The organism is Nocardia sp. NRRL S-836, from assembly GCF_001279525.1.
Lineage (GTDB): Bacteria > Actinomycetota > Actinomycetes > Mycobacteriales > Pseudonocardiaceae > Lentzea.
Window position 1 is genome coordinate 1 of record NZ_LGDY01000092.1, and the last position, 57671, is coordinate 57671.

Consider the following 57671-nt stretch of genomic DNA (forward strand, 5'->3'; position numbering starts at 1 on the left):
CCCGGACGCTCATCCCGGAGGCGAGCGCCAGACCTGCCTGCGACAGACCTGCCGCCGTCCGCAGGCTCAGCAGGACCTCGCCGAACGTCGAACCGGATGCCGAGGTGTGAGGGGCAGTCATGCCCTCAATCTCTCCCATGCCTGTCTCGGAGGGCAAACTGATGTGGAATTCAGGGCAAAGACGGCCATTCGGGTGAATCGGGCACGTGAGGACGCGGGTGTGCCGGGTCCGCCACACCCCACACCGACACGCCGCCGTGCCCAGGACAGCACCGTCACGTTCAGCTTCCGAGCACTCCCAACGCTGACTCGATCGGGTGGCATCATCGACATCTGGTTCACGCTGCCACCGTCGAAAGGTCAGGCCTGTCGAGTGCAGACCCCATTCGAACCCGAGCACTTCACCCGAACGGCCGCTCTCGCTCCCGGACGGCTCCGGTGACCGGCAGGCACGAGGCCCCAGGGGAGCAGGTGCCGCCTGGGGTGGATCCGGAGATCCCGAGCGCGGCCAGGGCCTACGACTACCTGCTCGGCGGAGGCCACAACTTCGCCGCGGACCGCGAGCTGGCGAAGAAGATCCAGGTCGTGCAGCCGGGCGTGGTGCGCATCGCCCAGCAGAACCGGGCGTTCCTGCGCCGGGCGGTGCTGTTCATGGTCGAGGCGGGCGTCCGCCAGTTCCTCGACCTGGGCTCGGGCATCCCGACCGTGGGCAACGTCCACGAGATCGCCCAGGCCGCCGCGCCGGACGCGCGGGTGGTCTACGTCGACTACGACCCGGTCGCCGTCGCGCACAGCCGACTGTTGCTGGCGCACAACGACAACGCCGACATCGTGGACGCCGACATCACCCGCCCGCACGACGTGCTCGACGCCGGACCGGCCCGCCGGCTGCTCGACCTCGACCGGCCGGTCGGGCTGCTGGCCGTCACCATCGGCCACTACATCCCTCCCGAAGCCGATCCCGCGGGCCTGTTCGCCCGCTACCGCGACGCGCTGGCACCCGGCAGCTTTCTCGCTCTCACCCACCTCACCGACGACTTCACCGCCATTCGCGGCGAGCAGATCGTCAACACGATGAAGTCCTCCCGCAACAACGTCTTTCCCCGTACGCGGGAAGAGGTGCTGAAGCTGTTCACCGGCTACGGGCTCGTCGAGCCGGGCCTGGTCACCACCTCCAGCTGGCGGCCAGGCAAGGGGGTGACCAGCATGCAGGACACCGAGCGGGACGGCCTGTACGCCGGCGTCGGACGACGACTGTGAACCCGTGTCGGAGCCCCAGATCAGCGCTTCGACGGCTTCGAGCTTGGTCGCGCTCACGTGTGCCTGGAGTTCGCGCGCGGACACCTCTTGATAGGGCATGTCCAGTTGCCACACGAATCTCATGAGGCATCGGCATTCATCCTGTTGACGGCTTACACGTATTCGGTGCTCATGGCAGATGAAGCCCGATATCGGGAGAGCTATATCTCATGTCCCTGTCCCATGGCTATCGGCCAACGGGGTGCATGCAGTCATGGAACCTGTCCCACGCGTTGGAATGAAAGCTTCTGCGAAACGGAAGGGTGCGCCAAGCTCCGAAGAGAAAAGCCCGATCCCATATCCAGAAATGGACCACGACCGAGGTTGCTCCACTCCAGTCCAAAATCCGCGGGCTTTGGACAAAGGCGACCAGGCCCGAGGAGGCGAATGTGGCCGGCGCGGCATCCCAGCTCATCGGCGGCAGCACCACTGCGGCGGCACCTCAGCCCCGGACAGGTGTGGAGCGCCTGTCGCGGTTACCGGCCGAGGACCTCGACACCCTGCTGATGATCCGCCACTTCGAACTGGCGTTGCTCGAACTGTTCTCGCAGGGTCTGCTGCACGGCACCACGCACACCTGCCTCGGGCAGGAGTACGTCCCCGTCGCGCTCTACGCACTGCTGGACGAGGGCGACCACATCTTCAGCAACCACCGCGGGCACGGCCACTACCTGGCCCGCTTCCGCGACCCGCACGGCCTGCTGGCGGAGATCATGGGACGCGAGGGTGCGGTGTGCCACGGGGTGGGCGGCAGCCAGCACATCTACCGCGATCGCTACCTGTCCACCGGCGTGCAGGGCGAGAGCCTGCCGGTGGCCGCCGGGGTCGCCCTGCACCTGCGACGGGCCGAGCCCGGACGGATCGCGGTGGTGCACATCGGTGACGGCACGTGGGGCGAGGGCGCGGTGTACGAGGCGCTCAACATGGCCCAGCTGTGGCGGTTGCCCCTGCTGGTCGTGGTCGAGAACAACAGGATCGCCCAGTCCACCCCGACCGAGCGGCAGCTGGCCGGCACCATCCAGGCGCGTGCGGCGGCCTTCGGCATCCGGCACCACCACGTCACCTCGCACGACGTCGCCCAGGTGCGCCGGGAGTTGTCCGGCCTGATCGACGACATCCGCACCCGGCCCCAGCCCCTGGTGGTGGAGTTCGACACGAACCGCGTTGGCCCGCACAGCAAGGGGGACGACTCCCGCCCCGCCGAGGTGATGCGGCACGCGGCCGCGCACGACTGGTACCACCGGTACGAGCAGCAGCACCCGGAGCAGTTCGCCGTGGCGGACCGGAACCAGCGACTGGCGATCGCCGAGGTCGTGCGCGAGGTCCAGGCCCGCCCCGCGTCCCGCTGGGAGCACTCATGACCAGGGCGGAACGGGTGATCGGCAACCTCAACCGGGCCCTGCACACCCTCCTCGACGACGATCCCCGCGCCTACGTCATCGGCGAGGACATCGCCGACCCGTACGGCGGCGCCTTCAAGGCCACCCGCGGCCTGTCGGACCGCCACCCGGAAAGGGTGATCTCCTCGCCGATCAGCGAGGGCGGCATCGTGGGTGTCGCCGCCGGGCTCGCCCTGACCGGCAACCGCCCGGTCGTGGAGATGATGTTCTCCGACTTCGCCGCCCTCGCCTTCGACCAGCTCCTGAACTTCGCCAGCAAGTCCGTGTCGATGTACGGCCGCACCGTCGCGATGAGCATGGTGGTCCGCTGCCCCACCGGCGGCAACCGGGGCTACGGGCCGACCCACAGCCAGAGCCTGCAGAAGCACTTCATCGGCATCCCCGCGCTCAGCCTGCACGAGATGTCGCCGTTCCACGACAACGCGGACGTCCTCACCGCCATGCTCTCCCGCGAGCAGCCGTGCATGTTGTTCGAGGACAAGACGCTCTACACCCGCACCATGCACCAGGGCGGGGTCGTCGACGACCTCTTCCGGTACGAGCTGCTCGACGACCCGAGCCGGACCGCGCGCGTGTTCCCCGTGGACTGCGGCGACCCGGACTGGATCATCCTGGCCCCCGGAGGCCTGACCGAGCGGGTCGTCGCCGCCATGCGCACCCTGCTGCTGGAGGAAGAGGTCACCTGCGAGCTCCTGGTGCCCTCCCGGCTCTACCCGTTCACGGTCGAACCGCTGCTCGCGACGGTGTCCCGCGCCCGCCGCGTCTGCGTCGCGGAGGACAGCACGGCGGACGGCACCTGGGGCGAGATGCTCGCCCAGCAGCTGCACCAGCACCTGTGGCGGCGGCTGGCCCGCCCCGTGCTGCTGCTCAGTGCGCAACCGAGCGTCATCCCCACCGCGGCCCACCTGGAGCACCCCGTCCTGCCCCAGGCGACCGCACTCCGCCGCGCTCTCACGGAGGCTTCCCAGTGATCAGCGTCAAGCTGCCCACCCTCAACACCAACGACATCGGCTACGTCCTGGTCGAATGGCTCGCCGAGCACGGCGCACGCGTCGAGAAGGGGCAGCCGCTGGTGGTGATCGAGACCTCCAAGGCGCAGCAGGAGGTCGACAGCACCGCCGACGGCATCCTGCACACCCTCCTCGCGGACGGCGCGGACTGCCGCCCCGGCCAGACCGTCGCCCACCTCTTCGCCTCGGCGGACGAACGCAGTGCCTACCTCTCCGCACCGGCCGCCGACCCCGCGGCAGGGCCGGAGCCGGTAACCGGTGCCGGACTGACGCTCACCAAGGCGGCACGCGCCCTCGCGGACCAGCACGGCCTGACCGACGACGAACTGCGCGGACTGGGCCGCACGTTGATCCGCGCGGCCGACGTCGAAGCACTGGTGCAACGCCCCGCGCAAGCCGGTGCCCCCACCGGCCAGCGGCTGTCGGCGCAGCAACGGGCGGTGGGCGCCGTGGTCACCGAGTCGATGCGCACCATCCCGGCCGCCTGCGCCTACGCCAAGGTCGACGTCGGCCCGGCTCAGGACCTCGCTGAGCAGCTGCGCCGGCGCACCGGCAGCTTCGTCTCCCTGGTCGGCCTGCTCATCAGATCGGTGGCGGACCGACTCCCGGCGCACCCGAGCCTGTTCGCCCGGCTCCTCGACGACGGCACCGTCGAGCCCGCCCCCCGCGCACACGTCGCGGTGGCCGTGGACGCCGGAAAGGGCCTGTACACCCCGGTCGTGCACAACGCCGCCGCGCTGAGCGTCGCTCAGATCGCCGACCTGATAACGGGGTTCCGCGACAAAGCCGCCCGCGGCACCTTCCGCGCCGACGAGCTCACCGGCGCCAACATCATGATCGCCCCGCACACCACCGAGGGCGTGGTCTTCGCGACCCCCATCGTCTTCCCCGGCCAGACCTGCGCGCTCTCCCTGGGCGGCATCGACGAGCAGCTCGTCCTGGACGAGCGGGGCAGGCCGCAAGCCCGCCGGTTCGCGTACCTCGGTCTGGTCTACGACCACCGCGTGGTCAACGGCCGCGACGCGATGGCGTTCCTCGGCGACCTCAAACGAGCACTGGAGGCACCGGCCGCCCTCGCGGCCGGCGTCGAAGGCGACGAGGACGCGCGGAAGAAGGCGTGCGAACCCCTGCCCTGACAGGCGCAACACCCAGACGTTCTGATCGTCCCTAGGAGGCTGCTACCCGATGGAGAAGTTCGCCCTGCTGTGCGACGCCGTCGCCCACATCCACGCCGGCCGCTCCGCGCAGGCCCGTCCCGCGCTGGACACGTTGCGGAAGCTGATCGGGCCCGAGGTGCGGCCGCAGGACGCGGTCTACGAGCTCTACCGCGCCGCACTGGTCAACCGCGTCGAGGAGCACGGCAGCCCCTCGGAGACCAACCTGTACACCCAGACCTACGACCAGGCGCAGATCGACCTGTACTACCTGCTCACCACCCACCTGCCGTTCATGGACACGAGCCGGGTCGTCAACGAGCTGCTCGCCGGGCAGGTGGGCACCGCGACCGACTTCGCCCTGATGTCGGTCGGCATCGGGCACGGCCGCCAGGAAAGCGCGCTGCTGCACGGTCTCGCGGCCGGAAACCCGGAACTGCGCCACTGCACGGTCATCGGCGTCGACCCCGACCGGGGAAGCCTGGCCACGGCTGAGCGCACCCTGCGGCTGGCCGCGGCCGAGCACGGTGTCGACCTGGACTTCCTGCCCGTGGCGAAGGTGGCCGAGGACCTCGACGACGAGGACTGGACGACCCTGTCCCGCATCGACGTCCCGTTGGTGGTCAACGCCTCCTTGGCGCTGCACCACATGCAGGACCCGACTCCCGGCCACGACGCCCGGGACGAGTTCTTCCAGCGGCTGCGCGAGCTGGAGCCGTGCGGGCTGGTGCTGAACGAGTTCGACTCCGACCACCACGAGGTGTCCTTCCCGCAGCGGTTCTTCAACTCGTGGCGGTTCTTCGGCACCATCCTGCGCGCCATCGAGGCCGCGCCCGCCACCCGGCAGGAGAAGGACCACATGAAGACGTTCTTCGCCCGCGAGGTCATGAACGTCGTCGGCTCGCGCACCGACGAACAACGCTTCGAGCGGCACGAGCCGGCCGCCACCTGGATCAACCGGCTGCGCCGCTGCGGCTTCGAGCCCTACGGTGACGTCCCGGGGCTTTCGATGCCACCGCTCCCCGCGGACTTCACGGTCCGCGTCCTGCCCGAGCAGGTCCGGCTCGGTTATCGCAACGCCACGGTCTGCTCTGTCATCGGCGCGCGTCCTGCGGGCTGAGGCATCCCAGGTGTAGCGCCGGCGAAGTCGGTCCTTTCGTTCACTTGTCGAATTCTCAGTCCTCTGTCAGCTGTCTCTTCAGCTGGGTTTTGACGACCGCCTTACCGCCTGTGTCACCCGGGGTGGAAAATCGCCACGCCGAACGGTGCGCGTGCCATTCGGGTGACCGTCAGCAACTCCTCCGGTTGATTGTCGACGATCATCGCGCCGTGGTCAGGTGGTCGTGGCTTGGCATCCGCGTGGGAGGAGTCGTCAGTGTCGATTCACCGAAGAGTTCCGAGGGGCCGGTCGAGGGCCTGGGCGGTGGCCGCCGCGTCGGTCCTCGTGCTCGGGTCGGCCGGCGCGCTCGCGCCACCGGCTCAAGCCGTGGTCCCCGACCTCACCTGCAACGTCAACGTGCAGCTCAGCTTCAGCCCCGCACTGACCGCCGTGCAGACCACGGCGTCGGTGACGGCGGTGGCGAACCTGGTGAACTGCCTGTCCCCGAACGGTTCGCACCCGGAACTGGCCGGTGGTGCGGTCACCAGCGCCACGGCCACGGCCACCAGCCTCGGTGGTGTGCCGTGCAACCTGCTGCTCACCCTCACCGGCTCGGCGACCATCCAGTGGTCCCCGGGAGACGAGCAGACCACCTTCGACTTCACCGTGCGCACCAACGTGCTCGACGGCACCGTGCAGCTGACGACCTGGCAGACCAGCGGTCCGCTGACCGGCACCACGTCGCAAACGGTCGGGGCGGCCAACCCCAACCTCGACTGCCTCCTCAACGGCCTGTCCGGACTGACCGTGCCGATCGGGCAGACCACCTTCCTCTGATCACCCGGCACTTCGGCCGGACGAGCCGAGAGCAGCTGGGAGCCCTGCGCCGATCTGTCCATTTAGGACGGTGTTCATCCATGGGGTCTGACGAGGCGAACATGCCGATGGGGCCGTTTCCGGACGCCGTGCGGCGGGTCTGCCGGCCCGCCGCACGAGTCGCGGCCGGAGTGGGCGGCATCCGCACGGCGGGCGACGATGGCGAACGACGAACCCGGCCAGCCCGATCAGCGGGGCTCGCGCGTGCCGCGCTGATCGAGCCAGTGTGCCTTCATTTGATGGCAACGGGGTTTGCTGGCGCGCCGGTGGCGCCGACGACTTTGAGGGGAGCGGCGATGTAGCAGAAGCTGTATTGCCGGTCGAGGTCGCAGTCGTGAGCGAGATCCTCCAGCCACGCCAGTTCGGTGAACACGACGCCGAGGTTGCGCATGAGCGCCGCGTGGAGTGGAAGTTTCGCCGGCACGGCCGGATCGTCGAGCACCTCGTTGGCGATCGTGTCGGTGATCAGGTTGGGGACCTGCATGGTGTCGAACCACTCGACGATGCCGGGGCGGTAGGTGAGGCCAGGCTCGTTGAGCTTGTCCGCATAGGCCTTCGGGTCGTGTCGGTAGCGCCGCATCGACCCGGTGCGGATCAGCAGGATGTCACCTGGTTCCAGTGCTACACCCTGCTGTTGGGCACAAGCGACGAGGTCTTCGTGGTCGAAGGTTTCGTCGGCGTCGAGCCAGGGTTTGCCGCGATGGCGGGCCATGTCGAGCAAGACGCCGCGGCCGGCGACGCCGCGTTCGGCGATCGGCAGGACTCCGCCGCGGGTCATGCTGCCGATCGTTGTGTCGGCGTGATGTCCGTTCCAGGTGGTGTCGTCGTACCAGGCGTGTCCCAGGCCGTCGTAATGCGTTGTTCCCTGCAGGTGCATGAAGATCGTGTCGTCGGCGTACTCCAGGCCGCCCTGGAAGGGCTGGCTCGCTCCCTCCCGATAGGTGCTCTTGTCCTGGACGTTCGCTCGCTGGGGCTGCCGGCGGGCGGGCCACATGGGGTCGCCGTCCGGGTCGCACATGGTTGCCTGGAGGGTGAAGACCTTCCCCTGCCGGACTGTTCGAATGCCCCGCAGGACGGCGTTCTGGTCGAGGTAGTTGAGGCAGCCCACCTCGTCGGCCTCACCCCAGCGTGCCCAGTTGGTGGGCGATCCGGCGAGGAGGTTCTTCAGGTCGGCGTGCTCAGGAGTACGCATGATCCTCTCCAGGGTAGTTCCTCGACGAGACGTCGGAGATGAACTGCTGCGCGGCCTCGGAGAGGACCTGTCGCAGGTTCGAGTACCGCTTGACGAACCTGGGGGCCGGATCGGGTGTCAGCCCCGCCATGTCCTGCCAGACCAACACCTGTGCGTCGCAGTCGGGCCCGGCTCCGATGCCGATCGTCGGGATCGTGAGCTCGGCCGTGACGCGCTTCGCCAGTTCGGCGGGCACGACCTCGAGCACGACGGCGAACGCGCCGGCCGCCTCGAGGTCGCGAGCGTCCTGGATCAGACGTTCACCCGCCTCACCTCGTCCCTGCACCGTGTATCCGCCCAGCACGTTCACCGACTGCGGGGTGAGGCCGACGTGGCCCATCACGGGGACTCCCGCGGTGACCAGTGTCTCGACCTGCGGGAGGACCGCCCGGCCCCCTTCGAGCTTCACGGCCTGTGCGCGGCCTTCCTTCATGAAGCGCGCGGCGTTGTCGAGGGCTTTCTGCGGCGAACCCTGATAGGAGCCGAAAGGCATGTCGCCCACCACCAGGCACCTGGATGTTGCGCCGGTAACCGCGCGAAGCAGCGGAAGTAATTCATCGACGGTCACCGGAAGCGTGCTGTCGTAGCCGAAGACAACGTTGGCCGCGCTATCGCCGACCAACAGCACGGGCACCCCGACATCGTCGAAGATCCTGGCAGTGAGTGCGTCGTAGGCAGTCAGCATCGCCCAGGGCTCGCCGCGTTTCTTCGCGGTCGCCAAGTCCCGGCCGGTCAGCCGTCGCCCTTCGACACCATATAGTGATCCGAGCCCTTCCGACATAGGCATCCTTCTATTCTGGTATTTCGGCCGGCAAGCTCATATAATGTTTCGGCCACGTTAGCAGCGGGACAGCTGAGATCCAGTGTCCGTGCCACAGCGTGGGACGTGACGCGAAGTTCCCTCGACGGAAGGGCTCACAACGGCTATGCCACTGCACATCGCCGTCATCGGCGCTGGACGTGTCGGTACCGTGCTCGGGGCGGCGCTGGCCAGGGCTGGACACCACATCACCGTGGTGGGAAGGTCCGCTCGCTCCTTGGCCCGCGCTCGACGCCTGCTCCCCGGCGCCACATTCGCATCTCTCGCCGCGGCCACGGACGCGGACCTCTTGTTGCTGACCGTTTCCGATGACGCGCTCGTACAGGCTGCTCAAGAATTGGCGGACGCTGCCTCGCTACGAGTGGGACAAACTGTGCTGCACACGTCGGTCGTGCACGGGATGGGCGCACTCGAACCCCTTCGGCAGCGCGGGCTGCAAATCGGGTCGATGCATCCGGCGATGACGTTCACCGGTCAACTGACTGACCTCGACCGCCTCCCCGGAACCACTTTCACCGTGACTGCCGAACCCGACCTGCTCAAATCCCTCCGCCGATTGGTCGAGTGCGATCTGAAAGGACGTCTGCAATCACTCCGGGAAGACCAGCGCCCCCTTTACCACCTCGGGTTGGTCCACGGCGCCAATCATTTGGTGAGTCTTGTGAACGATGCTTGTGACATGCTCAGGGCGGCCGGCATCACCCACCCGCAGGACGTCCTCGAACCGCTTCTGAAAGCCGCACTCGACAACGCCCTCCGCTCTGGAGACCACGGGCTCACCGGCCCCATCGCGCGCGGCGACGTCGGTACGCTCGAATGGCACGCCGCGACCCTGGAGCAGACCCGGCATCCAGCAGCCGACGCGTACATCACGCTGGCCCACCGGACTGCCGAACGTGCCCACCACGCCGGCATCCTGTCCGACGTCACCGCCGCTCGACTCATGGACGCCATCGCGATCCGCCGGATCGTCGGGCCGCGTCAACCTGACGGTGGGAGAGGTGCCCGGTCTCGCAGCGACCTCGCCGCCCTCACCCCCGATCTCGATGTGCCATGACCGGCCGCCAGGTCACCACCGGCGGCCGCACGTCCACAATGGAGTCCGGGACGGAAGTGCGGTGGAACCGCGCCGGCCACGGCAGGACCTGCTGCGCCATCAAAGCGCACGCCCGCGACCGCGGCACCGCCTCACGGCACCATCAGTCTCGGGGTGCTCACCACCGCGATCTCCAGCCGCGACCCGCGCACGTTCGCGGTGCGATCGGCGCCAGGCGCGGTGCACAGGACCAGCGTTCGGCCGTCCGGTCCGCCGAGGTCGCAGGCGATCACCATCCGGTCGCTGCGGACCCGGCCCGTGCTCTGGCCGTCGAGCGTGACCCGCTCCGCGCTGCTGGTGAACGGGCTCGCCACCCAGACGCATCCTTCCTCGTCCATCGCGGAGATCCCGTCCGGCATGAATCCGAGCAGTGCCGTCCGCCGGCCGGCCAGGCGCCCCTCCCGCAGGTCGTACACGGACAGGCGATGGCCGAGCGTTTCCGCGACGACCAGCCGCTCGCCGTCCGGGCTGACCGTGACGCCGTTGGGGAAGCGCAGGTCCGCCGCCACCTCGGCGACGGTCCCGTCCGGGTCGACGCGGAACAGCTTCGCCGCGGGCACGTCCGCGGCGGCGAGCGCCCCCATGTCGCCCTCCGCCACGGCCTGCGAGTGCGCGGACAGGAACGACTCGATGTCGACCCCCATCTCGCTGATGTAAGCCCGGCCGTCGCGATCGACCCACATGTCGTTGAGGTCGTGGGCCACCAGCGCGGAGAGGTCGGCGTGCACGGTCAGCCCGTCCGGATCCAGCCGGAGGATCGTGCGGTCCGCCATGGACACCACGAGCAGGCGCCCGTCCGGCAACCAGCCGAGGCCGGACGGACGTCCGGGCACCTCGGCCACCGTCCGGACGTTCCCCGCCACGTCCACGGCGTGCACGGCGAGACCGTCCATGTCCGACACCCAGAGCTCACCGTCGTGCCAACGCGGACCTTCCAGGAAGGTGAAACCTTGCTGGAGGACGTCGGTTTCGGCCGACTGCGATCCCGTCATGTTCGCTCTCCCGTCGCGCCGCGCAGAAAACGGTGGCCGTCGAAGTCGATGTTAACGGCCCGAACCCCCTTGCGGCCGTGTCCTTCCCGGACACCCGAACCCCCGGACCTCTCGGCGATTTCCACCGTCGGCCCGGCGAGTTCGCGCACCGAACCCGTGTTGATCAACGATGGGCCGGCGCGTCCGACCCCCATCCCCGGAAGTCCGCGACGGCGTAGAAGCTGAGCGCGCAGTCCAACTGCCGCACTATCTCCACCGCGGGCGCGAAACCGCCCGCGATGAGCTCGGCGAGGCGCCTCCGGGCGGAATCCGCCGCGGTGTGCATCTCACGGAGCACCCAATCCGGCGTCACGTCGTACATCAGGACGTTGTTCTGGCCGTGTTCGACCCGTTCCCAGGAATAGGTGGCGAGGTCGTTGGCCAAGCGGACGGCGACCACCAGGTCGTCCATGGCCGACACCAGCGTGTCCAGCTCGCCGAGCAGCTCCGCGGCGGGCAGGGTGACCCAGCGGCCGAAGTTGGCCATCCAGACCAGGATGCTGTCCGCGTGGCCGAGGTACTCGCGCACGTCGGTGCCGACGGCCCGGCCTCCTGAGCGGGCCCGCCCGGTGACCCAGTCGTAGCGGATGCCCCGCAACGCCAGGTCGACCTTGCCGACCCAGAGATCGGAGAGTCGGGGGTGGACGGACAGGTCGTTCACCTCCCGCTGCCACGCGGCCAGTGCCACGAGGAGGGGGTGCACGCCGTCATAACGACCGGTGCGGACGATCTCCGCGCAGTGGCCGAGCAATGCGTCCAGGTCGGCCTGGTCGGTGATCTCGCGCTCGACCTCGTCGTCCAGTGCGTAGGTCCACGCGTACATCCGCGTGGTGAGGCGCAGGTCGTCGGCACTGCGCCACGGGCTGATGGTCGCCGCGGTCATGGCCATCGCCTCCACCGGGGTGGCGCGCAAGGCGAACGCCGCGGTCCACCGGCGGAGGTCGGCCAGCAACCGCAACGCGAGAATGGTGATCGGCGTGCACTGCGCGGGTGAGGGCAGGTCGTCGAACGGCACTGTCGTCATGGGTCGACCCTCTCAATGCGGGCGGTGTCGCGGTGCGACCGGAACCCCGTCATCGTCGCGCCCTGGTGCTGGAACACGGCCGCCCGGCGCGTCAGAAGTTCAACCGTACCAACGGTTGGATCGTCCATTGCGGTGATGGGTGGTTGAGTGTAGAAACAGGTCAGCTGGCAGAAAAGGGCGGGGGCACAAGGCAATGGACGTGTTGAGCGAGCTCGCGCGCCCGGAGGCGCTGCTGGACCCCTATCCGCTCTTGACCCGGCTGCGCACTCTCGACCCCGTTCACCTGACGGCGAACGACGTCTACCTGATCAGCCGCTATGCCGACGGCCGCACGGTCATGGAGAACTCCGCCCTGTTCCGGAACCCGGAACCGGACGAGGTGGCGCAGCTCTTCCCCGCGGCGCATCGACATCGGTCGCAACAGCTGCTCCTGAACTCGGTCGCGCTGCGGAACCCTCCCGCGCACACGCGCCTGCGCCGGCCGGTGGCGCGGGCGTTCACGGCCAGCCGCATGGACGCCCTGCGGCCCGGCGTCGAGCGCATCTGCGACCAGTTGCTCGCCCCGGTCGCCGAGCGGTATCTCGACGGCGAGGTGGTGGACCTCAACCGGACGCTGGCCGTTCCACTGCCGCTCGCTGTGTTCGGCGAGCTCCTCGGGGTGCCCGCCGAGGACCGGGCCTGGCTGCAGAAGCTGGTGCCGTCCGCGCTCGCCGCGATGCGGCCCGACTCCGGCGAAGAGGAGTTGTGCGCCGCTGACGAGGCGAACTCGGTCATCGAGAGGTACTTCCTCGACCTCGCCGAGCGCCGGCGCAGCGACCCCGGCGAGGACCTCGTGTCGCTGCTGGTCGCCGTGCACGACGACGAACCGGATGTGCTGTCCGCGGACGACCTGATGAGCATGTTGTGGGGGCTGTGGGCCGGCGGCCTGGCCACCACCACGACCGCGGTCGACTACGGCGTGCTGGCCATGATCGACCATCCCGAAGAGGTCCGGTGGCTTCGCGGAGGTCCGGCCGAGGCGCTGGCGTTCGTCGACGAACTGCTCCGCTACGAAGCGCCGGCGATGAGCACCGCGATCAGCCGGTTCGCGCAGCAGGACGTCGAGCTGTCCGGGGTGGCGGTGCCGAAGGGCGCCGACCTTCGAGTGTTGTTCCCGGCGTGCAACCGGGACCCGGATGCGTTCCCGTCGCCCGACACGTTCGACCCGTCCCGCAAGCACCTGCACCGCAACCACCTGACTTTCGGCCACGGTCTGCACTACTGCCTCGGTGCCGCGCTCGCCCGCATGGAGCTGGCCGCTGTCCTACCGAAGATCCTCTCCCGGCTACCTGACATGGTGCTCCACGAGCAGCCGGCGTTGCACCAGGCGGTGCCGGTGCGGGTTTTCGTGAGCCTGCTCGTGTCGAGAGGGTGACCCGCAGATCAGACGGCCGACGCTACCGGAGCTGACATGACGCGATACTGGCGGTTGTCCGTCGACCGGGACAGGTGCATCGGGTCGGGGCAGTGCAGAGCCACCGCGCCCGGCTCGTTCGAACTGGACGACGACCGGTTGGCACACCCCAGCGAAGCTCTTGTGGAGCCGTCGGAGGACATCCGGTCGGCCGCTGACCTGTGCCCGGTCGGGGCGATCACCCTCGACGAGGGCCGGTTCGAGCTCGCTGGGAGCCTGATTCCACCTTGGCTCGATGCGGTGGAGAAGGCCGCGGAAGGTCTGCTGGCCGAGTTGGCAGCCGATGGCATGGGGCAGGTGTCTCCCTCGGTGTACGAGACAGCCAGGCTGGTGGCGACGGCCACGTGGCTGGACGGACACCCGGAGCGTGTGCGCTTCCTGCTGGGCCAGCAGAAGAGCGACGGCAGCTGGGGAGCACCCGACGGCTACGGTCTGGTGCCGACCCTGAGCGCCGTGGAGGCTCTGTTCACCGAACTCCGCCGTGCTCAGCGCCCGGCCGCTGACGCCGTCCAGCACGGCCTCCTGGTCAGCGCTGTCACCCGAGGGCTGGCCTGGTTGTCCGCATGGCTCGGCGAAGGCGGCGGAAAGCCGTTCCCCGACACCATTGCGGCGGAGTTGATCGTTCCGTGGCTGATCGGGGACATCAACCGGCAGCTGGGGCGGCTCGTCTCCGAACCGCTGCCCGGGCTGGACGCGTGGTCGGCCCATCCGCCGCTTTCCGCACCGGCGGAGGCCGACGAAGCCTTCCTGGAAAGGATCCGCGGCTCGGTCCGGGTCGATCATGCCCTGCCGGACAAGCTCTGGCATTCGCTGGAGGTCCTGGGCGCTGACGCGGCGCGCGCGGACAACGTTCGTCCGGTCAACGGCGCTGTGGGCGGTTCCCCGGCCGCAACCGTTGCGTGGCAACGGACGAAGGGAAGTCCCGTCAGGACGGCCGACGACGTGCGCCTCTCGACCCGCTATCTGGAAGAGGTCCAGCGCAGGGGACCCGGACCGGTGCCCGGGATCAGTCCCATCACCTCCTTCGAACGCGCCTGGACCATTTCGGCGCTGGCGACGGGCCGGATGGACACGCGGATCCCCCGGGAACTGGTGGACAGCCTGCGGCAGAGCCTCAGCAGCACCGGCGCCCCTGCCGCCCCAGGCCTTCCACCCGACTCCGACGACACCGCCGGAGTGCTCTACGCGCTGGCCAAGGCCGGTGACCAGCCTTCCCCGGACTGCCTGTGGAGTTACGAGGCGGACTCCTACTTCCTCTGCTTCCCAGGCGAACGGACGCCGTCGACCAGTACCAACGCCCACATCCTCGAAACACTGGCGGCCCTGGACACGGCAGACCGAACCCGTCGGCAGGACGCCGCGGAGAAGATCGCGGCATGGCTGCGCAAGAACCAGGAGCCGGACGGCAAGTGGTGGGACAAATGGCATGCCTCGCCCTACTACGCGACCGCGTGCTGCGCGCTCGCGCTGGACCGGTCGGCCACCCTGGGCATCGACGCCGTCGACGCGGTGGACGACGCGGTGCGCTGGATCCTGGACACCCAACGTGCTGACGGTTCCTGGGGACGATGGGAGGGCACCGACGAGGAGACCTCCTACGCCCTGCACGTCCTGCTGGCCACTCACACCTCCGGCGACAAGACCCCTCTGACGCGCGCCGCCGCACGCGGCTGCGCCTTCCTGTTGCGCCAGAACGGTCCCGGCATCGACGACCGGGATGCGCATCTGCCGCGCCTGTGGCACGACAAGGACCTCTACGCTCCGATAGCGGTGATCCGGGCGGCGCGACTCGCGGCTCTGCACCTCGCCGCCACCGATCCTGATGTGGTGGCCGCCCTTCCCGAAAACGGCTCGGCACCGGTCTGGGAGGCTGCGAGGTGAACCGGGCCCGGTGCGGCCTCGTCGTCGGCGGGTTGGCCTTCCTGGACTCCCTCACCGCCGAACAGTCCGATGTGGTGGAGCTGTCACGTCCGCCCGAGCGGCGCCTGCTGGTGGGCAACCCCGAAGCGATCGGACAGATCTTCCGCGCCGACCGGCAGATGCACCTCGCCGGCTCCGACACCCTCCGCCCGCTGGTGGGGGACCGGTCCCTGCTGTTCGCCAACGGAGACCGGCACGCCGCGTACCGCCAGGCAATCGGCCCGGAGCTGCGCGGCAACGCGTTGCGGCGCTACCACTCCACCATCGCCGACACCACCCACGCCGCGATCAGGACCCTGGTCCCCGGATCCGTGGTCGAGCTGGCCGAGTGGACTCGCAAGATCACCCTCGACGTCATCGGCAGCATCGTTCTCGGCCCCTGCGGTGAGGACCTGCTCCACCGGTTCAGCACCTGGGTGGACGGCGCGCTCGGCTCGGTGCCCCGGACACTGCTCTACCGCTATCTCCGCACTTCGGCCGGACTGCCCTCACCGTGGCGCACGTTCCTGCGACGACGGGAGGTCATCGACCGCGATGTGCTGCGCTGCGCCCGCCCCGAGGGCCGAGGCGGGACGGCGTCCCGCACACCGCGTGGAACTCTCGCCGGGCTGCTGACCAGCGGACGAGAGCCGCTCGGCCGGCTCGACGACGACGAGCTGCGGGACCAGTTGGTGTCACTGCTGTTCGCAGGCCATGAGACCACCGCTTCCGCGACCGCCTGGACGTTGTTCTGGCTGGAGCGTCACCCGCGGATCCTGGCCGACGTGCGGGACGAGCTGGCGGCCACCACCAGCGAGGCCGCCAACGCCAGGGACGTTCCCCTGCTTGACGCCGTGTGCCGCGAATCGCTGCGGCTGACCCCTCCCGCCACCCTGGCGGGCAACCGGGTGCTCATCGAGGACTGGGAACTGCTCGGCCGGCCGACAGCGGCCGGTACCCGGCTCACACCCAGCATCTACCTGGTCCACAGACGGCCCGATGTCCACCCCGATCCGCAGCGCTTCGACCCGGGCCGGTTCCTCGACAGGCGGATGTCAGCCCAGGACTTCCTGCCGTTCGGTGGCGGGCTGCGCCGCTGCCTCGGCGCCGACTTCGCCATGCTGGAACTGCGGATGATCGTCGCTGCGGTGCTGCGCAGCCTGGAGCTGCGCTGTGTCAATCCCCGCCGGGGAGTTCCCCAGCTGCGCGGAGTGGCGATGGGACCCAGGCCGGGCCTGCGGATGGAGGTGCGGCGTGTTCGGGCGTTGCCGGCCTGAGAGGATCGAGCTCTTCACCAGCCAGGCGAAGAATGCCGATGGGGCCGTTTCCGGGACATGTCCCGGAAACGGCCCCATCGCAACCCGTCAGGCCTGCTCCGACCACCACTTCTGGCCGGTCTCACCGAGCGTCGAGATCGGGTCGTAGTAGGGGTAGCGGCGGTTCAACGCCTCCGGGTCCTCCAGCTCGATCCCGGTCCGGTAGTTCTTGGTCCAGTACGAGATCCCGAGCTCCCGGTCGTAGTCCTCCAGCTGGTGCACCCACCGCTTGCCGACGTACGGCACGTCGCACACGATCCGTGGCGTCGCATATCCCGGTAGGTAGCCCATGATCGCGTGCTGCAGCTCCTGCGCCTCCACACCGACACCCGCCAGTGCTCGGCGTTGGGGATCATGTCCGACATGAAACCAGAGCTCCGGGCGACGGCATTGCGGTGATCGACTACCTGGCTGCGAAAGCTGCTGCCCTGGCGCCGTCAGCAACGCCGCCGCGCAGGCGCCGCGGCAGATACGCGCTCAGAGGTGAGCCGTCTCGAACTCCTCGATGATGCTGGTCGGGATGCGGCCGCGGTCGGAAAGCTCGCGGCCGTTGGCCCTGGCCCACTCGCGGATGGCCTTCGTCTGCTCTTTGGTTCAGGACTCCGCCACGATGGTGCGCCTGGTGCTCGTCGCCCGTTTGACGCGACCGCTCGTGCGGCGAGCGCCGGCCACGAAGTCAGCCAGGGCATCACGGAGCTTCACGGCGTTGTCTTGCTTCAGATCGATCTCGTAGGTGGCACCGTCCAGGCCGAAGCTGACGGCCTCGACATCCTCAGCGGTGGTGCCGTCGAGATCGTCGATGAGTTGAACAAGAATCTTCTGCGCCATGCGTGAGCTCCTCTGTGGGCCTGGGCGGCGACTTCACCAAGATCACCGCACTGGAAAGCACTCCACATACCCGACGTGCACACCGATCACGACACCGCCGTCCGCGAGGTGGGGCAATGGCCTCTCCAGAGTGATCCAAGGCGCGGCTAGCCCGTTCTCCAGAAGCATCGCGCTTCCTTCGCGCCTTTGCCGGCTGCGTTCTCGGCCCGGCCGCAGATGCGGAAGCACGCCGCTCGGAAAAGCATTCCGGTCGCCGTCTCGCAGGTCCCGCGTCCCGGTCACGACCTGGGGCACGCCGTAGGCACGTGCGAGCGCCGTCGCGGCGCCCGCGGTTTCACCAAGCCCACCAACCAACGGTGATCAGCTTGCGGAACTTCTCGTCATGGCAACGTCAGACACGCATGTTTTCGCAGAATCTCCACAGGTCACCACCCACGGCGCCGTGAACCTGCTACCGATGATGTGCCCGGTCTGCTGGCACTGCTTAACCGCCGCGCACGAACTCGCGATGTTGGTGAGTCACGTGTGGCGATCAAAGCTGGTCTGAGCTGGTAATCCGTATGCAGGTATCAGTCCTCAAGGCAGCGTCCATTGGGAAGCAGGCCTCCGATGAATCCGCCGCCGGCTCCGCCTGGCAGTTCGATGATGTGGCCGACGATGCACGTCTCTGCACCGGCTTGTGCTGCGTAAAGCAGGCTTCCGGCTGGCGCTGGGTCGTTGGAGCGGGCGATTCTGACCGCGCTACCTGGAAAACCCTCTTTGCTGAGGCTGTGACGCGCTGACTCCGCGTCGGCGTCGGTAGGGGGATGCTTGGCGGTCGAGCGGGAACACGGCGCGGCCGCTGTCGGCAGGCAGCTGGTGCCTCGGGATATCGCACGCCGGACATCGTTGTGGATCTGTTCTGCTGCCGCACGTTGCTCGGGAGACGGTGGACGTCGGCGCACCACGTTCTCGGCGACGCGTTCGCAGTAGCCGTCGTCGTGGACAGCCGTCTGCACGCAAGAGATCGAGGCGCTCCCGTCGTTGCTCGTGGCGTCGGGCTGGCGGTGTGAGTGAATCCACCAGACCAAGCATCCTGCGACCAGGGCCGCAGCTGTGCAGGCGGCAGCGATGATCATCGCACGCCGTTGAGTCGTGCCCGTCGAATTCATGTCAACTCCAGCCTCCATTCGTGAGCTTGCCGCATTCCGGCGCGGGGCGCTACCGGTCCGTGCGCGTGCATAGTCAATGTGATCTGAGGCGCAAAATCGAGTTTGTGGTTATGGCTTCATGTGCGGTGAGTAGCAACTGTGCGTTCAGATTGGGCTGACCGGGTGGTACATGCTCTGGTGGGTGACCAGCCATCAGGTCTTCGTATAGGTGTTGCTGTTACGCTCCCGATCATGACTTCCTGTGTTCAGATGAACACGGGATCAGTCCCGGGTTTGGTGTTGGAATTCCTGATCGAGATCGTCGAGCACGACGCGCAGCCGATAGGCACTGGGGCGCTTGACGTTGTGCGCACGTGGATTCCTACCAATGAGGACCTGACTGTGCACGACATGGTCGAACAAGCTCAGGCTCGCTTCGAGGCCGCGTCCGGTCCCCGCGCCGGCGACGACCGATGGACAACGTATCTGACGACGATGGTGTCCACCGCCATGGCGACGCTGCTGTACGCGTGTGCGGACGGCGCAGACATCGCCGTTCTTCCGAGCGCACCAGGTTGCCAATCCAGCCACAAACCCAAACGTGGCCAGATCTTCGGCCTCGGCTGGACCACCGATCCGGACCGCGCTACCGACACGGAACTACCACTGCCCGATCATCTCCACACCTACTGGCCACACGGCTTCAACGGGCCCGCGCGACTGGCGTTCCACGCTCAGGCGAATCTTGAAGACAAGCTCGCTGCGATCACCGAGCAACTGCGTTCGGCGCGCGCCGAGCTGCGGCGAGTGGATGGCTCGCCGACAACGCCATGTACACCGGCACCCACGGCAGCAGAATGCGCTGCGCGACGTTGCGCTCCAACGGGATGTGCCTGTCTTCCGCCACAGCGAGCACGGCGGCATCGAGGCTGCTGCGGCCAAGCTGGTGAGCCAGCACCGTGCTCGATGGTTCGACCGTCAGCGACACCCTGACGTCGGGGAAGGCGTGGTCGAGCCGTTGGAACAGGGTGGCGACGCGCTCCATGTGCACCGACCCGAACCGGATCGGTCCGGTGTCATCACGCGCCAGGTCTGCTCCGATCGTCTCCAGTTCGGCGAGCAGCAGCTGGGCGCGTCGCACCAACTGCGCTCCCAGTCCCGTGGGCGTCACACCAGTGCGGCTGCGCTCGAACAGCTGTCCGTTGACCAGGCGTTCCATGCGCTGCAACAGCCCAGTTAGCGAGGGCTGTGAGATACCGAGGCGTGACGCGGCTTGCGACAGACTGCCGGCGGCGGCTATCGCGCACATCGCACGCAGATGACGGATTTCCAAGTCCATAGAACAAGGCTATTCCCTGCAGTGACTAGCGGGAAGTGACCCTTGTCGCTAGCCGAGAAAATGCGAGTTAATGTCGGCTAGTGTCCGCGCGTTGCCCTCAAGATCCGTCCTTGTCTGCATTTCCGCAGGTCAGATGTGTTCATAGGTCCACCCTATCTGTGGCTGAGATGGCTGAGGTGCGCATTGTTGTGTGACGCTGTGCGCACGGTCGGGTTCCCTGCCCACCTGCCGAAGCGGCGCCCGGCGTCGCTCCACCGGAAAGAGAAGCAATGGACCTTCAAGGGTTTCAACGGCGCTTTTCATTAGTTCTGCTCGCTGTCGCCGTGGCGCTTGGCGCGACAAGTGTGCTCCCGGCGCAAGCGGATTCCGCATCGCCAGCCAAGCGTGCTCTACCGACAGGAGCAGATACTTCTTCTCCGCACGTCGCGCGATCGGCCTTTCAGGTCGACCGGAGGCCGCCGCGTTCGGCGTCGTCGCAGGAGTTGCGTCGCGACTACGACAGTCCACAACAGACGGTGGCGGAACCGCGGCCGTCCATGAGCACTGCGAGAACGGCGGTGGCCGCCTGCAACGCCTCCGAGTTCACCAGTCGCACCGGAGGGGCGTTGGTGGATCAGATTCGAGCATCGACCACGGAGTGCGTGAACACGCTGTTCAGCCTGACCGGCTCTGAGGCCTACCACGCGTTCCGCGAGGCTCAGATGGCCAGCGTCGCCTACGGCCTACGGGACAACGGCACCGCGTATGCGGGTAACAACTCGGCCGGAACCGCCCAACTGGCGCTCTATCTGCGCGCCGGCTACTACGTCCAGTGGTATCACCCCTCTGATGTGGGGCAGTACGGGCCGACGCTCCGCACGGCGATCCAGTCCGGCCTGGACAGCTTCTTCGCCAACCCGCGCGCGTTCGATGTCGGCGACGCGAACGGCGAGGTCCTGTCCGAAGCCGTCACGCTCATCGACAGCTCGGAGCAGAACGCCCGCTATCTGTCCGTCGTCAAGCGTCTGTTGAGTGGCTACAACTCCACCTACGACAGCTCGTGGTGGATGCTCAACGCGGTCAACAACGTTTACACGGTCCTGTTCCGCGGCCATCAGGTGCCGGAGTTCGTCTCCACCGTGCGGTCCGACCCGAGCATCACCGACGCCCTGCACAACTTCGCATCCAGTCACCTGGACCTGCTCTCGGGGCCGCGCGGCTACCTGACGTCCAACGCAGGCCGCGAACTCGGCCGATTCCTGCAACACACCACCCTGCACCCGAAGGTGCGGTCCCAGGCCAAGAACCTGCTGGACATCTCGTCGATCCGCGGTGCCACGGCCGCGTTGTGGGTAGGCGTGGCGGAGATGACCGAGTCCTACGACAAGGCCAACTGCACCTACTACGTCACATGCGATCTTCAGACTCGGCTGGCCGCCGAAGTGCTGCCGATCAACCACTCGTGCAGCACCTCGTTGCGGATCCGCGCACAGCAGATGACCTCGACCGAGCTGTCACAGACGTGTGCGTCGCTGCTCCAGCAGGACACCTACTTCCACAGCGTCGTCACCGATCCCGGTCCGGTCTCCGGCGACCGCAACACCAGCCTGGAGGTGGTCGTCTACGACTCCAGCACCGACTACCAGACCTATGCGGGAGTCATGTGGGGCATCGACACCAACAACGGTGGCATGTACCTGGAAGGCGACCCCTCGGCGGTCGGGAACCAGGCGCGGTTCATCGCCTACGAGGCGGAATGGCTGCGACCGACGTTCGCCATCTGGAACCTCAACCACGAGTACACCCACTACCTCGACGGCCGCTTCGACATGTACGGCGACTTCACCTCGAACGTGTCCACCCCGACCGTCTGGTGGATCGAGGGGTTCGCCGAGTACATCTCCTACCACTACCGACGCGAGACCTACGACGCCGCCATCGCCGAAGCGGGCAAGCGCAGCTACGCGCTGAGCACCCTGCTCGACACCACCTACAGCCACGACACCACCCGCATCTACCGGTGGGGCTACCTCGCGGTCCGCTACATGCTCCAGTCACACCGCGCCGACATGAACACCGTGCTGGGCTACTACCGCACGGGAAACTGGAACGCCGCGCGCACCTTCCTCAAGAACACCATCGGCACCAGGTACGACTCCGACTGGTACAGCTGGCTGTCCGCCTGTGCTGCAGGCAACTGCGGCGGTGGCGGAGGCGGTAACCAGACTCCCACCGCCGACTTCGTCTCCGCCGTCTCCGGCCTCACCGTCACGTTCACGGACCGATCCCGCGACGCGGACGGCACGATCGCCGCGCGACGGTGGGACTTCGGCGACGGCACGACTTCCACAGCCACTAACCCGACCAAGTCGTTCGCGGCAACGGGTTCCTACCAGGTGACCCTGACCGTGACCGACAACCAGGGTGCCACGGCGACGACCACGCGACAGATCGCAGTCGGTGGCGCCACCCAGCCCGAGTGCGCCGGGGCCGACAACCGTGAGCTGGGTAAGAACTGCTCGCGCAGCAACCGCGGCACCTCGCCCGGCAACTACGACTACCTGTACGTCTACGTCCCCTCCGGTGCGACCGACCTGCGCATCACCACTATCGGTGGCACCGGCGACTGCGACCTCTACTACAACCCCACCGCGTGGGCGACCACCTCCGCCCACACCCAACGGTCCACCGGAAACAACAACAGCGAGGCCGTGACCATCGCGACCCCGCCCGTCGGCCACAACTACGTGAGTCTGCACGGCAAGACCGCCGGCTGCGCCGGAGTCACCGTGACTGCCACCTTCGCTGGTGGACAACGTCGCGTGCCCGCCGTCTGAGCACAACCGAGTCGCGCCTGGTAACCAGCAGGCCCGGCAAGGCCGGATGAGAAGCAACGACTGGCGGTACTGTCGACTGCGGGCCGCGTAGTCCCGGAAACACGACGTCGGCGCCGATCCCGTGCAAGGATCGGGGCCGACGTCTTTGGTCAGGTGGCTCTGCGCGCCGCACGGCGGCGGAAGACCGCGGCCACCGTGTCGCGTCGGCGCGAGGATCACTGAGGCGCACTGGCAGCTCGGCGCGGATATGGCGAGCCCGGACCGTTCAGGCCGCGTATAGGTTCCATCCGCGCTCGATCACTTCCTCGCGGTCTTCCTGCTGTTGCCGCGGTACTCGATCACGTTCATGCGGCCTGCCTTCTGCGGTTCTGATCAGCGGGCGCTTGGTTCCTTGGGTCCGTGCTGTCGCAAGGTAGGGGCTGGACTTGTGGTGTCTCGCGCTCATCAACGCGGTCATCGCGCAGTTGGAGCCGCTGCTGGGCAGAGTCAGCCCGGCAGACGAAGGTCGATGCCCCGGTACTCCAGAAACTCCTCGCCGAGCCCGCGCCCTGGGCACGAGGTGTTCCGCGTTCACGTCACGTCGCAGGACGAACCGGTCGTCGTTATCGCTGACCGCACCAGCACCGGCGCCGTCTCTCGTAGCTCCCGCTGCGCGAGGTTTTCGATCAGATCCGGGGCCGGGTTGCCTGATCCGAGTTGGAGCCTGGCCCGCGGCGAAACTCGCTCGACGGGCTGTTCGGCATGCCCAAAGATCGAGCAGTGACAACCATGGATGTAGTCGTCGTCGGTGGCGGGCCCAACGGCTTGATGCTCGCGTGTGAACTCGCGCTCGGTGGCGTCCGTCCGGTCGTGCTGGAGCGCTTGACCGAGGCCAGCAGGGAGCCCAGGTCCAACGGTCTTGTCGGGCAGGTCGTCCGCATGGTCGACCGGCGCGGGCTGTTCGAACGACTCAGCGGGCAGGCCGGCCCGCCGAAGCCCAATAACGGTTACTTCATGTTCGCCGCGATGCCGCTCAACCTCGGCCTTCTCGACGACAGCCCCATCCACACCCTTCCGGTGCCGGAGCTCAAGACCGTGCAGGTACTGGAAGAACGCGCTGCAGAGCTCGGTGCCGAAATCCGCCGCGGCCACGAACTCATCCGCCTCGTCCAGGACGACGCCGGTGTCACTCTGACCGTCCGCGGCCCCGACACGGAAACCTACGAGCTGCGTGCCGGTTACGTCGTCGGCGCGGACAGCGCGCACAGCCCGGTCCGCAAGGCGGCGGGCATCGGCTTCCCCGGTATCACCTACGACCGGTCGACCAGCCGCAGTGCGCACGCCGTCGTGCCGCACGACTGGCTCGATCCGGCCACCGGAGCGCTGAAGGTGCCCGGTCACGGGCCCGTCTTGCCGTTCCTGCCGGTCCGCACCGCGGGCGGCGGCTTCTCCTACGCGCCGCTGCCCGGCCTCCCGCCGCTGGTGACCACCGTCGAGTGGGATCAGCCCGAGTCCGACGAGCCCATGACCTTGGACGAGATGCGGGCCAGCATCAACCGGGTGCTCGGCGTCGACGTCCCGATCGAAGCGCCGACCGGCGACGGACCGCACGTGCTGCGGCGGATCAACGGCGGCAACACCAGGGTCGCCGACCGTTACCGGCACGGCCGGGTGTTCCTCGTCGGCGACGCGGCGCACGTCTTCGCCGCCGGCGGCACCGGACTCAACCTCGGCATGCAAGATGCGATCAACCTGGGGTGGAAGCTGGCGAGCGCGATCAGGGGCGGCACCGACGTCCTCGACACCTACGAGACCGAGCGACGACCGATCGCCGACCGGACCATCACCTACTCCCAGGCCCAGGCCGCGCTGCTTTCCCCTGGCAACGACACCACCGGCCTGCGCCGGCTGTTCGGCGAACTGCTCACCCAACCAGGCGTCGTGCGGGTCCTCGCCGACCTCGTCGCCGGCGCGGACGTCCGCTACCCGGTCGCCGACGGCACTCATCCGCTCACCGGCTGGCCCGCCCCCGACCTGGACCTGCACACCCCCGACGGCACGATCCGCCTCGCCGAACTCATCCGCGCCGCAAAACCCCTGCTGATCGACCTGACCGAGAACGGTGACCTGCACGCGGACGGCATCGAGGTCGTCCGCGCCACGGCAGCTACCGACGCCACCGCGCTCCTGCTCCGCCCGGACTCCTACGTGGCCTGGGCGTCCTCCGAGACGCACCCCGACCAGGACGATCTGCGCGACACCGTCCGGCAATGGTTCGGCGCCCCGGTCAACGCGTAGTACGGACCGTCGTCGGCCGCGACCCTGGCGACGGCTTCCCGCAGGCTTAGTACGACAACGACAGATCGTGATGTCCGCGCTTACGGTGGTGGCTGATGCGGGCGCGGGTTTGGCTTGTTCGTCGCCATGTCGACCAGTGCAGAACGTGATCCGCGGTGTGGGCGAGGCGGATGACGAGCCGGTTCCACAGTCTGCCGATCTCGTTGACCGACAACGGGATCAGCGCATGGCCGGTGCCGGATGCGGATCCCCTTTTTTGGTGATCTCGCGGGTGATCACCAGGAAGGCCAGTGCGGTCATGGACAGTGTGATGTGCCGATACCAGGCCTGGTAGCCGCGGACCTGGTAGTGGTCCAGCCCGGTTTCGTTCTTCGCGGTCTGGAAGCACTCCTCGACCGCCCAACGCGCTCCCGCGACGCCCACCAAGCGCTGCAGTGTGGTGTCGGCCGGGCCGAAGCAGATGTAGTAGGCGATGTCGGATGGATCGGAGATGCTCCGCCTGGCCAGCAGCCAGTGGCCCCGCCCTGGCCAGCGGAGCGGACGGATGTCGACCGCGGTCCAGTCGGCCGTCCTTGGCCCCTTCGAACCCGCACCGCAGGAGAGTCGTTCCCACGCCGTGTCCGGCAACTCGGCGATCAGGCGGTGGACGCGGACCTTGAGCATCCCGAATGTCACCGCCATAGCGTTCTTCTGCACCGCCACTACATGCGGGATGTCCAGGTTGTCCAGCCACAGGCGGAACATCGTGTCGTTGCCGTAGACCTCGTCCGCTGTCACCCACCCGAACGGCACCCCGGCCTCCACGGCCCGGTCGATCATCCGCCGGGCGAGCATCTGCTTGGTCGCGAATCCGACCCCGTCATCGATTCCCGCCGCACGACACCGCTCCCGGTCGTCGGTCCAGTCCTTCGGCAGATACAGTTCCCGGTCGATCAACGCCCGACCGCATGGTGAGGCGTAGGCCAGGAACACACCGACCTGGGAGTTCTCGATCCGCCCCGCCGTCCCGGAGTACTGACGGCCCACCCCGGCGGACTTGGTGCCCTTCTTGAGGAAACCGGTCTCGTCCACGATCAGCACGCCGTCCTCGGCGTCACCGATCGCCTCCACCACCGCCGTCCGCACGTCGTCACGCAGTCCGTCGGTGTCCCAGGCGTAGAAGTTCAGCAACCGCTGCATGCCTTCCGGGCCTGCGTCACCGGCGGCCTCCGCCAACGTCCAGCCGTTCTTCCGCTCCACCTCGGACAGCAAACCCCGGACATACCAACGCATCCGGCGCCGCGACTCCACCCGCGGAAACCGGCCCGCGAACCGCCCCAGAAACGCATCGAACCCTGCCGACCAACCTGCCACCAACTCCATCGACACAGAGATCAACTATCAGACCTTGGTCATCGGTAACAACCTGTCGTTGTCGTATTAGTGACCAGTTCAAAATGGCTGGTGTGTCGGCTTTGCCTGCGGGACAGGACATTCCAAGAGCACTGTGTGCGTGAGGAGGTCTTGACCGACGAGCTGTGGGCTCGGCTGGAACCGTTGATTCCGATGTCCCCGAGGCGCTTCCGCTATCCAGGTCGCAGACGTGCCGACGACCGTGCCGCGCTGGAGGGCATTCTCTACGCGGTGCGCACGGGCATCGGCTGGAACCGGCTGCCCACCGCCTTGTTCGGCGCGTCGGGTTCGACGTGCTGGCGGCGGTTGACCGAGTGGCATGAGGCCGGCGTCTGGCAGCAGCTGCACGAGCTTCTGCTGGCCGAACTGCGCGCCGCCGGACTGCTGGACTTGTCCGCGGCCCTGGTCGACTCCACCCACCTGCGCGCCCTCAAAGGGGGGCCCACACCGGGCCGAGCCCGGTCGACCGCCGCAAACCCGGTTCCAAGCACCACCCGCCGCGGCGTCGACCACGGCTCCGGCCTGGGCACAGTCCGCTGGCCGGTCGAACGCACCTTCGCCTGGCTCAAAAGCTTCCGACGACTCCGCATCCGCACCGAACGACGAGCCGACGTCCACCAGGCCATGCTCAGCCTTGCCTGCTCAATCATCTGCCTGCGCAAACTCATTCTGAACTGATCACTAGGAGGGAACGTCGACGCTGGCCACCGACGGTTTGTCCGTACGACGGGTACCCGGTCCGGCGGCACGATTTCCCGCTCAGCGCCCATGCGCCTGAATCCGGCTGATCAGGGAGCTGATCCCAGAGTTCCACCGGTCTCGACCTGGTTCGGTTGCCTGTGGCCTGCGCTCGCGGTCCTGCCGCTGGACGCCGAGCGCAGGCGGCTTTCCAGTAGTTGCTCAGAAGCGCTCATTGATTGTGTGGGGACCGGTCTGTGTGACCGACACCTCCGATCGTTTCTGACGGCTGCCCTCAACGACACCCGCACAACCGGCTGAGCTATACGAGCAGTTCTACTTCGATCTCATCCGGAGCTGGTCGCCTCGGGTAGCTGGTCGACTTCGATCTTCATCACGTCGAACGTGCCCGCGGCGGCGTCCTCCGGTTCGACGGCTGCTACATCTCCTGCTCCCACCAGCCGCGCGTGTCGACGTCTGCGGCATCCGCCAGCGCCTCCAGCTCCGCGATCTCCTCGTCGGCGAGCTCGATGCCGCGGGCTCGGACCAACCCGTCGACGTAGTTCGCCTTCGTGATCCCGATGATCGGGGTGGTCCCCTTGGCGATGGCCCACGCGGCGGCGACGTCGGCGGCGGACGCGCCTCGGTCCTGGCCGAACGCCCTCATCCGGTTCGTCAGCGTCTGCAGCTGGGGCAGGATGCCGTTGTACACGGCCGCCCGCCTGCTGCCCTCCGGCAACGGATGGGTCGGGCTGTACCTGCCGGTCAGCGCTCCTTGCTCGAGGACCATGTAGGAGAAGAACCGCACGTCATGCTCGCGGCAGTGGTCGAGGATGCCCACGCGCTCTGAGCTGCGGTACAGGAGGCTGTAGTGGTTCTGGACCGCCTCCACGCGGAAGCCGGCCTCGCCGAGGATCCGATCGGCAAGAGCGATCTGCTCCATGTTGTGGTTGGAGACGCCGACATGCCTGACTTTGCCGCTCTTGAGCAGCGGGATCAGCGGCGGCGTCCATCGTGCCACGTCGGCAGGGTTGTGGATCCAATAGAGATCCACGTAGTCCGTGCCCAATCGGTCGAGGCTCTGCTCCAGCATGTCCGCGACCGGGTCGTCGCCCTCGCCCGCGAGCTGCGGGGTGAACTTCGTCGACAGCTGGTACTCGCTGCGGTCGTAGCCCGCCAGTGCCTTGGTGAGGACCGTCTCCGAGCGGCCCATGCCGTACGCCACGGCGGTGTCCAACAAGGTGAATCCGTTCGACTGCGCCTTCTCGACGACCTCTCGCAGACCGGACTCGCTCAGCTGACTGCCGAAGTAGCCATCGCCCGCCTCGTCGCTGTCTCCCCAGGCCCACGTGCCCAACGCCACCGCCGGCACACTGAGCGCCTTGCTCGTCATGTCCTACCTCTTGTTGCTTGTTCCGGGACGTGTCGATCCCCAGGAGACCGCGGGCGCAGCCACCGGAGAAGGTCGCGTCTACAGGGGGTACAACCTCGACCCCCCTCGTGCCGTGACCAACGGCTACCGTGGATGACGTGGACTCCCGGCCCGTAAACCGCGACGAAATCCGGGACTTCCTCGCCAGTCGGCGCGCAAGGATCACCCCGGCGCAGGCCGGACTGCCGACCAGCGCCCGTCGCCGGGTCGCCGGGCTGCGGCGCGAGGAGGTCGCCAGCCTCGCCGGCGTGAGCACGGAGTGGTACACGCGGCTGGAGAAGGGTCACATCGGCGGAGTGTCCGACGACGTCCTCGACGCGGTCGCTCGCGCCCTGCGACTGGACGACGACGAACGCACCTACCTGTTCGACCTGGCCCGGTCATCGCGGCACAGGAGTCGCACGCCGTCGCGCCGCAGGGACGTCCAGGTCCCGCCCGGGGTCCAGTGGTTGCTCGACTCCATGACGATGTCCTCGGCGTTCGTGCGCAACGGCCGCACGGACATCGTCGCCGGCAACCCCCTGGCCCGAGCCCTGCTCGCGCCGATGTTCGACAGCGCCACCATCGACAAGCGCGGCCGCCCCAACATCGCCCGCTACATCTTCCTCGACCCCGGTGCGCACCACTTCTTCGTCGACTGGAACGCCGCCGGCAGTGCCACCGCCGCCCTGCTGCGCGCCGAGGTCGGGCGCGAGCCCCACGACCGGGCACTGCGCGAATTCGTCGGTGAGCTGTCCACCCTCAGCCCCGAGTTCTGCAGCCAATGGGCCGCGCACGACGTCCTGATCCGCCACGACGGCACCAAACGGCTCCAGCACCCCGACGTCGGCCACCTGGAACTGACCTTCCAGTCCCTCGACCTACCCATGTCCGGCCGAGCCGTGCACGACCTGATCACCTACACCGCCGAACCCGGCACCGCATCCGAAGACCGGCTCAAACTCCTCGCCAGCGTGGCCGCTACCCGATCCCGGGAGGCACAGCCCGCCCACCTGATGGTCGATCGTCTTGGTCTGCGGCGTCGTGAACGCCGACGGCCCCAGAGTCCCGGAGCCTGGTGAGGATTGCCTGAACTGTCCCTCGGATCGCTTCGCTTGCGGCAGGCGACGCCACCGCTCGGGACGGGACCGCGCGATCCCGTCCCAAGTGGACGTCACTCACGCGTGGACAGCCCGAAGGATAACTCAATCACCAGACTGCCGAGGCAAAACCGCTGGTCAGCTCTGTTCCCATCCTTTGGTGCTCCCGCCCGAGGTCCGGCCAGGGCGGCGGCACGTACCGAGATCACCAACCGCCAAGACGTGATGCCGCCGTCACTGGCCTCCGGTATGCCTGAGCCGATCGTCGAGGGCGTCCGATCTCCTGAGTCGAATCTTCGCGGAATTGCCGTTGAAGCGTCCATTCGGGTTGTCATCCGGATGGATTGAAATTATCTTCCAAGAATCCCGATACCCCGACCGGCGAGGGTGAAATCGCCCTTGTCGGATGCTCGTGGCATCTCGGGAGGAACCCGTGGCAAGGAATTTACCCAGGCGAACGGCACGGCGCATGGCGGCCGGGGCAGCGGCGATCGGCTTGGCCGCGGCCGGGTTGGCGGTGACGGCCGCGCCGGCGATGGCCGGCGAACTCGGCTTCGCCTACATCACGAACACCGAGTCCAACACCGTAACCACGATCAGCGTGTCCACCGGCGGCACGGCCACCATCCGCGTCGGCAACGGGCCGTCGGCCGTCGCGATCTCCCCGGACGGCTCGCTGGCCTACGTGGCCAACACCGCGGCCAACACCGTCTCCGCCATCAGGACGGACACCAGGAGCGTCATCGCCACCATCGCGGTCGGCAACCAACCCGCCGGCGTCGCGTTCAACGCACTGGGCACCCGCGTGTTCGTCACGAACGCGGGCTCCAACACGATCAGCGCGATCGACACGACCACCAACCGCGTCGTGGCGCTCAGCGCGGTCGGCAGTGCCCCGACGGGCATCACTGTGACCCCCGACGGCACCACCGCCTACGTGGCCAACACCAACAGCAACACCGTGACCGTCCTGGACACCACCACCTACCAACGGCTGGCCGAGATCAAAGTCGGCACCCGTCCCGGCCGGCTGGCGGTCACCCCGGACGGCAGCAAGGTCCTGGTCGTCAACACCGGCTCAGGTGACGTGTCCGTACTGGACACCGGCAGCAACCTCAGGATCCAGACCGTGGTCGTCGGTTCGGGACCGACCGGGATCGCGGTGGCTCCTGACGGCCTGCGCGCCTTCGTGTCCAACGGCGCCGACGACACCGTCATGGCACTGGACACCGATCCCGCCACGACCGACTCGATCGAGGTGCGGTGGAGTGTGCGCGTCGGCCATCGGCCCACGGCCGTGGCCGTCAGCCCGGACGGCGCCAAGATCTACGTGTCCAACAGTGAGTCCAACACCGCGTCCGTCATCGACGCCACGACAGCCCTCGTCACCACGGCCGACGTGGACACCGGCCCCGCCGGGGTCGCCACCGGCGTGCCGCAGACCCTCACCGCCGCCGTGTCGCTGGGTGACAGCTTCATCTCCGGTGTCGCGGGCCGGTGGCAGGGCAACGGGGTGCGGGAGACACTGAGCGGCAGCGACATCCTCGGCACCGACCGGGCCGTGTACCGCTGCGGTCAGCTCGGGACCAACACCTGCAAGCGAGAGCCGAAGATCGTCTACGGCCGCTCGTTCGACAACAAGTGCCTGCGGTCCTACTCGGCGCAGATCCTGGCGGCGGACCTGCCCGTCACCCGCCGGATCAACCTGGCCTGCTCCGGAGCCGACACGTCGAACATCATCGCCACCCCGCTCAAGGGCGAGCCCCCGCAGTCGCGGCAACTCGCCCAGGTGGCGCGGAACTACCGCGTGAAGCTGATCGTGCTCAACGTCGGCGGCAACGACATCGGGTTCCGCGACATCATCACCACCTGCGTGAAGGCGTACCTGCGGGGCACCGCACGCTGCAAGGGGGAGAAGGCGACAGCGTTCACCAACGGCCTGGTGCGCGCCGAGGCCAACGTCACCCTGGCCATCGACAAGGTGCGCGAGGTGATGAACGCCGCCGGCTACAACCGGGACGACTACCGGTTCGTGCTCCAGTCCTACCCCTCACCGGTGCCGGCCGGCGCGCAGATCCGCTACCCGGAGGCCAACACCTACGACCGCTACCAGGTCGGTGGGTGTCCGGTCTACAACTCCGACGCCGACTGGGTGCGCAACGTCGTGGTGCCCAAGATCGGCGACTCGATGGAGTACGTGGCCGACCAGCGGGAGGTGGAGTTCCTCGACGTCAGGGACCTGTTCAGCGGGCACGAGGTGTGCGCGAGGTCGGCGGCACAGGCGACCAACTACGACAACCACCTCAAACCCCAACTGGGCAACGAGGCCGAGTGGGCTCGGTTCCTGGACGGCACGCCGTTCGTGGGCCAGGGCAACGTCGACGAGTCGGTCCACCCGAACTACTACGGCCAGCAGGCACTGGGCTCCTGCCTGACCGCGCTGTACCAGTACACCGGCGACAAGCGGAACCACCTGTGCCGCAACGTACCCGGCAAAGGTGCCGAACACGTGGTGCTGGACCAGATCGACTGACCAAACTGACTCGCCCCCACTGGTTCGGCTGAAACAGCGGGGGCGGGGCAGCACCTTTGTCGGCGAGCGTCTCGATGATGCAGGCGAGGAGTTTCGGGGCTTTCAGGTCCGCGTCATGGTCGCGTGTGTGCATCACGGCACACCGTGATCCTGCGATTTCAGCGACGAAGAAAACTGTCGCCGCTATCGTGCCATTATCGAGTTGTTTTCCTCCTCAGTAAATGGCCCTGTCTTCACCGCTGACGAACTGGCCTTGCTCCGGCGACCCGTTCCGGTGCCGCGTGGGGTGTTCTCGATCTGGACGTAGCCGCCGCGTCCGCCCAGATGCTCACGCCGACCGCCATGACCACCCAACCGACCCCGGCGAACACTGGCCAGAGCACCGACTCGGTTACCGCGATCAGTACGTTGGGCACCCCGGCCGCCAGAACCTGCTCCTGCCGCCCGCGCTGGCGTACTAGGCGCAGCAGGCCTGGGCTAGCAGTCACTCGCGCGCGAAATTCCGAAGTCAACTGTCGATCGCGGACTGCAGCTGGCTTCTCTTGTCGCCGCCGGCGAACACGAAAAGGCTCCGACCGCGATCGTCGACCGCGAGATATCCGGGTTGGAAGGAGCTCGCGACCTCCTCTGGATCTTCGCCGATGTGGCTCATCAGTGCGGATCGCAGCTCGACGATGGAGTTTTCGTTCTTCGCGAAGAACTTCGCACTCGGCACCAGCACGAGTGCGCCGGACTCGATGAGCGGGTGCAGCATCAGAAGGCCGGGTATCAGTGTCGCGAGGAATCTGCGCGTTCCGGCGATGTTGGGAGTAGAGAAGTGTCGACAGGGACGAGCTGTCCCTGGTGGCTGAGGAAGAATTCTGCGGACGGCCAGCCCCGAGGTATACGGGCATTCGCGTCACATCGGCGGGTGGGCGCTGATAGTCTGGGCGAAGAGGCGAACCTCCTCGCCCGGTCGCAACAGCTGGTGACCCGTCAACGAGGAGAATCAGCCGCGCGACTGCCGGTCAGGTAGCTGTCCAGCGCGTCGAGGATGGTGACAGTACGGCCCATCCCGAGAGTGTGTCCGGAAGCGGGCAATTTACCCATGTCCGTTCAACTCCCAACTCCGACCAGTCTCCTCGGCCGTGAAGAGGTCGAAAGCGGCCCTTTCATGAGTGGCACTTCAGATCTGTGGCGATCTTGACCAAACTTGCCCCCGAAATCATTGGAACAGCAGCCTTCCTGTCGCTTGCGGCCTCTTCTGGCTAACTTGAGAGGGACCATGTGTGCACCTGACCAGCTGGTTAGGCCTGGTCCCTCGATGAGTTTCGCGCGCTGCCGCCTACGGCTCGGCCTGAGTTGGTGGGGCGGCACAGAGCGCGCTAGACCAATCCATGACTAAGACCGTCCAATGTAGACGGATGGTAATGTCCTTTGTGGACTCGCTGGGACATTCTGGGGACATTTGACGTCGGGACCCAATGAGACCTTATGGGGTCTGACCAGGCAAAACATGCCGATGGGACCGTCTCTGGGAGATGTCCCGGAAACGGCCCCATCGCAACCCGTCAGGCCTGCTCCGACCACCACTTCTGGCCGGTCTCACCGAGCGTGGAGATCGGGTCGTAGTAGGGGTAGCGGCGGTTCAACGCTTCCGGGTCCTCCAGCTCGATCCCGGTCCGGTAGTTCTTGGTCCAGTAGGAGATCCCGAGCTCCCGGTCGTAGTCCTCCAGCTGGTGGACCCACCGCTTGCCGACGTACGGCACGTCGCACACGATCCGTGGCGTCGCATACCCCGGCAGGTAGCCCATGATCGCGTGCTGCAGCTCTTGCGCCTCCCACACCGACACCCGCCAGTGTTCGGCGTTCGGGATCATGTCGCACATGATTCCGCAGCCTGCTGATAGGGCGGCCTGACCTGGCTGTTTTCAGGGTCCCGGAGCGAGATGATGATCATGGGGCCCCTGTGGGGCCCCTGCGCGAAAGATCAAGATTGCGAATTTGAGATCGTGTGCCTGCGAGCGGCGTTGAGGCCAGTCCTCAAGCTGGCGGTGCGAACAGTGTATCTGCAGCTAGCCGCGCTCGTCCGTAGCTCGATGGCATGAGGTGAGCGTAGGTCCTCAGGGTGAAGGCCTCGCTTGAGTGGCCTAGGAACACCGACAGTTCCTTGATGCTCACGTTGGAGGCGAGCATGTGCGACGCGTACAGGTGCCTCAGGGCATGCATCCCGTCGCTACGCTTGGTGTACGGAATTCCCGCGATCGGAAAAGCTGGCTTCCAAATCTGGTTGAGAAACATCGAGCCGCGCCACGCGGTATCGCCGCGGTACGGCAGGATGAGTTTGGCAGTCTCGGTCTCCTTGCTGTCGTTCTCGCCCCAAGGAAGTGTGACTTCCACTGGTGGATGGAGATTGCAGTGATAGTCGATGTGGTAGAGAGTGCCGTCGGAAATTGGAACAATGCGAGTTTTGTGTCCCTTGGGAAGTTTGAACTTCAGTTTCCCGTTTATGTAGGTAACTTGCAGCCTGCAGTGGTAGGTCATGTCCTTGCGGTTGATATCCTCCTGGTTGAAGGCGAGTATCTCACCCTGACGAAGTCCGAGGCCGCCCCCGATTGGTACTACTACCTGATGTTCCGGGGGGAGAGAGTCATGAATTCCTCGGAGCTTCTCATCCGTCCACGGCGTGATGAGCTTCTGTACGGACTTGGGAGCCGAGATCGTTCCGAGTTTGCATGGGTTCCGATGAATCTTCCCGTCCACGACCGCCGCGTCCAGCATGGCGGACAGGTTCATCCACACTTGGTGCTGGTAGTTCACGGCAATCCTAGAGACGTTGTTCATCCAGGCCAGCCAGTTTCTGATCACCGTTCCATCGAGTGCCACCTCGTTAAGAGGCATGTGGCCCATGAACGGGTAGACCTGGCAGGCGAACAGGCTGTCAAGACTGGATCGGCTGCGCTCGTCTGGTGACCTGCCGTTTTTGTAGCTCTCCGCGTACTCGCGAACCGTCATGTCGCCAGCTTTGGGTGAGACGTATTTCTTAGTCCTCAGTGAGTTTTCGATATAGGTCTTATAAGCTTTGGCTTCTTTGTGCTGCTTGTCGGGGAAGCTTTTGTTGTCTTCCTTTCCGCCGTGGAGCTTCCAGCGCACGCGGTAGCGGTCGCCTTTGCCGTAGCGTGGGCTTTTCTCCATCACGGGACGGCCGTTTGTATCCCGGATTACTTTCTTGGTGGCCGGGTCCTTCTTTTCTTGCCACCAACGGTCTTCGATGTACGCCATGATGCCTTCTTAAGGTCAAGCTTCTTGAACGATGGGCGCATGGCTTGGCGACAGGCTAGTGGTCGCTCGTCGGCCGCTGCAGCCCGAGGGTAATGTCAGAGAGTTGTCCGCGCGGCCAAAGTGCGCGCAGGTTGCAAGGTGCGCACTAAACCGCCATCAATGCCGTGATGCCGAAGCTGAGGCGCAAACTCCTATGGATTGCCTGCAAAGCGCGATCCAGTCAGCGGTCCTGCTCTGCTTCAGCCGACGGCTCGTTTGCGGCTGGTTGTGGCTCCGAGAACTGCTGGTGTAGGTAGGCGGGGTAGAGCCTCGCCTGCAGCGCGACTTCCAATCCGGATATTGACCGCAGGTCAGGCAACGTCTGCCCGTCGAGGATCCTCATCACGGTCGGGTGCGTGACGCCGGCTGCTTTCGCAATCGACCGCAGGCTCCCGGTGTGCGCCACTACCGCAGCTTTCAGTGCCTGGGCGAAAGCGACCGCAAAGTGGGCGCTGACAGGAGCGTCGGCGCGGAGCACGACGTCAGGGAACGTCCCTTCGATCACGTAGGCGGCGGGCGGTTGGTCGCCGCTGCGTCGTGGCACCTGGCCCTCCGGTGGGTGATCGAGCATGTGAACTCCTTCCCATTCTGGCGGTAGGCCTCGCGGGCCGCCCTGCAAGGCCACCTCTGGTACATCTACGTACCGATGGTACATAGATGTACCAGAGGTGGCTAGTCGGATAGTTGCGCCATCGCGTTGCGAGACTGGAAGGAGTGATGCGATTCGACCGTGGTTGCATTGCCCGGTTTGTCGAGGTGTGGGCGGATGATCAATCGTTCTCGGCCGCTGGCTCCGCGTTGTGCTTGGGATGGCAGTTAGGGCATGCCTGCAACCGGCCATCGTCGAGCTGGATCCACCTGCGGTGAGGTTCTGGCCCGTCGCACCTCCCACACCATTCGCGCCGAGTAAAGGCGATCCGGTCATCTCTGGGTTTTGGCGGCAGGTTGCGGAGTCGTGAATGAAGCACGGCGATCGGAGAGCGGGCGCTGTCCAGGTTCTCGGACAAGAGTCGGAGGATTTGGCGGGGATCGTGTCCTGCCGCTAGGGACGATCGCACCTGGCGTGCCAGGACCGTTCGGTCCGGACGGGACATTGGCGCAATGGTGTGGATGCTTCTGATGATCTCCGTTGCAGCTCTCGCTGTTTCGGATATTGCTTGCGTGTCTGCGCCTGCGTCTGCATCTGCCCTGGCGCGACGAGTGTGCGCGTGGGGAGAGGGGGAGAGGGCTGTACAGGATGGGTCGGGGGGCATGGCTGTGTCACGGCTGGGATGGTCGAGCACGGCCACCTCTGGGGTGGTGCCAGTGCCACAGGTGGCGGATTGTCTGGGGTGGCGTTCTGTCGGAGGTGTGCCTTCGTGATTTGCGGTTCTGGAGGAGGGGTCGCAGAGAAGTTCCAAGTCAAGGGAGTAGCGGTTGCTGCGTCGGCCGCCGCCCGGCTCGATCGTGACGAGACCTGCTGAGGCAAGGCGCCGGAGGAGCCGCTGGACCGTTCGTTTGTTCAGTCTGGTCTTGCGTGCAAGGGTGTCGACGGAAGGCCATGCGTCCGCGCCGAGATCATTTGCCTGGTCGGCGATCGCAAGAAGTAGGAGAAGTTCGTTGCCTGCCGCAGGGGCGTGTTCCCAGACAAGAGTCACAACTTTGATGCTCATGCTGCTCGATTTCGTTGATCGCAGGTATGGATTGCGCCGCTCGATGGCTACTGGTTGGACAGCCACTCTCTGACTAGACGAGGCTCGTATCGAACGTGTTTTCCGTACCGTCGCCAGGGTGGTCCCGTCTTCTCGCTCCGCCATTTCTGAAGTGTCTTCTTGGGTATGTTCAGAAACGTTGCGACCTCGTCCGGATTCCACAGCGGCTCGCTGTGTTGAATCGCTGACACGTCGTTGCTTCGTCGGCCCCCGCTGCTCGGAGGTGGGTTATGTCCTGTGCTCACCTGTCGCCTCCCGTCTCCTCGCTGTGGAAGGCCCGAGGTTAGGAGTCGAGGGCAGCCGGCCGCTCAGGCAAACGGAGCTGCTGCCAGAGATGAGTGCGTCGGGTCGGCGTGGCCTTTGCTTCGGCGACGCCGCCCAGCTGGCGGCAACAAACGCTCGTCGACCAGGCGCTCAACGCGGGTCAGGAGTCAGGCACCTCGACCGGCGTGTCGCCTCCCGGAACGTTCGTGGTCAGCGCACTGGCCCACCGGCCTCGGCTGTCGGTGTCAAGAGTCTCTTGTGGACGCGCGATCGCCGTCCGATTCACGACATCGATTGCGCTCCGTGGAACGGATAGGTAAGAGGTCTCGACTGCCCTCGTCGGGCTCGGTGGTGGAAGTGAAGCTGGTCCAGTCAACGACGATGCCGATGCGGGCGTGCTCAGCCAGGGCGTCGAGGTCGCGGCGATCCAGTGTCGTGCCCTGGCGCAGCACAGAAACGCCGAAGCGGTACATCAGGCCGTCGAGTCCGGCCCGCACAGCGCTGACCGGCATGTCGGCCTCGCCGGCGAGCCGCTGCAACGTGGTATCCACCTGCGGACGACCCTCGTATGCTCGCAGACTGCGCCGCAGCGCCATCGCGGGTCCGGCGGTCCGGGTGCGCCAGCCGATGCGCTCTTCCCGGTCGATCCAGTCCGCGGGCAGGGGCAGCGCGTCCATGGGGTCGGGGATCTCGAGGGGCGCCCGCCACTGCTCTGTGCCGTTCTCGGTGTGGGTGTGCTCGAAGACGCCGATATCGGCGAGCAGGTCGGCCAGGTCTGCGACCGTGGTCGGCACCGGCCGGGCCAGCGCGGTGACCGCTGCGGTGAATGCGGCCTCGGCATGGCGGCGCAGCATCGCGGTCTCCCCGTCGTCGTCATTGTCTTGCCAGGTCAAGACGGTGTTGATGCCGTTGGGGAACTGGTTGCTCGCCGGGTGGGTGGTCACCAGGTGGGCAAGATCCCCGTCCTGGCTCAGCACGCTGGCCGTGTCGATGACGACCTCGAGGTTCATCGCTTCCTGCGGCATCAGTCGTGGCCAGGCCGAGTTGCTCCACGCGGTACGCATGTAGCTGTGGCCGGATCCATCGATGTCCCGCGCGGCCTGCAGGTACCGCAGACCGGTGGCAGCCATGTGGGCGCGGATCTTCTTCTTGCGGGCACGGTCGTCGACCATGAGAGCCTCCAACGGAACCCCACGCGTTCCGCGAAGGAACATGCGGCGCGGCTGGCCCGCGCCTGCGGGCTGCGGTGTGCGAGTCCGGGCCGCTTGTCCTCGCCACCCCGGCGGCGTGGGCGCACGGGGTTCGGAAGCAGGCAGGCACATCTGCCGGCACCATGATATGACAGCGCCGAATCTGTTTCCTGCACCGTCAGGACTGCGTGCGCCCAGTTGGGATGTCGTCGTCGCCGATCGTCACACCGACCCGCCACCGCAGGGGGTGTGGTGCGCAGCGGGGCGTCTGCAGCGCGTCCGCGGGAGGCCGCCCGGCATTCGAGCGTGCCCGGAAGGCGGCCAGGGGCACCCGGCACCGCGGGTTTGCCGCCCTCTGGGGCATTGTCTTGGTGTCCCCGTCGATGGTGATTCAGCGGCGAGCGACGGCCTGGGCGGCGCGCCGGTGGCGCTGCCAGCGCTCGACTTGATCGTGTGGCGGTGCACGAGGCCGCAGGGGGCGGACCGCAACTCGGCGGTGGCGCGGCTGATGCGGTCGAGCCCGCTGCGCAAGCACCGCGACCTCAGCGGCGTCGTGCGACAGACCGGTCCCGACCTCAACGTGGCGCACGGCGCGCTGGCGGCGCCCAACGAAGTCCAGGTGCTCATGACGGCACTCGAGTGGCACTGCCAGCGGCGCATCTTGGTCTATGAGGGTAGACCGTCCGGATCTCGCAATAGCAGTCCACAGGACCCGGCGCGCGGTCGTCGTTCGCAGTCGCGCGCCGGACAGGACCCTCCGGCTGCCGCCACGCGCGGTGGGTATCGCCATCGCCATCGCTTGTTCCCCGCAGACGCGGGGGTGCGCCCTCAGCAGAGGGCGAGGATCGCAACGCCTGCACCCGCGGCACCTTCGCGGGTGCCACCCTCCATGCCCAGGAACGGGAGGGATCTCTCCCGTGGCCAAGCCACCTTCACGCGAAGTTAAACCGGCGATCGCAGGCATCGACGGTCTGCTCAAGCAGTTCCGAGTCCGCTACTCCGAGGCACTGTCGGCCGTCGAGGGCATGCACGAAAAAGCCTGCGACGCCGGGATCGGGTGGCCACAGTGGTGCTGGCTGCCGATGGCGGCCTTCCATACCCTCGCGATCTCCTACGGCGGGAACCCGGCCACCGAGGTCGGTCGCAGTGCCGCGCTGGCGCTGTGGGAGCTTGGACGCGGGGTGTACGTCCCCGACACCGCGGTGGCCGAAGTGGCCTACAAATCGCTGCGGCACGCTGCGACCGCGGGTGCTGTGGACTGGCATCGCGTGCCGCTCCCGCCGCTGGAGAGCTGGGCGGGCCGGCTGCCCGAGTGGTGCTGCTATCTCGCGCTGCCGCCGGAGCTCGCCGACCTCGACGTCCCCGTTGACGTGTTCCGGCCGCGCGGGGTCTACGTGAACCTCGAAAGCGACGCCAATACCGGCCGCTCCGAACTACGCCTGCTGCTGGACACCGACGGCACTTGGGACGGCTTCGTTCCGATCCCGGTCTACCTCGACCGGCCAACCCTCGGTGCGGCCATCGCCGACATGAGCGCGGTCAGCGACGCCGCGGCCGCCGGCGCCTACGGCGTTGACCTGCGGACGGCCGACGGCCCGAGCACTGTCGTGAGCATGCGCGGTCTCGTGGTGTGGATGGTGCTGCCCTTCGTGCTCGCGCTGATCGATCCCGACGCGCGCCATGCCGACTTCGAGCGGCCGGGCGACGCCCCGGTCTCCGCGCAGCCTGGCCACAACGGCCGCTTGCGTCCTGCCAAGAGCACTCGGACGTGGCGCATCACCTATCGCACGCCCGGCCGCCACCTGCGTTCGATCTGAGCCATGAGCGACCCGCCATCAGCGGTTCGCCCTCCATCGCGCGCGTGCCCTGGCGAACGCTGCCGGTCAGGTCTGCGGTCGCGCCGCTGGCCGTTGATCGAGGTCAGCGTGACGGGCGTGGCGGACGTGATCAGGGCCCGGCGCTGGAAGGGCACCACAGTCCAGCGGCAGCTCCACACGCTGGTCCAGGTACTTCACCGCCAACCGCAAGCCAACCGGCACCGCCCTATGGCGGTGCAAGCGCGCGGTCTGGTGCTCGTACTTCCGGCGCTGGGCCCGCTCACGCTGCCCGCGGCTCGGCTGGTCCTGGTTGATCGGTGGTTGATCGCACCGCAGCAAAACACCGCGCATCGACACCGTTCATGCTGGTCAGAGACGTTTAGGCTGGAAGAGCAGGGGCGGTGCAGCTGCCTCGACCATGTCTGGGAAGTGGTGCGCAGCGTCATCCTGGGTACGGCGCTCCGCGCTGAATCAGCTAGCCTTCGGTCGTTCCCGCCACGTGCGGAACGCAGAACGGCCGGGAGACCGCCGCGTGATCCAGGTGTTTGCCCACCTGGTGCGGCGACCATCCCGGCCGCGACGGGTCACCTACCGCTTACGCAGCTGGCCGGCAGCGAAGTGGAGACCGAGACCGAGAAGCCCGGTGGTTGCGTAGACCACCGGGCTTCCGCCGGTCAGGACCGGTCCCGTCAGGGACGCGGCCTCCAAACCCACAGCCAGGTGCTCGCACACTCGAGCGGCTCGATCTCGGGACCACCACGGTGCAGGTGAACCCTCGGCGTCGTCTCCATCGTCCACCAGGTCGTTGTCCCGCCCTCCCCGGTGGGTGGGCCCCGGCGGGACCCTGTCGCCCCCAACCGGTACCGGGCTGGGGGTGACGCCGTGGTGGTTCAGGACGACCGATTGCGTGACGCGAAGCGATCGCCGTGAGCGGGAGCCTATACATGCCGTCCCTCTCTTGCCAAAACGCCCCCACCGAACTGGCCCTTCGGTTAGTGGGGTTGGAGCGGTTAAGTGGGGGAATGGGAGCAGCTACCCCGGTTGCGAGCGCCGTGGGCGTAGTTGTCGGGGACCCACCGTACTGGCTCCTGCCCGCGGCGGAAGGGACCGCTCTGCCGGGTTTGTGCTGGTCCATGCGTGTCAGCAGGAACGCGAGGACTTGCCAAGTGGGATAGCGGCCGTCTACTCGGTTGGGTTCAAATTCCTTATTTTTACTGGCTGTCATAGAGTTGGAGATGTTCCATGATGCCGGGTAGTGGAATTACTCGGCGAGACCGGTGAACGTCATTCGCTCGGCGACCGACAATAGCGGTTTAAAGGTTCTTGTGGATGCTGTTCGTGAGCAGACGGATCACCGCGCAGCCCCGGACATGCGGGGACCAGGGCTTTGCTCCCGAGGTCGTGGGCGAGGATCGCCGCCTGACGTCACGCACATTGATCTCGTAGAGCCGCGTGCGCGCGCCGACGGCACGGCGTGCTCTCGATCGCAGGCGGGCGGGATGGCCGACGTTCCGGTCATTCGGCGGCCGCTGGAATCTCGGGCAGTCAGGTCCGATTCGATGCGGGGTCGAATGACCCTGCTGGCCGGTAGCCTCGCTGCACGAATGCGTTGCGATCGCTGTCTCGGGTAGCGAGTGCGTACGACGCTGCCGCCTGGCGGGTGGCAAGGCCACCAGCACACGGCGCCTCGCGGTCCGGCCGCGCTGCGGCGGTGTCGGCACGCAGCGTCGAGCTCGGCTGCGTGGTGTGGCGTTGCCGAGCAGCAGCAGGGACGGCGTGATCGCCCCACTGTGCCGGGCGTTTCCATGTCCTGTGGCTGGTGGGCGCTACACCAGGGCTACCGGCAGATGCTGCGCACCCACGACATCTCCGTCCAGGTCGGGTTCCCGCCTGGCTTTGGCTTCGGCCGAGAATGAGCACGGCGGTCACCGGCAGATCCTGCGACGCCGACCGCCGCCGTGGCGGTCACCGGCCAGTGACCGCCACGGCGCCGCGAGGAGCTCGCTGTAGAACCCGACACGGTTCTTCGGCGGGCTCGTGCGCGGGCAGCCGCGCTCGTCCCTGTGTTGCGGTCACAGCAGCCCGGCTTGGTGCAGGCGGATCGCTGCGGCGAGCACTCCGCTGGCGCCGAGGATCGCGCTGAGCAGGATCTTGAGCAGGGTGACAGCGCGCTGAGCGCGCTCGCGGTCGGTGGCCGCGAGCGCGACCGCTGCGGCGGCGCCGGCCGCGGTGAGCAGCACCAGCGCGATGAGCGTGATCAGCGGCGTCCACATGATCGAGTTCCTGTTCTCCGGAGGGGACGCGAGCCGGACCGATCGATGCTCGCCACGCACAGCCGACCAGCCCGAGCCGGCGTCCGGCATGGGCGCCGTACGGACCCGGACAGCGCCCGCGAGGGCAGGTCGGTGCAACGCCCGGTGGTCTGGGGACGAAGCACAGGGCGGGGCCGTGAGTACGGTGTCCGGCAGCTGTACGGCGAGCTTCACCGGACAGCCCGGCAGGACAGAGAGGACGGGTGTGGATCCGGCGGACATCACCACCCTGGATCAGCTGGCCGACGCGCTCGATCAGCTTCGTCGCGACCGGGGCCTGTCGCTGCGCGGGTTGACGAGCGCCGCGGCGAAGCTGCCGGCGCGCCGCGGACGACAGCCGACTCTGCCGCACTCGACCGCTGGTGATCTGCTCAACGCCAAGTCTGTGCCGGAGGCGGAGACGCTGGAGACGTTCCTGGCGGCGTGCGGGGTCGGCGGTGAGGAGGCGCAACGGCCGTGGCTGCAGGCGCTCGACCGCATCGCCCACCAGCACCAGCGCCGCCCGGCGGGCGCGGTGCGGGTCCGCGACGCGCGGCCGCGACTGCTCGGAGTGCACGCCGCGATCCAGGTCGAGCAACCCACCGGGCATGCCCGCAACGGGCGCCGTGACGAGCTGCCGCAGTATGTGCCGCGGGATTTCGACGCCGACCTGCGCACGAAGCTCACCGTCGCCGGACAGGACGGCGGGTTCGTGCTGCTGGTCGGCGACTCCTCGGTGGGCAAGTCCCGCGCGCTGTTCGAGGCAGTGCGGGCGGTGCTGCCGGCCTGGTGGCTGCTGCACCCAGGAAACGCCGCTGAACTGCGGGAGCTTTCCTCACAGTCGGTAGACCGGATGATGGTGTGGCTCGACGAGCTGCAGAACTACCTCGACCGCTCCGGCGGCGTACCGGTGGGCCGGATGCGCGGACTGATCAAAGCAGGGGCGGTGGTGGTCGCAACGTGCTGGCCCCAGGAGTACAGCAAACGAGCGGCACTGCCGGCCAAAGATCAACCAGATCCCTATGCCAACGACCGGGGGCTGCTCGACATGGCTGACATGCTGCACGTGTCCGGCACGTTCAGCACCGACGAGCGGCGCCGCGCGGAGGAACTCGCCGTCACCGATCACCGGATCCGGGTCGCGCTCGACACCCCGGACGCGGGCTTCACCCAGGTGATGGCCGCCGGCCCGGAACTGATCCGCCACTGGGAACAGGCACCCGCCTACGCCAAAGCGGTCATCACCGCCGCACTGGACGCCCGCCGCGTCGGCGCCCACGCGCCCCTGACCCGCGACTATCTCGCCGACGCGGTGCCTGACTACCTCAACGACCGGGAGAAAGCCACAGCCCCGATGGACTGGTTCGACGGCGCTTTGGGCCACGCCACCACGCTGCTGCACGGCGCCACCGCCGCCCTCATCCCCGTCGCCGCCGGCATGGGACGCATCGCCGGCTACCGGGTCGCCGACTACCTGCACCAGCACGCCCTACGCGCCCGCCGCACCGAACACCTTCCCGACACCGCCTGGCATGCCCTGATCCACCACCACCACCACCACTCCGACGACACCGAGCGCCTCGCAGACAACGCCGAACGCCGCGGCCGAAGGCACGAGACCGTCGTTCTCCACAAGCAACTCACCGACCGCGGTGACAGGCACGCCGCCTACAGGTTGGCGCACCTCCTTGTCGACGAGGGGCAGGTCGACCACGCACTCCGTGTGCTGCGCACCCAGGCAGACGGCGGCGACGGGTATGCCGCTTATAGGTTGGCGAACCTTCTTGCCGACCAGGGGCAGGTCGGGGACGCACTGAAGATGCTACGCACCCTCCTCGGCGGGGACAGCCCCTCCGTCGTCGACGGCTGGACGTCCCTGATGGCTGCGCAGGGACAGGCCCAGGAGGCACTGAAGGTGCTGCGCACGCTCGTCGACAGCGGCGACGAACAGGCCGCCTACCCGTTGGTGGAGTTGTTGGCCGAGCAGGAGCAGGTGGAGGAGCTAGGCGCTCGTGCCGACAGCGGCAACCGCTACGCCGCCTACCAGTTGGCGGATCTGCTGGCCGTCCAGGGACAGGTGGAGCAGCTGCGCACCCGCGCTGATGACGGCGACGGGTATGCAGCCGTGCGGTTGACAGATCTGCTGCTTATGCAGAGGCAGGCCGAGGACGCGCCCCCGGTACTGCGCACGCTTGCAGAGAGTGGCAACAGGGAAGCCGCTTACCGGTTGGTGGAGTTTTTGGCCGAGCAGGGCAAGGTGGAGGAGTTGCGCACGCGCGCCGACAGCGGCGACGGACACGCCGCTTACCGGTTGGCGGATCTGCTGGCCGAGCAGGGGCATGTCGACGATGCTCTCCAGATGCTGCGCGCGCTTGCCGATCGCGGCGACAGGCACGCCGCCTACCTGTTGGCGGATCTGCTGGCCGAGCAGGGGCATGTCGACGATGCTCTCCAGATGCTGGGCGCCCTTGCCGATCGCGGCGACCTCCAGGCCGTTGTCCAGTTGGCGAAGTTGGGTCGGCGGGGTCAGGGAGATGACGTGCTGAAGGTGCTGCGCACCCTGGCCGATCGCGGCGACTTCCAGGCCGCCAGCTCACTTGTAGACCTGCTGGTCGAACAGGGGCGGGACGAAGAGCTGGAGCGGGAGGTGGCGGCAGGTACAGAAGGGGCATTCGCAGCCTTGTGTCGAGCACGATCACACGAGCCGAGCAGCGCCACGTCGCCTCCCAGCTCGTAGGTGGGTGGCCGGGAGTGATCCGGAGCTGGTGTGTCTCTGTGCCATAAGCACTTCAGCCTTTCGGGCACACCCGGTTGCTGAGGTGGCGGCGCAGCAGGACACGCACGCCGCGAGCTTCAGCGCCGAGACGCCCGGCACCCACGCCGGATCGGCCAAGGTCTTTCGAGGCCCGTGATGGTTACCGCAGGTGTCGCTCTGTTCGGGTGGGGCCTGCTCGGGAGAACTGCCGTTGGTCGTGCCGATCGTGCTGTTCTTCGGCGGATGTCTGCTGGGTGTCCACGTGGTGTGGAACTCACTGCGTCGCCGCTGACGGCCCACGCCGAAGCCCTACTACCGCGCGCGTGGAGTCGAGGAACTCCTCGGTGTCGATCATGGTGGTGCCGGCGGCGTCGTCTCGGTATGCGTGAAGTTAAAGGCGGCCGGGTCTGCAGACGTGTCGCCCTTGGCGTCGATGCCGCGCGTCGTCGTGGCGATCCGCGGCTGCACGTGCTGCTCCTGCCGGCGGCTCGGAGTCCCGGTCGTACGTGACGATCCTGGACGGCGTGGCGGAGTTCGACACCGCTGGCCTGCTCGTCGTGGTGTGCGAGAGCTGATCACCGACGGGGTGGTGACGATGCCGTGCAGGCCGTGCTGGTCGACCTCCTGTGATCGACTGGTCGGCGACGCATGGCGACACGAACGCGCTGGCCGCGAAACCGGTGTTGCTCGGCGTCGGGTTGGTTGTCGATGTTGGGCCGACACGCTCGTGAATACCTGGGTATCCCGGGCAGGGCGGATCCGCGTCCGACGAACAGTTACCCCGCACGGGTATGCCTTAAATGTGAACGCAACGGCGGCCTGGTCCGCCGCGTCGTGAATGAGAACCGCGCAGTGCGATGCCACAGAGGAGGCCAGAACCGGTGCACGTCCGCGCTTTGGGACCACTCCAGTTGTGGGACGGGAAGTCCGTGGTCAGCCTGGCTGCGACGCCGGCGAGACTGCTCGCGGCCCTCGTGGCTCGTCGCGGCCAGACTGTGTCCAGTCATGACCTGATCGCGCTGCTTGAGCTCGGCAGCCCCGACACGCTGCGCTCACACATTCGCGCGGTTAAGAGGGCGCTGGCACGGCTACCGTTGAAGGACGGCACACCGCTCGTCGAGGTCGTCAACCAGCGGGGGATCGGCTATTCGATGTCGATCGCGCGTGGCGCGATCGACATCGACCTGTTCACCGACCTCGTCACACAGGGCACGGAGTGGTCCCGCACTGGCGATCACACCCGCGCTACCAAGGCTCTTGCCGAGGCCATGTCGCTGTGGAGAGGCGAGCCTCTGCCCGAAGTGGCCTCGTGGGGTCGCGCGGACGAAACCATTCGTCGTGTGACCTTGCGGTTCGAACAAGCACGGTTCACGCGAATGCAGTCCGAGTTCGCTCTGGGACGTGACGATCATGTGATAACCCACGCGCCTGCTCTGGTCGATGCGCGGCCGACCAGCCCGGAGCTGTGGCGGATGTGGGCCATTTCCACCTTGCACGTCGCTGACGCTTCCTCCGCGTCAGCGATCTGCGCGCGCGGGCTCAGCGAGTTGCGGGAGCACGGCATCAGCACGAGGCCGCTGGAGGACCTGCAGGAGCGGATCCTGCGCGACGATCCCGACCTGCGAGCACTCCCACTGGAACAGGGTGGGATCACCGTGTTCGGTGAGCCGCCGCAGGTGCCCACCGACTTCGTGGGCCGGCAGACCGACCTTGCCGTCCTGCGGGAGGCATTGACGGCCCGGTCGGCGGGTCCGGCGCCGGCTGCCATCGTGCTGCACGGCGCGAGCGGTATCGGCAAGAGCGCCCTGGCACTGCAGCACTGGCGCGACACCCGTGACGGCGGCGACATCCTGATCTGGGTCCCCGCGGCCTCACCGGTGACGGCACGAGCGAGCCTGCTGCGTTGCGCGCGAGATCTCGGCGTGCCCGAGACCGTGCCCGACGACGACGTCATGGACGAGCTGTGGCGGGTGCTGAGCGCCGGCCCACGCTGGACGATCGTGTTCGACGACGCCGCGGACGCGGCCGCACTGACGGCCTACTGGCCCACCGCCGGCAACGGCGCGGTGATCGTGACGACCCAGGCGACCCGGTGGAACACCGGGCTCGCCACCTTGCACATCCTGCCGCTCGACGAGCTCGATGCCTGCCATCTGCTTGAGCGGTGCACCGCCGTCGACGAGCACCATGTCGTCAACGAACTCGCGCGGCGGCTCGGCGGCGTGCCGATCGCCTTGCAGGCCGCGGTGGCATCGCTGCGGGCAGGCACCGATGCCACCGCGCTGCTCAACTCCCTCACCGCGGCTGCCTGGGAAAGCGGACCGGCCGGGTTCCTGCCCGTGTGGCGACCGGCAGTCGATGACCTTCGAACGGAGTCACCAGCGGCGATGGCGCTGGCCTCCCTCCTCGCGATTCTCGACACCACTCCGGTTCCCGTCGACCTGGTGCGCAGCCGCCGTGACCTGTTGCCCGGTCCGCTCGCGGACGCGCTGAGCACGTCAACCGGCACGGACGAGATCTTCGCCATGCTCGGGCGCCGGTTCTCCGTCACCACAACGCCGGTCTCCATCAGCGGCATGCACGCCCTGATCAAGACCGCCATCACCGCCGAACTGCGAGAGCGGGACGAGTACGACGCGTGGCTGCGCATCGCGGTTGAGCTGCTGGAGTCCGTCCTGACACGACCCGACAGCGACCGACCGGCCTCGGACGTGCTCTACCCGCACGCCCTGGCGGTGGCCGCCGCGGCCCGAGCCGCCGACGCCGAACCGGCCGCCACGATCCGGCTCCTGCTGTTCGCCTCAGACCACGCCGCGGTCGCCGGCGAGGTCGTGATCGCCGCGAAGGCCTGCACCGACGCGCTGGTGGTGGAAGAGCGACGGTCGGGACGAGACTCCGAAGAAGTGGCCACCATCCAGATGAAGCTGGGGATGCACCTGCGAGACCGTGCCGACCTCGCCGCCGCGGAACAGATGTTCACACGCGCGCTGCGCATCCGCGAACACCACACCGGCCCCCGATCCGCACCTGTGTCGGAAGCACTCGCCGCCGTCGGGATCGTGCTGTTCGACCACGGCAGGTTCCGCGACGCGCGCCACTACCTCGACAGAGCCATCGCCGTGCAGGCCGGACTGGACGAGGTGTCCCCGGCGCTGCGCCGCAAGACACTGGCGGTCTACGGGTTCGTACTCTGGCGGCTCAACGAACTTGAGCAGGCACGCGAGGTCGCCCAGGAGGCACACGCTCTCGCCGAAGCCGAGGTCGGCGACGACCATCCGATCTTCGCGATGGCACTGGACAACCTCGGCAAGGTCGAGCTGGCTCGCCGAGACCTGCAGCGCGCACTCGAGCTCAACCGCCGCGCGCTGCAGATCCGCAGGACCAAACACGGCACACGGCACCCGTTCACCGCGCTGAGCGAGTACCACCTCGCGCGTGTCCTGCGTGAGCGGGCGAACGCGGACGAGCTCGAGGAGGCCCGGGAGCTGTGTGTCCACGCGCTGGAGGTCTATCACCAGCGCTTCGGCGCCGACTACGGCCACGTCGCGCGGTGCCAGGCCGAGCTGGGCCGGGTCCAGCTCGCGCTGGGGGAGCACCTGGCCGCCGTCCACACGCTGACCGAGGCGCACGGCGTCGCGATGCGAACGCTGGGCGTCGAGCACTACGAGACCGCACTGTGCCTGAGCGACCTGGCCCACGCGCATCTCGCCGCAGGTCAGCCCGGCCACGCCATCTCGTGCGCGAACGACGCGATCGCCACGTTGCGTCGCGGCGGCGAGTTCGATGATCAGCACCCCTACTTATCAGGCCTGATCCGTCTGATCGAGGCCGCGCACGCCCGCTGAGCAGCAAGCAAGCGTGCACAAAGTGTGCACACTTGCCTGGTTTCCTCGACACGGGCGCGTGGCAGTGCGCCTGGTAGGAGGAGAAGGTGGACTTCCGGATCGACTTCCGGGTACTGGGCCCGACCACCGCCGTCACCGGTGTCCCCGGACCCATCAACGTGACCGGCCTGCAGTTGCGCACCGTGCTCGCACTCCTGATCGCCAGTCCCGGTGAGGTGGTATCGACCGACAAGATCATCGAGGCTCTGTGGCCAGTGGCCGACGACTCGCCGCTGGCCGGCGACTCGCCGCTGGCCGGCGACTCGCCGCCGTCCGTCGGCCGTCGGCGACCTCGCAATGCCCTGAACCGGGTACACCAGCTGATCAGAGACCTTCGTGACCTCCTGGGAGTCGACGACCTGATCGTGACCCGTGAACCCGGCTACCTGCTCGCCGTCAAGCGGTCCGTGACGGATCACGGCCGCTTGCACGCCGCCGTTGCCCAAGCCCGCAGTGAGACCGACCTGCCGAGGCGAGTGGAGATCCTGCGCGACGCGCTCACCGAGTGGCGCGGCGATCCGTTCGCCGACATCAAAACCGACGCGCTGGAGGCAGCCAGGCAGAGTTTCGTCGATCTGCGCTTTGCGGCGTTCGACCTGTGCATCGATGCCGAACTGAAGCTCGGGCGGCATCGAGAGGTGATCGGCGAAATCCGGGAATGGGTGACCCGGCACCCGTTCATCGAGCGTCTGCACTATCACCTGATTCTCGCGATCTACGGAAGTGATGATCCGGTCGAAGCGCAGCACGCCTACCTGCGGTTCCGGGACCTGCTGGTCGAGGAACTGGGGGAGGAGCCGGGCGAGAAGCTGCAGACGCTCATGGAGCAGATCCGCAACCGCGACCCCGCACTTCCGGTGGCGGCGGCGACGAGCGGACCGCTGTCTCCGAGCGGGCCCTGCGAACAGCTTCCTCTCGTTCCGCGCGGCTTCTCCGGCCGTGCCGACGAGCTGGCGGCGCTATCCGCCGCCGCCGAAGAGGGGACAGGCGCGCTCTGGGCCATCACCGGCCTCGGCGGCATGGGCAAGACCTCGATCGCCACCCACTGGGCGCATCAGAACGAGCATCTGTTCCCCGACGGGAAGTTCTACGTCAATCTGCACGGAGACACCTCCGGCAGCGAGCCGTTGACGACCGGCGCGGCACTACGCGGGTTCCTCGACGCCCTGGGAGTCGATTCCCGGCGGATCCCAGCCGAGCTTCATGCTCAGGCGGCACTGTGGCGCAGCCTCGTGTCCGGCAAGCAGATCCTCGTCGTGCTGGACAACGCCGCCGACGCCGACCAGGTCGACGCCCTGCTGCCCGGCAGCAGTAGCTGCACCGTTCTCATCACCAGCCGCGACCCCCTCACGAGGCTCATCACCGCGTACGGCGCCCGCCCTCTGCGCATCGGCGCTCTCAAGGAGCCCGAAGCGCGCGCCTTGCTCACCGCCCGCGCGGGACACACCCGGCTCGCGGCCGAACCCACCGCGGCGACCGCGCTGCTGGACGGCTGCGCGGGCTACCCACTCGCACTGAGCATCGTGGCGGGCCGGCTGCAGACCGATACCACGGCCACACTTACCGAGCTCGCAACGGACTTGCCTCACGAGCTACTGACCACTCAGGACACACGTGAATCCCACAGGAGCCTGCCCGCGATGCTGTCGTGGTCCTACAACGCACTGCACGACACCGAGGCACGCGCCTTCCGCCTCCTCGGCGAGGCGCCCGGCCGGGACATCAGCAGCACCGCGGCCGCGAGCCTGCTGGGGGTAGCCGGATCCCAAGCACGAGCGCTGCTGCGCGGCCTGGTGGATCACTCGCTGCTCGAACGCACCGCGGCCGGACGCTTCCACATGCACGACCTGGTTCGCGCCTTCGCAGCCGAACGCGCCGCCAAGGACGAGCTTGCGAGCGACCGCGAAGCGGCACTGCGCCGAGTCATCGCGCACTACCTGCACACCGCCCACGCAGCGGACCGGCTCCTGCACCCACCGCGCTCACCGATCCCGCTGCCACCACCACCTCACGGCTGCACGCCGGACGCACCGCCGGATCGGGCGAGCGCGGTGACCTGGTTCGACACCGAGCATCAGTGCCTGCTCGCCGCACAGCGACGCGCCGCGGACATCGGCTGCGACGACGCCGGATGGCAACTCGCCTGGGCCATGCACACCTTCCACCACCGCCGCGGACATCGACGCGACCACCTCTCGTCATGGCAGATCGGCGTGCACTGCGCCGCCCAAGCCGATGCCACCGTCCGCAGCCTCGTCCTGCGCCTGCACGCCGGCGCCTGCGCCCGCGCAGGCAAACACCAGGACGCACAAGACTCGTTGCACGACGCGCTCACGCTGGCCGAGCAGGCAGGAGACGTGGCCGGGCAAACTCAGACGCACCACTTCCTCGGCTGGTACTGGCTGCACCGCGGCGACAACCCGCGCGCACTGGCTCACGCCACATCAGCGCTGGCACTACTGGAAAACCTGGACGAGCCGCCCTGCCTGGCCGACGTGCTGAACCTGACCGGCACCAGCGCCGCCCACACCGGTGACCTCGACACCGGACACCGGCGATGCACCGAGGCACTGCTGCTCGCACGCCGCCATGCCGACCGCGACGGAGAGGCGGCCGCCCTGGACAGCCTCGGCTTCATCGCCGCCGCGGCCGGCAATCACCCCCAAGCCGCCGACCACTATCACCAAGCAGCACACCTGCTGTCCGCCCTCGGCAACACCTACGCGCAGGCCAGCACACTCGAACGACTCGGGCACGCGCGCCGTGCGTGCGGACGCGACGCCCGCAGCGCCTGGCGGCTCGCCCTGAGGCTCTACCGCAGCCAGCTGCGCGACGACGACGCGCACCGCATCGAGAACCTGCTCGGCACAGCCCAGCACAGCGAGAACGCACCGTGAGCACAGCGCATCCCCGCATCGTCTACATCAGTCGAGGTCACCAGCCCCCGACCGTCGCACCACCGGAGACCACCCGCCGCTGACGGGAACGGCCCGGAGGGCGACGCCACACAGTCTGGGAGAGATCGTGAAGACCTACCTCCGTGCCGTTGCCGCCGCCTTGGTGGCCACGGCGGCCTTGTCCGGGCTGGCCCCCATGGCCAACGCGGCTCCCACCAAGGCTCCCGTCGAGCACGCACCGGCGGCAGCGATCCAGCTGACCGCCCAGGAACAGGCGCAGTGGGAGCGCCTCGTCTCCACCGAGGAAGGACGCCAGCGAGTCGTCACCGAGCTGCAGGAGGCGTTCGCCGGGGTCGCGGGCGTCGGCGTCGCCGCCCCGGAACCCGCCAAGGACGGCGAGATCCGCACCGAACTGGCGACCGGCATCACCGGTGACCACTTCTGGATCATCGCCTCCTACGCCGACATCGTGAACGGCGCGGTCTGGGCCGGCGTCCGCGCCTGCCAGCTCAGGCTCCCCGGCTGGCTGTGCACCGCGGCCGGCAACCTGCTCGTCGAGTGGGCCAAGGGCTGGGGCTCCGCGAACGACCACGGCGTCTGGGCCGAGGTCTACTGGCTGCCGCCGCGCATCGCCGCCGGCCGCTGGTAAGACCGGCAGCGCCACACGAGGTGTGCCCGGCGGACTCGCATCCGCCGGGCACACCTGCGTCCTGGCGTCGAGGCGCCACCATTACGGTGAAGTACAACGATCACCGAGTGTCCACCCAGGAGAACTCAAAGGCAGAACCCTGGGCATGATGCCCGGTGTTCCGGCCGGCATGGACACCGCGCTCTGGACGAGGAGACCCAGGTTCGCACCTGCCAAGCCGTCGTGGGCCAGCGGCTCCAGCTCGACGGCCCAAGACGCTGCCGATCACGCTGAAGTGTTCGCGCGGTCCACAAGCACGAACACCTCACAGCGCACGTACCGCCGCACGCCCTACGTCAACGCCTCGACCTGACGGCCCTTGCTCGTGAGCTCAGGGGTAGACCGGCGTCGGCCTGCGCGAGTCGATGTGCCGCGACTCCCGGACGATGATGTGCCCGTCGGGTAGAAACCCAGCAGGTGAGCCGCTACGCGCATCGTTATCTCACCCTGGGTAATCGGTCGCATCTTGTATGCGCCAGGATGGATGACCGACGCGTCCGGGGCGACCGCCTCATGACCGACGGACAAAGACAACGGCGCTGACAAACAAGGGGAACCGCGTGGCTGTGCGTGACGTGTACCTGCTCGCTCTGCACGAGCCCTACGAGTCTCCGCAGCACGCGGTGCCGATCAACGCCACGATCGTGCACGCCATGACCTTGCTGCACCCGGCGGTACCGCAGCCGGACGGTGGCCGCATGTACCGATGCCTGACCGAGTCACCCGCCCGCGCGGATGGTGACGTGGTTCCGCTGTCCACGCTGACCTTCGAGCTGGACGGTGGCCGAATGTGGCCGCAGGTCGCGGACTGGGAAGGGGTCGTCGACGCGGTAGTGCACCTTGCACGGAAACGGGGCTGCGACGCGATGTCGATGGGACTGCCGCAGCTCACCGCACTTTTGCTGAGCAGCGGCCCGAACACCGTCCACCAACTGCAGCAAGCGGACGGGTCCCGCTTCCAAGCGGGGCCGGTCGATCGGCTCGACCGACTGGGCGAGATGACCCGGCACGTCCAGCGGTTCTTGGAGGAAGGACCGTTCTGGCCGGGGGACAACCTCGTCGCACCACCCATCCAGCCGAACGTTATGCCCTACAAGCCCTTCAGCAGCACCTGACCGGCAACCTATCGTCAGAGCGATCATCGGCAGATACCTGCGGCATCGCACCGCGCACCTGTGCGGTGTCGTCCTCGGTGAGGTCGGTGGCGCCGGTGATGCGCTTGATGAAGATGTTCTTGGCGATCTGGTGCTGCTGGTCGCTCAGCTTCATGCCGGTCATCTCGCGCAGGTCGAAACGCTCGGGGAACGGGAAGCGCACCAGCTGCTCGGGGTAGCGGCCGGAGGACAGGATCCGCATGGCGGTGTCGACCACGTGCGCCGCGATCGTCGGGCCCAAGTGCATGGTGTCGATCAGGCTTGTGATCTCGTGGAAGGTGGCTACGTCCTCATCGAGCCTGATCGGCGTGGTGATGTCGAGCTCGATGCGTTCTATCGCCAACGCGATGTGGTCGAGGACCTTGCCGGGGTCGATGGTCATGCGGCCGCCTTCGACGACGCTGGCGCATGGGTGGTACCAGTCGAGCAGCTCGCCACGGCCTGCTCATCCGGCATGACTACGGGCCGCCCGCGAGCTCGATCCAGCCCATCAGCAGCGTCTGTGCTCGCGACGAATCGCCTTACGATCGCTCCACCCACCCCGCATACAGCATGACTTGACTCCTCTATGGAGTGATGAACGACTGAGCGTCATAAGACGCCCTCGCTGCGTACACGTGGACCCTGATCGTCAACCTCACAGCACGCGGGGCAGCGATGGGCTGCCCCAGGAGTCGTTCGGTCTCGACAGCGACAGAGGTGATCAGCCGGTCGTCCTCGAGCAAGCAGTGCAGAGGCTCTTCGTCAGGATTGGGTGCCCACCCCTTCGGAATTTGCTGGGCGCTGGGGACGGTCAGTGCGTCGAAGAGCGTCTTGAGCCGATTGTCGATGTCACCGCTGTCGATGAGTAGCCCGGCTGGCCCTGAGCGCAGCATGAGGATGTTCAAGCTCGCCCGGAGGTGTAGGTAGGGATGAACGACGGAGGCAAACGTGAACGCGCCGCGCAGGGTGTCTCGCACGGTGGTGAGGTGCTGCCCACCGCCGGCAGCGGACGGATCGATGAGTCCCGGCACGTCTTCGAGGCCTGACGTGGTCCACACCTCTTTAATCTGAGGATGTAGATCTTTGCGGATCTGGTGCTTGGCCTCGGCGGTATCGGAACGGGAACCGGCTGGAGGCAGGTCGCCGTCGTAGAACAACGTGAAGCGCATGGCCCGCGCCTTCCAGTCCGGGGTACGTTTCGCGCACCCTACTGTTCAGGCTCGGCGCGACGATTACCCCCGCAGTTCTGACCACTGATAAGTGGGCCCGCCGATGGGCTTTCCTGCGCGCGAGTTCGCTCGCCACCGTGCTGCCTGTGCCTGATGTGCTGTGGTTGTGGGGAAGGCGCCTGGTGCTCGGCGCCGCGATGGTCACCATCGAAGCGTTGCCGCAGCCCGTCGGTCCGTACACGTGGTGCGGCTGGCCCGTCTGTGACCGCTGCCGAGCCATCTGCGCGACAGCACGATCCGCGACGCCGTCACCGGCCGATGTGCCGGGCTGGCGAATCGACCGGCCGCGGGTGCGCGCGGCCTGAAACCGCACCACATGACGCACAGCCACACACCGCACTGACTGTGCTTGCTCATGCCGCAGGACTACGAGCCGCGAGGTCCGCGGCTCGCAGTGAGTTCGCTGACCGTTCCGGTGCGCTTGCGCCGTCGGCGGTCGACCGTCGTGCCGAAGGCGTGCCGAGGGCGTCATGTCCAGGGGTGCGACTCAGGCCCGAGGCTGCGGCGGTGCCGGGCGGCTCACCGTCAACAGGTCCACAAACCGGCAAACATCCTCTGAAAGAGTAATCAGGTGAACACACTCCGACACGACGACGTCACCGCCGCAGAGTTCCGCAACGCCTTGGTGGACACGCTCATCGCCAAGAAAAAGATCACGTCCGCAGAGGTGGAGCGGGCCTTTCGCACGGTGCCCCGGCACCTGTTCGTCGCCCAGGGAACGCCGCTGGAGGTCACCTACAGCGTCGACAACTCGGTCGCGATCAAGTACGCCCCGGACGGCGTGGTCATCTCCTCCACCAGCGCCGCGTACATCCAGGCGCGGATGATCGAACAGGCCGGGATCGACGAGGGCATGAGCGTGCTGGAGATCGGGTCCGGCGGTTTCAACGCGGCCCTGCTGGCCGAGGTCGTCGGCCCGGACGGCCGGGTGGTCAGTGTGGACATCGACCCGGAGGTGACCGATCGTGCCCGCGAACTGCTGGACGCGACCGGCTACGGCGGCCGGGTCAGCGTCGTGCAGGCCGACGTCGAGAACCCCCTGCCGGGCCTGGATGCACCGGTGGACGCGATCCTGGTGACGGTCGGCGCCTGGGACCTCGCGCCGGCCTGGCTTGCGCACCTGGGGGAGGGCGGCAGGATCGTCGTTCCGTTGCGGATGAACGGGATCACCCGCGTCATCGCGTTGCGCCGCGAGGGCGACCACCTGGTGAGCACCTCGGCCGAGGTGGCCGGGTTCGTCCCGATGCGGGGCGCAGGCGCCCGCGACGACCGGCTGTTCCTGCTGCCCGACCGCAATGGCCACCAGGTCACGCTGCGCTTCGACGGGGACGTCCCGCAGGACATGAGCCTGCTGGACGGGGCACTGGCGACCGAGCGCGCCGAGGTGTGGTCCGGCGTCACGATCAAGCACGGCGTGTCGTTTGCGGACCTGCACCTGTGGCTCGCCGCGTTCCTGCCCGGCTTCTGCAAGATTGCCGCGGACGAGGGCACCGACATGGCCGCCGAACGCAAAGGCTGGTTCCCCTTCGCCTCCGTGCAGCACGACTCGCTCGCCTACCTGGCCGTGCGCCCCGTACCTGGCGGCGGCGCGGGGGAGTTCGGCGCCCAAGCCTACGGAACACACGGCCAGGACGCCGCCACTGCGATGGTCGAGCAGATCCGGGCATGGGACCACCGCGGCCGCGACGCCGATCCTGCGTTCGCCTACTGGCCGACCGGCTCCCGCCTACCCGACTTCGGCGAGCACACGGCCGTGCTGCCCAAGAGGCACGGGATCGCCACGATCACCTGGCCGTCCGCGGCGAACGTCGCCGAAGACCAGGAAGCCCAGCAGTAACCGGAGAACAAGGAGGGCAGACGAATGTCGACAGCAGTGATCACGGCTACGGAGTCCGTGCAGAGCCAGGGAATCGTCGATGACAGCGAGTTCGAGCCGGACATGACGGTGGTGGAGGCCACCACCAGACTCGTGACCATGGCGTGCGACACCAGCGACGGGTGCGGCGAGATCTGCAACGGCAGCACCTGCTCCTAGTGCTCCGACGCGACCCACTCTGAATGACCCCGTCTGCCGCAAGGCCTTCAACCGCGAGCTACAGCTACTCGAGTGATCGCGCCGGCCGCGAGCCGGGCAAGATGACGACACTGCCCCCGCCCAGTCCACGTGGACCACGGCGCGGGGGAGACCGGTCGATCGCGGTGCGCACCTCGGTTAGCGAGCCGCCATGGCTGGTGTCCTCACGCTTGTCATCGACCAAGATGCTCAACGCACTCAGCCCCGTAACCAATGACCACGCGCTGCAGTGCGTGCGAAGAG

General features: G+C 67.5%; 40 protein-coding genes and 2 pseudogenes. 23 read left to right on the plus strand and 19 right to left on the minus strand.

Annotated features, from left to right (window positions below; all coding sequences use genetic code 11):
* Positions 1 to 483 precede the first annotated feature (483 nt).
* The 6 genes from ADL03_RS14775 (at position 484) to ADL03_RS14800 (ending at position 6799) form a co-directional block, all read left to right on the plus strand.
* On the plus strand, positions 484 to 1260 hold the full coding sequence (locus tag ADL03_RS14775) for an SAM-dependent methyltransferase (protein WP_197288346.1): 777 nt from the start codon (positions 484 to 486) through the stop codon (positions 1258 to 1260).
* A 428-nt stretch (positions 1261 to 1688) separates the two neighbouring features.
* Positions 1689 to 2660: a thiamine pyrophosphate-dependent dehydrogenase E1 component subunit alpha gene (locus ADL03_RS14780; RefSeq protein WP_197288347.1), complete on the plus strand. Its 972-nt coding sequence runs from the start codon at positions 1689 to 1691 to the stop codon at positions 2658 to 2660.
* Positions 2657 to 3670, plus strand: a complete 1014-nt coding sequence (locus ADL03_RS14785; protein ID WP_053734023.1) for an alpha-ketoacid dehydrogenase subunit beta — start codon at positions 2657 to 2659, stop codon at positions 3668 to 3670. Before ADL03_RS14780 ends, ADL03_RS14785 begins: the two co-directional genes overlap by 4 nt.
* Positions 3667 to 4845: a 2-oxo acid dehydrogenase subunit E2 gene (locus tag ADL03_RS14790; protein WP_053734024.1), complete on the plus strand. Its 1179-nt coding sequence runs from the start codon at positions 3667 to 3669 to the stop codon at positions 4843 to 4845. The genes ADL03_RS14785 and ADL03_RS14790 overlap by 4 nt, the downstream gene beginning before the upstream one ends.
* 49 nt (positions 4846 to 4894) lie before the next feature.
* Positions 4895 to 5983 carry a GRAS family protein gene (locus tag ADL03_RS14795; RefSeq protein ID WP_053734025.1) on the plus strand — a complete coding sequence of 363 codons (1089 nt, stop codon included), beginning with the start codon at positions 4895 to 4897 and terminating at the stop codon, positions 5981 to 5983.
* A 255-nt stretch (positions 5984 to 6238) separates the two neighbouring features.
* Complete coding sequence (locus ADL03_RS14800; protein ID WP_157528634.1) at positions 6239 to 6799, plus strand: hypothetical protein; 561 nt, start codon at positions 6239 to 6241, stop codon at positions 6797 to 6799.
* 271 nt (positions 6800 to 7070) lie between these two features.
* Here ADL03_RS14800 and ADL03_RS14805 read toward each other — a convergent pair whose 3' ends face one another.
* Positions 7071 to 8030 carry a cyclase family protein gene (locus ADL03_RS14805; RefSeq protein ID WP_053734027.1) on the minus strand — a complete coding sequence of 320 codons (960 nt, stop codon included), beginning with the start codon at positions 8028 to 8030 and terminating at the stop codon, positions 7071 to 7073.
* Positions 8017 to 8850 (minus strand): 3-methyl-2-oxobutanoate hydroxymethyltransferase, encoded by an 834-nt coding sequence (panB, locus tag ADL03_RS14810; protein WP_197288348.1) that lies wholly within the window; start codon positions 8848 to 8850, stop codon positions 8017 to 8019. Before panB ends, ADL03_RS14805 begins: the two co-directional genes overlap by 14 nt.
* A gap of 145 nt (positions 8851 to 8995) precedes the next feature.
* Here panB and ADL03_RS14815 point away from each other — a divergent pair, with 145 nt between their 5' ends.
* Positions 8996 to 9946 (plus strand): Rossmann-like and DUF2520 domain-containing protein, encoded by a 951-nt coding sequence (locus ADL03_RS14815; RefSeq protein ID WP_063798576.1) that lies wholly within the window; start codon positions 8996 to 8998, stop codon positions 9944 to 9946.
* Between the two features lie 131 nt (positions 9947 to 10077).
* Here the strand turns inward: ADL03_RS14815 and ADL03_RS14820 are convergent, their stop codons facing one another.
* Together ADL03_RS14820 and ADL03_RS14825 are read right to left on the minus strand one after the other, a co-directional pair.
* A complete protein-coding gene (locus ADL03_RS14820) occupies positions 10078 to 10977 on the minus strand; it encodes an SMP-30/gluconolactonase/LRE family protein (protein WP_053734029.1) in 900 nt (299 codons plus the stop codon).
* A gap of 163 nt (positions 10978 to 11140) precedes the next feature.
* Positions 11141 to 12040 carry a hypothetical protein gene (locus ADL03_RS14825; RefSeq protein ID WP_063798577.1) on the minus strand — a complete coding sequence of 300 codons (900 nt, stop codon included), beginning with the start codon at positions 12038 to 12040 and terminating at the stop codon, positions 11141 to 11143.
* Positions 12041 to 12233: 193 nt separating this feature from the next.
* On the opposite strand from ADL03_RS14825, the gene ADL03_RS14830 reads away from it, so the two are divergent.
* Genes ADL03_RS14830 through ADL03_RS14840 form a run of 3 tightly spaced genes read left to right on the plus strand, consistent with a single transcriptional unit; the run spans position 12234 to position 16669 of the window.
* Positions 12234 to 13454: a cytochrome P450 gene (locus ADL03_RS14830; protein WP_053734031.1), complete on the plus strand. Its 1221-nt coding sequence runs from the start codon at positions 12234 to 12236 to the stop codon at positions 13452 to 13454.
* A 36-nt stretch (positions 13455 to 13490) separates the two neighbouring features.
* Positions 13491 to 15374, plus strand: a complete 1884-nt coding sequence (locus ADL03_RS14835; RefSeq protein ID WP_157528636.1) for a 4Fe-4S domain-containing protein — start codon at positions 13491 to 13493, stop codon at positions 15372 to 15374.
* Positions 15371 to 16669 carry a cytochrome P450 gene (locus ADL03_RS14840; protein WP_053734033.1) on the plus strand — a complete coding sequence of 433 codons (1299 nt, stop codon included), beginning with the start codon at positions 15371 to 15373 and terminating at the stop codon, positions 16667 to 16669. Before ADL03_RS14835 ends, ADL03_RS14840 begins: the two co-directional genes overlap by 4 nt.
* Positions 16670 to 16756: 87 nt before the next feature.
* Here ADL03_RS14840 and ADL03_RS14845 read toward each other — a convergent pair whose 3' ends face one another.
* The 3 genes and pseudogenes from ADL03_RS14845 to ADL03_RS14855 all read right to left on the minus strand — a co-directional run bounded on the left by ADL03_RS14845 (position 16757) and on the right by ADL03_RS14855 (position 20005).
* Positions 16757 to 17029, minus strand: coding sequence for a hypothetical protein (locus ADL03_RS14845; RefSeq protein ID WP_053734034.1), 273 nt, complete (start codon positions 17027 to 17029; stop codon positions 16757 to 16759).
* Positions 17030 to 17185: 156 nt separating this feature from the next.
* Positions 17186 to 17536 (minus strand): annotated as a pseudogene (locus ADL03_RS14850) (Lsr2 family protein).
* Between the two features lie 1896 nt (positions 17537 to 19432).
* The gene (locus ADL03_RS14855) at positions 19433 to 20005 is read right to left on the minus strand and encodes a LysR family transcriptional regulator (protein WP_082373152.1); all 573 of its coding nucleotides are present in this window, start codon (positions 20003 to 20005) and stop codon (positions 19433 to 19435) included.
* Between the two features lie 269 nt (positions 20006 to 20274).
* Here ADL03_RS14855 and ADL03_RS14860 point away from each other — a divergent pair, with 269 nt between their 5' ends.
* Positions 20275 to 22821, plus strand: a complete 2547-nt coding sequence (locus ADL03_RS14860; RefSeq protein ID WP_053734036.1) for a collagenase — start codon at positions 20275 to 20277, stop codon at positions 22819 to 22821.
* Between the two features lie 768 nt (positions 22822 to 23589).
* Positions 23590 to 25098: an FAD-dependent monooxygenase gene (locus tag ADL03_RS14865; protein ID WP_053734037.1), complete on the plus strand. Its 1509-nt coding sequence runs from the start codon at positions 23590 to 23592 to the stop codon at positions 25096 to 25098.
* Between the two features lie 219 nt (positions 25099 to 25317).
* Here ADL03_RS14865 and ADL03_RS14870 read toward each other — a convergent pair whose 3' ends face one another.
* A complete protein-coding gene (locus ADL03_RS14870) occupies positions 25318 to 26460 on the minus strand; it encodes an IS701 family transposase (protein WP_082373153.1) in 1143 nt (380 codons plus the stop codon).
* 126 nt (positions 26461 to 26586) lie between these two features.
* Here ADL03_RS14870 and ADL03_RS14875 point away from each other — a divergent pair.
* A pseudogene (locus tag ADL03_RS14875) lies at positions 26587 to 27168 on the plus strand (transposase).
* Positions 27169 to 27607: 439 nt separating this feature from the next.
* On the opposite strand, the gene ADL03_RS14880 reads toward ADL03_RS14875, so the two are convergent.
* Positions 27608 to 28561: an aldo/keto reductase gene (locus tag ADL03_RS14880; protein WP_053734039.1), complete on the minus strand. Its 954-nt coding sequence runs from the start codon at positions 28559 to 28561 to the stop codon at positions 27608 to 27610.
* Between the two features lie 128 nt (positions 28562 to 28689).
* Between ADL03_RS14880 and ADL03_RS14885 the strand changes: the two genes are divergently transcribed.
* Complete coding sequence (locus ADL03_RS14885; RefSeq protein ID WP_369808974.1) at positions 28690 to 29661, plus strand: helix-turn-helix transcriptional regulator; 972 nt, start codon at positions 28690 to 28692, stop codon at positions 29659 to 29661.
* Positions 29662 to 30148: 487 nt separating this feature from the next.
* Complete coding sequence (locus ADL03_RS45355; protein ID WP_053734040.1) at positions 30149 to 32212, plus strand: beta-propeller fold lactonase family protein; 2064 nt, start codon at positions 30149 to 30151, stop codon at positions 32210 to 32212.
* 508 nt (positions 32213 to 32720) lie between these two features.
* Here the strand turns inward: ADL03_RS45355 and ADL03_RS14895 are convergent.
* From ADL03_RS14895 to ADL03_RS14915, 7 genes are all read right to left on the minus strand, one after another.
* A complete protein-coding gene (locus tag ADL03_RS14895) occupies positions 32721 to 32966 on the minus strand; it encodes a hypothetical protein (protein WP_053734041.1) in 246 nt (81 codons plus the stop codon).
* Between the two features lie 796 nt (positions 32967 to 33762).
* Positions 33763 to 34071, minus strand: a complete 309-nt coding sequence (locus tag ADL03_RS48410) for a hypothetical protein (protein WP_231641900.1) — start codon at positions 34069 to 34071, stop codon at positions 33763 to 33765.
* 163 nt (positions 34072 to 34234) lie between these two features.
* Positions 34235 to 35473, minus strand: a complete 1239-nt coding sequence (locus tag ADL03_RS45360) for a site-specific integrase (protein WP_082373156.1) — start codon at positions 35471 to 35473, stop codon at positions 34235 to 34237.
* Between the two features lie 220 nt (positions 35474 to 35693).
* Complete coding sequence (locus ADL03_RS14910) at positions 35694 to 36083, minus strand: hypothetical protein (protein ID WP_053734044.1); 390 nt, start codon at positions 36081 to 36083, stop codon at positions 35694 to 35696.
* 199 nt (positions 36084 to 36282) lie between these two features.
* Positions 36283 to 37308: a helix-turn-helix domain-containing protein gene (locus tag ADL03_RS50770; protein WP_082373157.1), complete on the minus strand. Its 1026-nt coding sequence runs from the start codon at positions 37306 to 37308 to the stop codon at positions 36283 to 36285.
* Positions 37212 to 37448, minus strand: coding sequence for a helix-turn-helix domain-containing protein (locus ADL03_RS45370; RefSeq protein WP_369808976.1), 237 nt, complete (start codon positions 37446 to 37448; stop codon positions 37212 to 37214). Before ADL03_RS45370 ends, ADL03_RS50770 begins: the two co-directional genes overlap by 97 nt.
* Before the next feature lie 264 nt (positions 37449 to 37712).
* Positions 37713 to 38639, minus strand: coding sequence for a DUF6042 family protein (locus tag ADL03_RS14915; RefSeq protein ID WP_157528638.1), 927 nt, complete (start codon positions 38637 to 38639; stop codon positions 37713 to 37715).
* 935 nt (positions 38640 to 39574) lie between these two features.
* Between ADL03_RS14915 and ADL03_RS14920 the strand changes: the two genes are divergently transcribed.
* Positions 39575 to 40474: a hypothetical protein gene (locus ADL03_RS14920; protein ID WP_053734046.1), complete on the plus strand. Its 900-nt coding sequence runs from the start codon at positions 39575 to 39577 to the stop codon at positions 40472 to 40474.
* Between the two features lie 2072 nt (positions 40475 to 42546).
* Here the strand turns inward: ADL03_RS14920 and ADL03_RS14925 are convergent.
* Positions 42547 to 42747, minus strand: coding sequence for a hypothetical protein (locus tag ADL03_RS14925; protein WP_053734047.1), 201 nt, complete (start codon positions 42745 to 42747; stop codon positions 42547 to 42549).
* A 244-nt stretch (positions 42748 to 42991) separates the two neighbouring features.
* Between ADL03_RS14925 and ADL03_RS14930 the strand changes: the two genes are divergently transcribed.
* From ADL03_RS14930 to ADL03_RS14950, 5 genes are all read left to right on the plus strand, one after another.
* A complete protein-coding gene (locus ADL03_RS14930; protein ID WP_053734048.1) occupies positions 42992 to 45502 on the plus strand; it encodes a hypothetical protein in 2511 nt (836 codons plus the stop codon).
* 947 nt (positions 45503 to 46449) lie between these two features.
* Complete coding sequence (locus ADL03_RS14935; RefSeq protein WP_197288351.1) at positions 46450 to 49365, plus strand: tetratricopeptide repeat protein; 2916 nt, start codon at positions 46450 to 46452, stop codon at positions 49363 to 49365.
* An 86-nt stretch (positions 49366 to 49451) separates the two neighbouring features.
* On the plus strand, positions 49452 to 52301 hold the full coding sequence (locus ADL03_RS14940; RefSeq protein WP_053734050.1) for a BTAD domain-containing putative transcriptional regulator: 2850 nt from the start codon (positions 49452 to 49454) through the stop codon (positions 52299 to 52301).
* A 127-nt stretch (positions 52302 to 52428) separates the two neighbouring features.
* Entirely contained in the window at positions 52429 to 52950 is a 522-nt protein-coding gene (locus ADL03_RS14945; RefSeq protein ID WP_053734051.1) for a hypothetical protein, read from the plus strand.
* A 599-nt stretch (positions 52951 to 53549) separates the two neighbouring features.
* Positions 53550 to 54104, plus strand: coding sequence for a hypothetical protein (locus ADL03_RS14950; RefSeq protein WP_197288352.1), 555 nt, complete (start codon positions 53550 to 53552; stop codon positions 54102 to 54104).
* Here ADL03_RS14950 and ADL03_RS14955 read toward each other — a convergent pair.
* The gene (locus ADL03_RS14955) at positions 54091 to 54525 is read right to left on the minus strand and encodes a hypothetical protein (RefSeq protein ID WP_053734052.1); all 435 of its coding nucleotides are present in this window, start codon (positions 54523 to 54525) and stop codon (positions 54091 to 54093) included. The two genes, ADL03_RS14950 and ADL03_RS14955, sit on opposite strands and share 14 nt — an antisense overlap.
* A gap of 184 nt (positions 54526 to 54709) precedes the next feature.
* Positions 54710 to 55294, minus strand: coding sequence for a hypothetical protein (locus ADL03_RS14960; protein WP_053734053.1), 585 nt, complete (start codon positions 55292 to 55294; stop codon positions 54710 to 54712).
* 631 nt (positions 55295 to 55925) lie between these two features.
* Between ADL03_RS14960 and fxlM the strand changes: the two genes are divergently transcribed.
* On the plus strand, positions 55926 to 57191 hold the full coding sequence (gene fxlM, locus ADL03_RS14965; protein ID WP_053734054.1) for a methyltransferase, FxLD system: 1266 nt from the start codon (positions 55926 to 55928) through the stop codon (positions 57189 to 57191).
* Between the two features lie 24 nt (positions 57192 to 57215).
* The gene (fxlA, locus tag ADL03_RS46940) at positions 57216 to 57389 is read left to right on the plus strand and encodes an FxLD family lanthipeptide (protein WP_157528640.1); all 174 of its coding nucleotides are present in this window, start codon (positions 57216 to 57218) and stop codon (positions 57387 to 57389) included.
* Positions 57390 to 57671 lie beyond the last annotated feature (282 nt).

What these genes read in the sequence shown, in the direction of transcription:
- ADL03_RS14865 (WP_053734037.1), top strand. Translation starts at nt 23,590, where the DNA reads ATGGATGTAGTCGTCGTCGGTGGCGGGCCCAACGGCTTGATGCTCGCG.
- ADL03_RS14880 (WP_053734039.1), bottom strand. Translation starts at nt 28,561, where the DNA reads ATGACGAGCAAGGCGCTCAGTGTGCCGGCGGTGGCGTTGGGCACGTGG.
- ADL03_RS14820 (WP_053734029.1), bottom strand. Translation starts at nt 10,977, where the DNA reads ATGACGGGATCGCAGTCGGCCGAAACCGACGTCCTCCAGCAAGGTTTC.
- ADL03_RS14915 (WP_157528638.1), bottom strand. Translation starts at nt 38,639, where the DNA reads ATGGTCGACGACCGTGCCCGCAAGAAGAAGATCCGCGCCCACATGGCT.
- ADL03_RS14825 (WP_063798577.1), bottom strand. Translation starts at nt 12,040, where the DNA reads ATGACGACAGTGCCGTTCGACGACCTGCCCTCACCCGCGCAGTGCACG.
- ADL03_RS45355 (WP_053734040.1), top strand. Translation starts at nt 30,149, where the DNA reads ATGGCGGCCGGGGCAGCGGCGATCGGCTTGGCCGCGGCCGGGTTGGCG.
- ADL03_RS14785 (WP_053734023.1), top strand. Translation starts at nt 2,657, where the DNA reads ATGACCAGGGCGGAACGGGTGATCGGCAACCTCAACCGGGCCCTGCAC.
- ADL03_RS14960 (WP_053734053.1), bottom strand. Translation starts at nt 55,294, where the DNA reads ATGCGCTTCACGTTGTTCTACGACGGCGACCTGCCTCCAGCCGGTTCC.
- fxlA (WP_157528640.1), top strand. Translation starts at nt 57,216, where the DNA reads ATGTCGACAGCAGTGATCACGGCTACGGAGTCCGTGCAGAGCCAGGGA.
- ADL03_RS14910 (WP_053734044.1), bottom strand. Translation starts at nt 36,083, where the DNA reads ATGCTCGATCACCCACCGGAGGGCCAGGTGCCACGACGCAGCGGCGAC.
- ADL03_RS14830 (WP_053734031.1), top strand. Translation starts at nt 12,234, where the DNA reads ATGGACGTGTTGAGCGAGCTCGCGCGCCCGGAGGCGCTGCTGGACCCC.
- ADL03_RS48410 (WP_231641900.1), bottom strand. Translation starts at nt 34,071, where the DNA reads ATGATCCCGAACGCCGAACACTGGCGGGTGTCGGTGTGGGAGGCGCAA.
- ADL03_RS45360 (WP_082373156.1), bottom strand. Translation starts at nt 35,473, where the DNA reads ATGGCGTACATCGAAGACCGTTGGTGGCAAGAAAAGAAGGACCCGGCC.
- panB (WP_197288348.1), bottom strand. Translation starts at nt 8,850, where the DNA reads ATGTCGGAAGGGCTCGGATCACTATATGGTGTCGAAGGGCGACGGCTG.
- ADL03_RS14795 (WP_053734025.1), top strand. Translation starts at nt 4,895, where the DNA reads ATGGAGAAGTTCGCCCTGCTGTGCGACGCCGTCGCCCACATCCACGCC.
- ADL03_RS14860 (WP_053734036.1), top strand. Translation starts at nt 20,275, where the DNA reads ATGGACCTTCAAGGGTTTCAACGGCGCTTTTCATTAGTTCTGCTCGCT.
- ADL03_RS50770 (WP_082373157.1), bottom strand. Translation starts at nt 37,308, where the DNA reads ATGGCGGAGCGAGAAGACGGGACCACCCTGGCGACGGTACGGAAAACA.
- ADL03_RS14955 (WP_053734052.1), bottom strand. Translation starts at nt 54,525, where the DNA reads ATGACCATCGACCCCGGCAAGGTCCTCGACCACATCGCGTTGGCGATA.
- ADL03_RS14855 (WP_082373152.1), bottom strand. Translation starts at nt 20,005, where the DNA reads ATGGACTTGGAAATCCGTCATCTGCGTGCGATGTGCGCGATAGCCGCC.
- ADL03_RS14925 (WP_053734047.1), bottom strand. Translation starts at nt 42,747, where the DNA reads ATGTGGACGCCGCTGATCACGCTCATCGCGCTGGTGCTGCTCACCGCG.
- ADL03_RS14815 (WP_063798576.1), top strand. Translation starts at nt 8,996, where the DNA reads ATGCCACTGCACATCGCCGTCATCGGCGCTGGACGTGTCGGTACCGTG.
- ADL03_RS14870 (WP_082373153.1), bottom strand. Translation starts at nt 26,460, where the DNA reads ATGGAGTTGGTGGCAGGTTGGTCGGCAGGGTTCGATGCGTTTCTGGGG.
- ADL03_RS14835 (WP_157528636.1), top strand. Translation starts at nt 13,491, where the DNA reads ATGACGCGATACTGGCGGTTGTCCGTCGACCGGGACAGGTGCATCGGG.
- ADL03_RS14805 (WP_053734027.1), bottom strand. Translation starts at nt 8,030, where the DNA reads ATGCGTACTCCTGAGCACGCCGACCTGAAGAACCTCCTCGCCGGATCG.
- ADL03_RS14895 (WP_053734041.1), bottom strand. Translation starts at nt 32,966, where the DNA reads ATGCTGCACCCGCTCATCGAGTCCGGCGCACTCGTGCTGGTGCCGAGT.